The 54,636-nt window shown below is 68.2% G+C and carries 59 protein-coding genes, 1 tRNA gene and 1 pseudogene (1 of these 61 only partly in view); 24 read left to right on the top strand and 37 right to left on the bottom strand.

Annotated features, from left to right (window positions below; translation table 11 throughout):
• From V6V89_RS08260 to V6V89_RS08235, 6 genes are all read left to right on the top strand, one after another.
• Positions 1-1,446, top strand: the 3' portion of a protein-coding gene (locus tag V6V89_RS08260) for a diguanylate cyclase (protein WP_334618396.1). It extends 603 nt beyond the left edge of the window; 1,446 of the gene's 2,049 nt are visible here — the last part of the coding sequence; the start codon falls outside the window, past its left edge; the stop codon is at positions 1,444-1,446.
• A gap of 9 nt (positions 1,447-1,455) precedes the next feature.
• The gene (locus tag V6V89_RS08255) at positions 1,456-2,388 is read left to right on the top strand and encodes a UTP--glucose-1-phosphate uridylyltransferase (protein WP_334618395.1); all 933 of its coding nucleotides are present in this window, start codon (positions 1,456-1,458) and stop codon (positions 2,386-2,388) included.
• Positions 2,389-2,464: 76 nt separating this feature from the next.
• Positions 2,465-3,745, top strand: coding sequence for a molybdopterin molybdotransferase MoeA (locus tag V6V89_RS08250; protein ID WP_334618394.1), 1,281 nt, complete (start codon positions 2,465-2,467; stop codon positions 3,743-3,745).
• Positions 3,742-4,368: a GNAT family N-acetyltransferase gene (locus tag V6V89_RS08245; protein ID WP_334618393.1), complete on the top strand. Its 627-nt coding sequence runs from the start codon at positions 3,742-3,744 to the stop codon at positions 4,366-4,368. Before V6V89_RS08250 ends, V6V89_RS08245 begins: the two co-directional genes overlap by 4 nt.
• A gap of 112 nt (positions 4,369-4,480) precedes the next feature.
• Positions 4,481-5,302 (top strand): divisome protein SepX/GlpR, encoded by an 822-nt coding sequence (gene sepX / locus V6V89_RS08240; protein WP_334618502.1) that lies wholly within the window; start codon positions 4,481-4,483, stop codon positions 5,300-5,302.
• 303 nt (positions 5,303-5,605) lie between these two features.
• A tRNA-Ala gene (locus V6V89_RS08235) sits at positions 5,606-5,679 on the top strand.
• Between the two features lie 63 nt (positions 5,680-5,742).
• On the opposite strand, the gene V6V89_RS08230 is transcribed toward V6V89_RS08235, so the two are convergent.
• The 17 genes from V6V89_RS08230 to V6V89_RS08150 all read right to left on the bottom strand — a co-directional run bounded on the left by V6V89_RS08230 (position 5,743) and on the right by V6V89_RS08150 (position 16,248).
• A complete protein-coding gene (locus tag V6V89_RS08230) occupies positions 5,743-6,999 on the bottom strand; it encodes a tyrosine-type recombinase/integrase (protein WP_334618392.1) in 1,257 nt (418 codons plus the stop codon).
• Entirely contained in the window at positions 6,986-7,186 is a 201-nt protein-coding gene (locus V6V89_RS08225) for a helix-turn-helix transcriptional regulator (RefSeq protein ID WP_334618391.1), read from the bottom strand. The genes V6V89_RS08230 and V6V89_RS08225 overlap by 14 nt, the downstream gene beginning before the upstream one ends.
• Positions 7,183-7,380: a hypothetical protein gene (locus V6V89_RS08220; protein WP_334618390.1), complete on the bottom strand. Its 198-nt coding sequence runs from the start codon at positions 7,378-7,380 to the stop codon at positions 7,183-7,185. The genes V6V89_RS08225 and V6V89_RS08220 overlap by 4 nt, the downstream gene beginning before the upstream one ends.
• Before the next feature lie 108 nt (positions 7,381-7,488).
• Positions 7,489-9,108: a replication initiator gene (locus V6V89_RS08215; protein WP_334618389.1), complete on the bottom strand. Its 1,620-nt coding sequence runs from the start codon at positions 9,106-9,108 to the stop codon at positions 7,489-7,491.
• Positions 9,105-9,944 carry a hypothetical protein gene (locus V6V89_RS08210; RefSeq protein WP_334618388.1) on the bottom strand — a complete coding sequence of 280 codons (840 nt, stop codon included), beginning with the start codon at positions 9,942-9,944 and terminating at the stop codon, positions 9,105-9,107. Before V6V89_RS08210 ends, V6V89_RS08215 begins: the two co-directional genes overlap by 4 nt.
• Positions 9,941-10,327 (bottom strand): hypothetical protein, encoded by a 387-nt coding sequence (locus tag V6V89_RS08205; protein WP_334618387.1) that lies wholly within the window; start codon positions 10,325-10,327, stop codon positions 9,941-9,943. The genes V6V89_RS08210 and V6V89_RS08205 overlap by 4 nt, the downstream gene beginning before the upstream one ends.
• 1 nt (position 10,328) lies before the next feature.
• On the bottom strand, positions 10,329-10,739 hold the full coding sequence (locus V6V89_RS08200; RefSeq protein ID WP_334618386.1) for a DUF6197 family protein: 411 nt from the start codon (positions 10,737-10,739) through the stop codon (positions 10,329-10,331).
• The gene (locus tag V6V89_RS08195) at positions 10,736-10,939 is read right to left on the bottom strand and encodes a hypothetical protein (RefSeq protein ID WP_334618385.1); all 204 of its coding nucleotides are present in this window, start codon (positions 10,937-10,939) and stop codon (positions 10,736-10,738) included. The genes V6V89_RS08200 and V6V89_RS08195 overlap by 4 nt, the downstream gene beginning before the upstream one ends.
• Positions 10,936-11,376, bottom strand: a complete 441-nt coding sequence (locus V6V89_RS08190; RefSeq protein WP_334618384.1) for a hypothetical protein — start codon at positions 11,374-11,376, stop codon at positions 10,936-10,938. The genes V6V89_RS08195 and V6V89_RS08190 overlap by 4 nt, the downstream gene beginning before the upstream one ends.
• Positions 11,373-11,639, bottom strand: coding sequence for a hypothetical protein (locus V6V89_RS08185; RefSeq protein ID WP_334618383.1), 267 nt, complete (start codon positions 11,637-11,639; stop codon positions 11,373-11,375). Before V6V89_RS08185 ends, V6V89_RS08190 begins: the two co-directional genes overlap by 4 nt.
• Complete coding sequence (locus V6V89_RS08180) at positions 11,636-11,989, bottom strand: RRQRL motif-containing zinc-binding protein (RefSeq protein WP_334618501.1); 354 nt, start codon at positions 11,987-11,989, stop codon at positions 11,636-11,638. The genes V6V89_RS08185 and V6V89_RS08180 overlap by 4 nt, the downstream gene beginning before the upstream one ends.
• A gap of 773 nt (positions 11,990-12,762) precedes the next feature.
• Positions 12,763-13,224 carry a DUF6197 family protein gene (locus tag V6V89_RS08175; RefSeq protein ID WP_334618382.1) on the bottom strand — a complete coding sequence of 154 codons (462 nt, stop codon included), beginning with the start codon at positions 13,222-13,224 and terminating at the stop codon, positions 12,763-12,765.
• A 120-nt stretch (positions 13,225-13,344) separates the two neighbouring features.
• Positions 13,345-13,659, bottom strand: a complete 315-nt coding sequence (locus V6V89_RS08170) for a hypothetical protein (RefSeq protein WP_334618380.1) — start codon at positions 13,657-13,659, stop codon at positions 13,345-13,347.
• 14 nt (positions 13,660-13,673) lie between these two features.
• Positions 13,674-13,940 carry a hypothetical protein gene (locus V6V89_RS08165; protein ID WP_334618379.1) on the bottom strand — a complete coding sequence of 89 codons (267 nt, stop codon included), beginning with the start codon at positions 13,938-13,940 and terminating at the stop codon, positions 13,674-13,676.
• On the bottom strand, positions 13,937-14,797 hold the full coding sequence (locus V6V89_RS08160) for an FtsK/SpoIIIE domain-containing protein (RefSeq protein ID WP_334618378.1): 861 nt from the start codon (positions 14,795-14,797) through the stop codon (positions 13,937-13,939). Before V6V89_RS08160 ends, V6V89_RS08165 begins: the two co-directional genes overlap by 4 nt.
• An 82-nt stretch (positions 14,798-14,879) precedes the next feature.
• A complete protein-coding gene (locus V6V89_RS08155) occupies positions 14,880-15,806 on the bottom strand; it encodes a hypothetical protein (RefSeq protein ID WP_334618377.1) in 927 nt (308 codons plus the stop codon).
• Between the two features lie 115 nt (positions 15,807-15,921).
• A complete protein-coding gene (locus V6V89_RS08150; RefSeq protein WP_334618376.1) occupies positions 15,922-16,248 on the bottom strand; it encodes a hypothetical protein in 327 nt (108 codons plus the stop codon).
• Between the two features lie 185 nt (positions 16,249-16,433).
• On the opposite strand from V6V89_RS08150, the gene V6V89_RS08145 reads away from it, so the two are divergent.
• Together V6V89_RS08145 and V6V89_RS08140 are read left to right on the top strand one after the other, a co-directional pair.
• Positions 16,434-17,171 (top strand): XRE family transcriptional regulator, encoded by a 738-nt coding sequence (locus tag V6V89_RS08145; RefSeq protein WP_334618375.1) that lies wholly within the window; start codon positions 16,434-16,436, stop codon positions 17,169-17,171.
• On the top strand, positions 17,141-17,650 hold the full coding sequence (locus V6V89_RS08140) for an NUDIX hydrolase (protein ID WP_334618374.1): 510 nt from the start codon (positions 17,141-17,143) through the stop codon (positions 17,648-17,650). The genes V6V89_RS08145 and V6V89_RS08140 overlap by 31 nt, the downstream gene beginning before the upstream one ends.
• Before the next feature lie 4 nt (positions 17,651-17,654).
• On the opposite strand, the gene V6V89_RS08135 is transcribed toward V6V89_RS08140, so the two are convergent.
• The 3 genes from V6V89_RS08135 to V6V89_RS08125 form a co-directional block, all read right to left on the bottom strand.
• Entirely contained in the window at positions 17,655-18,197 is a 543-nt protein-coding gene (locus V6V89_RS08135; RefSeq protein ID WP_334618373.1) for an HD domain-containing protein, read from the bottom strand.
• Positions 18,198-20,256: 2,059 nt separating this feature from the next.
• Positions 20,257-21,354, bottom strand: a complete 1,098-nt coding sequence (locus V6V89_RS08130; protein WP_334618372.1) for a hypothetical protein — start codon at positions 21,352-21,354, stop codon at positions 20,257-20,259.
• On the bottom strand, positions 21,354-21,674 hold the full coding sequence (locus V6V89_RS08125; RefSeq protein ID WP_334618500.1) for a PadR family transcriptional regulator: 321 nt from the start codon (positions 21,672-21,674) through the stop codon (positions 21,354-21,356). The genes V6V89_RS08130 and V6V89_RS08125 overlap by 1 nt, the downstream gene beginning before the upstream one ends.
• An 831-nt stretch (positions 21,675-22,505) precedes the next feature.
• Here V6V89_RS08125 and V6V89_RS08120 point away from each other — a divergent pair.
• Positions 22,506-23,180 carry a cytidylate kinase family protein gene (locus V6V89_RS08120; protein ID WP_334618371.1) on the top strand — a complete coding sequence of 225 codons (675 nt, stop codon included), beginning with the start codon at positions 22,506-22,508 and terminating at the stop codon, positions 23,178-23,180.
• A gap of 474 nt (positions 23,181-23,654) precedes the next feature.
• Positions 23,655-24,038: an HPF/RaiA family ribosome-associated protein gene (locus V6V89_RS08115; RefSeq protein ID WP_334618370.1), complete on the top strand. Its 384-nt coding sequence runs from the start codon at positions 23,655-23,657 to the stop codon at positions 24,036-24,038.
• Between the two features lie 172 nt (positions 24,039-24,210).
• Here the strand turns inward: V6V89_RS08115 and V6V89_RS08110 are convergent, their stop codons facing one another.
• Positions 24,211-25,545, bottom strand: a complete 1,335-nt coding sequence (locus tag V6V89_RS08110; RefSeq protein WP_334618369.1) for an alpha/beta fold hydrolase — start codon at positions 25,543-25,545, stop codon at positions 24,211-24,213.
• A gap of 253 nt (positions 25,546-25,798) precedes the next feature.
• Between V6V89_RS08110 and V6V89_RS08105 the strand changes: the two genes are divergently transcribed.
• From V6V89_RS08105 to V6V89_RS08065, 9 genes are all read left to right on the top strand, one after another.
• On the top strand, positions 25,799-26,437 hold the full coding sequence (locus V6V89_RS08105) for a TetR/AcrR family transcriptional regulator (RefSeq protein WP_334618368.1): 639 nt from the start codon (positions 25,799-25,801) through the stop codon (positions 26,435-26,437).
• A 557-nt stretch (positions 26,438-26,994) separates the two neighbouring features.
• A complete protein-coding gene (locus V6V89_RS08100) occupies positions 26,995-27,762 on the top strand; it encodes a FadR/GntR family transcriptional regulator (RefSeq protein WP_334618366.1) in 768 nt (255 codons plus the stop codon).
• 320 nt (positions 27,763-28,082) lie between these two features.
• On the top strand, positions 28,083-29,171 hold the full coding sequence (locus V6V89_RS08095) for an enolase C-terminal domain-like protein (RefSeq protein WP_334618365.1): 1,089 nt from the start codon (positions 28,083-28,085) through the stop codon (positions 29,169-29,171).
• A 107-nt stretch (positions 29,172-29,278) separates the two neighbouring features.
• The gene (locus tag V6V89_RS08090) at positions 29,279-30,580 is read left to right on the top strand and encodes an ABC transporter substrate-binding protein (RefSeq protein WP_334618364.1); all 1,302 of its coding nucleotides are present in this window, start codon (positions 29,279-29,281) and stop codon (positions 30,578-30,580) included.
• Positions 30,581-30,583: 3 nt separating this feature from the next.
• Positions 30,584-31,528: a carbohydrate ABC transporter permease gene (locus V6V89_RS08085; protein ID WP_334618363.1), complete on the top strand. Its 945-nt coding sequence runs from the start codon at positions 30,584-30,586 to the stop codon at positions 31,526-31,528.
• Complete coding sequence (locus tag V6V89_RS08080) at positions 31,525-32,445, top strand: carbohydrate ABC transporter permease (RefSeq protein WP_334618362.1); 921 nt, start codon at positions 31,525-31,527, stop codon at positions 32,443-32,445. The genes V6V89_RS08085 and V6V89_RS08080 overlap by 4 nt, the downstream gene beginning before the upstream one ends.
• 54 nt (positions 32,446-32,499) lie before the next feature.
• Positions 32,500-34,845: a right-handed parallel beta-helix repeat-containing protein gene (locus V6V89_RS08075; protein WP_334618361.1), complete on the top strand. Its 2,346-nt coding sequence runs from the start codon at positions 32,500-32,502 to the stop codon at positions 34,843-34,845.
• Between the two features lie 275 nt (positions 34,846-35,120).
• Complete coding sequence (locus V6V89_RS08070; RefSeq protein ID WP_334618360.1) at positions 35,121-35,612, top strand: GbsR/MarR family transcriptional regulator; 492 nt, start codon at positions 35,121-35,123, stop codon at positions 35,610-35,612.
• A 21-nt stretch (positions 35,613-35,633) separates the two neighbouring features.
• Positions 35,634-36,632 (top strand): glutathione S-transferase family protein, encoded by a 999-nt coding sequence (locus V6V89_RS08065; protein ID WP_334618359.1) that lies wholly within the window; start codon positions 35,634-35,636, stop codon positions 36,630-36,632.
• Here the strand turns inward: V6V89_RS08065 and V6V89_RS08060 are convergent.
• The 4 genes from V6V89_RS08060 to V6V89_RS08045 all read right to left on the bottom strand — a co-directional run bounded on the left by V6V89_RS08060 (position 36,622) and on the right by V6V89_RS08045 (position 40,600).
• Entirely contained in the window at positions 36,622-37,248 is a 627-nt protein-coding gene (locus tag V6V89_RS08060) for an NADPH-dependent F420 reductase (RefSeq protein ID WP_334618358.1), read from the bottom strand. The genes V6V89_RS08065 and V6V89_RS08060 overlap by 11 nt on opposite strands.
• Before the next feature lie 54 nt (positions 37,249-37,302).
• The gene (locus V6V89_RS08055) at positions 37,303-38,367 is read right to left on the bottom strand and encodes an endonuclease/exonuclease/phosphatase family protein (RefSeq protein ID WP_334618357.1); all 1,065 of its coding nucleotides are present in this window, start codon (positions 38,365-38,367) and stop codon (positions 37,303-37,305) included.
• A gap of 67 nt (positions 38,368-38,434) precedes the next feature.
• Entirely contained in the window at positions 38,435-38,824 is a 390-nt protein-coding gene (locus V6V89_RS08050; protein WP_334618356.1) for a VOC family protein, read from the bottom strand.
• 33 nt (positions 38,825-38,857) lie between these two features.
• The gene (locus V6V89_RS08045) at positions 38,858-40,600 is read right to left on the bottom strand and encodes a discoidin domain-containing protein (protein WP_334618355.1); all 1,743 of its coding nucleotides are present in this window, start codon (positions 40,598-40,600) and stop codon (positions 38,858-38,860) included.
• Positions 40,601-40,726: 126 nt separating this feature from the next.
• Here V6V89_RS08045 and V6V89_RS41655 point away from each other — a divergent pair.
• Positions 40,727-40,852 (top strand): annotated as a pseudogene (locus tag V6V89_RS41655) (hypothetical protein); the annotation flags it as partial.
• Positions 40,853-41,109: 257 nt separating this feature from the next.
• Here the strand turns inward: V6V89_RS41655 and V6V89_RS41650 are convergent.
• A complete protein-coding gene (locus V6V89_RS41650; RefSeq protein ID WP_442935092.1) occupies positions 41,110-41,346 on the bottom strand; it encodes a winged helix-turn-helix domain-containing protein in 237 nt (78 codons plus the stop codon).
• Between V6V89_RS41650 and V6V89_RS08035 the strand changes: the two genes are divergently transcribed.
• The 3 genes from V6V89_RS08035 (at position 41,299) to V6V89_RS08025 (ending at position 42,636) form a co-directional block, all read left to right on the top strand.
• Positions 41,299-41,466 (top strand): helix-turn-helix domain-containing protein, encoded by a 168-nt coding sequence (locus V6V89_RS08035; protein WP_334618353.1) that lies wholly within the window; start codon positions 41,299-41,301, stop codon positions 41,464-41,466. The genes V6V89_RS41650 and V6V89_RS08035 overlap by 48 nt on opposite strands.
• A 198-nt stretch (positions 41,467-41,664) precedes the next feature.
• Complete coding sequence (locus tag V6V89_RS08030; RefSeq protein WP_334618352.1) at positions 41,665-42,033, top strand: YciI family protein; 369 nt, start codon at positions 41,665-41,667, stop codon at positions 42,031-42,033.
• A 288-nt stretch (positions 42,034-42,321) separates the two neighbouring features.
• On the top strand, positions 42,322-42,636 hold the full coding sequence (locus V6V89_RS08025; protein ID WP_334618351.1) for a hypothetical protein: 315 nt from the start codon (positions 42,322-42,324) through the stop codon (positions 42,634-42,636).
• Positions 42,637-43,056: 420 nt separating this feature from the next.
• Here the strand turns inward: V6V89_RS08025 and V6V89_RS08020 are convergent, their stop codons facing one another.
• From V6V89_RS08020 to V6V89_RS07975, 11 genes are all read right to left on the bottom strand, one after another.
• A complete protein-coding gene (locus V6V89_RS08020) occupies positions 43,057-44,793 on the bottom strand; it encodes an ABC transporter ATP-binding protein (protein ID WP_334618350.1) in 1,737 nt (578 codons plus the stop codon).
• Positions 44,790-46,583, bottom strand: a complete 1,794-nt coding sequence (locus tag V6V89_RS08015) for an ABC transporter ATP-binding protein (RefSeq protein WP_334618348.1) — start codon at positions 46,581-46,583, stop codon at positions 44,790-44,792. Before V6V89_RS08015 ends, V6V89_RS08020 begins: the two co-directional genes overlap by 4 nt.
• Positions 46,584-46,729: 146 nt before the next feature.
• Complete coding sequence (locus V6V89_RS08010; protein WP_334618347.1) at positions 46,730-47,368, bottom strand: TetR/AcrR family transcriptional regulator; 639 nt, start codon at positions 47,366-47,368, stop codon at positions 46,730-46,732.
• Positions 47,369-47,432: 64 nt separating this feature from the next.
• On the bottom strand, positions 47,433-47,594 hold the full coding sequence (locus V6V89_RS41645) for a CGNR zinc finger domain-containing protein (protein ID WP_442935091.1): 162 nt from the start codon (positions 47,592-47,594) through the stop codon (positions 47,433-47,435).
• Between the two features lie 15 nt (positions 47,595-47,609).
• Positions 47,610-48,023, bottom strand: a complete 414-nt coding sequence (locus tag V6V89_RS08005; RefSeq protein ID WP_334618346.1) for an NUDIX hydrolase — start codon at positions 48,021-48,023, stop codon at positions 47,610-47,612.
• A 241-nt stretch (positions 48,024-48,264) separates the two neighbouring features.
• Positions 48,265-48,783 (bottom strand): DinB family protein, encoded by a 519-nt coding sequence (locus V6V89_RS08000; RefSeq protein WP_334618345.1) that lies wholly within the window; start codon positions 48,781-48,783, stop codon positions 48,265-48,267.
• A 68-nt stretch (positions 48,784-48,851) separates the two neighbouring features.
• The gene (locus tag V6V89_RS07995) at positions 48,852-49,910 is read right to left on the bottom strand and encodes an ArsR/SmtB family transcription factor (protein ID WP_334618344.1); all 1,059 of its coding nucleotides are present in this window, start codon (positions 49,908-49,910) and stop codon (positions 48,852-48,854) included.
• A gap of 274 nt (positions 49,911-50,184) precedes the next feature.
• Positions 50,185-50,313, bottom strand: coding sequence for a hypothetical protein (locus tag V6V89_RS07990; protein WP_334618343.1), 129 nt, complete (start codon positions 50,311-50,313; stop codon positions 50,185-50,187).
• Between the two features lie 482 nt (positions 50,314-50,795).
• Positions 50,796-51,467: a hypothetical protein gene (locus tag V6V89_RS07985; RefSeq protein ID WP_334618342.1), complete on the bottom strand. Its 672-nt coding sequence runs from the start codon at positions 51,465-51,467 to the stop codon at positions 50,796-50,798.
• Between the two features lie 154 nt (positions 51,468-51,621).
• The gene (locus V6V89_RS07980; protein ID WP_334618341.1) at positions 51,622-52,764 is read right to left on the bottom strand and encodes a winged helix DNA-binding domain-containing protein; all 1,143 of its coding nucleotides are present in this window, start codon (positions 52,762-52,764) and stop codon (positions 51,622-51,624) included.
• Complete coding sequence (locus V6V89_RS07975) at positions 52,761-53,897, bottom strand: epoxide hydrolase family protein (RefSeq protein WP_334618340.1); 1,137 nt, start codon at positions 53,895-53,897, stop codon at positions 52,761-52,763. The genes V6V89_RS07980 and V6V89_RS07975 overlap by 4 nt, the downstream gene beginning before the upstream one ends.
• 62 nt (positions 53,898-53,959) lie before the next feature.
• Here V6V89_RS07975 and V6V89_RS07970 point away from each other — a divergent pair.
• Positions 53,960-54,636: helix-turn-helix transcriptional regulator (locus V6V89_RS07970; protein ID WP_334618339.1), on the top strand; the 677-nt coding region annotated here is incomplete at its 3' end.

Here is a 54,636-nt window from a genome sequence, read left to right as displayed (position 1 = left end):
GACCCCGCCCCCGGGCAGCCGCTGCCGCTCGTCCTCTCCGTCCCGCGCAGCGAACCGCAGGGGCTGTACGCGGTCCTCGTCGCCACCGTGATCCTCGCCGGCCTGGTCGCCGTGCTCGCCGCCTGGTGGCTTGCCCGCACGACCACGCGACCGCTCGCCGAACTCGGCGCGGCGGCCGACCGGGTGGCGGGCGGCGACCTGGCCGCGCGGGTGCCCGTGCGCGCGCACGACGAGGTGGGGCGGTTGGCGGCGACCTTCAACCGGATGACCCGCGAGACGCAGGCGTACGTGCAGGCGCTCACCGCCAGCCGGGATCAGTTGCGCGGGCACCTGGCCGTGCTCGGCGACACCATGTCGAGCACCCACGACCTGCAGCGCATCCTGCGGGTGCTGCTCCAGACCGCGCAGGCCGCCACCGGCGCGCACTCGGGCGTGGTGCTGCTGCTCGACCCGGCGACCGGGGTCCTGGCCGCGCAGTGCGCCGAAGGGCTCGACGACGACTGGGCCGAGCTGCGGGTGCTGCCCGGCAGTGGGCTGCTCGGCACGGTCGCCGCCACCGGCGAACCACGGCGCGGCCGGGTCGACCGCGACGGCCCACCGCTCGCCGACCACGAGCCGCGCTGCCGCACCTACATAGCGGTTCCGTTCGCCCGGCCCGCCCCGGTCGGCGACGTGGAACCGCCCGCGCTCGGCGTGCTGGCCCTCTACGACCGGCTCGGCTCGGACGAGTTCGACGACGCCGACCTCGTGACGCTGCGAACGTTCGCCGGGCAGGCGGCCGTCGCCGTCGAGAACGTGCGGGTGCACGAGGAGGCGCAGCGGCTCTCGCTGACCGACCCACTGACCGGCCTCTGGAATTACCGGTATCTGAAAGAGTCGATCCGGCGCGAGGTCGAACGGGCCACCCGGTTCGGGCGGATGCTGACCGTGCTCGCCCTCGACCTCGATCGCTTCAAGGAGGTCAACGACACGTACGGGCACGCGGCCGGCGACGCGGTGCTGGCCGAGTTCGCCCGGCGCGTGCGATCCGAGGTTCGCGAGGTTGACCTGGCGTTTCGGCAGGGCGGTGAGGAGTTCGTGGTGCTGCTCCCGGAGACCGACGCCCGCGGCGGCACGATCGTCGCCGAGCGGCTGGGCGCGTCCGTCAGGGAAGTCCCGGTGTCCATCGGCCCCGAGTCATCCATCGACGTCACGGTCTCCATTGGTATCGCCGTCTATCCCGACCACGGCGTCACCGGCGCCCAGGTGCTGGACGCCGCGGACGACGCGCTCTACGCCGCCAAGGCCGCAGGTCGCGACGGTTACCGAGTGGCGACCGGCGGTAAGCGGCCGCCGGCCCTGGAGATCGCGGTACCGGCCGGAGCGGCCTCGCCCGACGACGATCTTCCCCGAGCCGGCGGCGCGTCACCTGGGACTCAACCGCCGCGACAGGGCCGTGGCCGATAGTCTCGGCGCATGTCGGAGCACGCAGCCACCCCAGTCATCCCCGCAGGACGGCGTGCGGTCAAGGCCGTTATTCCCGCCGCCGGTTTGGCGACCCGGTTCCTCCCCGCTACCAAGGCCGTGCCCAAGGAACTGCTGCCGGTCGTCGACCGGCCGGTCCTCCAGTACATCGTGGAGGAGGCCGCCGCGGCGGGAATCGGTGACGTCCTGCTGATCACCGGCAGGGGCAAGACGTCGATGGTCGACCACTTCGACCGGCAGCCCTATCTGGAGTCGCGCCTCGAAGAGAAGGGCGACGCCGAGCGGCTCGCCGCCGTGCGCAAGCCCAGCGAGCTCGCCGAGATCTACACGTGCCGCCAGGGTGAGCCGCTCGGCCTCGGCCACGCCGTCGGGTGCGCCGAGTCGCATGTGGGCGACGCGCCGTTCGCGGTGATGCTCGGCGACGAGTTCGTCGACCTGGCCGAGCCGCTGCTGCCCCCGATGCTGGAGCTGCAGGCCCGCACCGGCGGCATCGTGCTGGCGTTCATGGAGGTCGAGCCCGAGGAGACCAAGCGGTACGGCATCGCCTCCGTCACCCCCGCCGAAGAGGGGCTCAGCGAGATCGGCGAGGTCGTCCGGGTCACCGGGCTCGTCGAAAAGCCCGCGCCGGCCGACGCTCCGAGCAACCTCGCGGTCCTCGGGCGCTACGTGCTGCCGGGGGACATCTTCGACGCGATCAAGCGCACCAAGCCGGGCAGCGGAAACGAGATCCAGTTGACCGACGCGATGGCGCTGCTGCTCGCCGAGGGCACGCCGGTGCACGGCATCGTGTATCGGGGCACGCGCTACGACACCGGGATGCCCCTCGGCTACCTGCAGGCGGTGGTGCAGCTCGCGTCTCAGCGCGACGACCTTGGCCCCGCGTTCCGCGAGTGGCTGACCGACTTTGTGGGGACCTTTACATGACATCCACGGCCGATGCTTGTAGGGGCGCTGCCGGCCGTTCTTTGCGGCCGCTCACGGTGATCCGCGAGGCCGTGACATGACGTCGACGGCCGATGCCGAGGCGGCCGCCAACGAGCTGACGCCGCTCGCTGACTACCTGGGCAGTGTGCTGCGCAGGCTGCGGGCGTTGCCCCCGCTCGACCTCGACATCACCCAGGCGTACGGCAACGTCCTCGCACAGGACGTGATCGCCGCACACGCCTACCCGGCGTTCGACCACGCGGCCGTCGACGGATACGCGGCGCGCTGGGAAGACGTGGCCGCCGCCTCGGCATCGCTCGACGGCGGCCGGGGCGGCGCGGTACGGCTCAACGTGGTCGGCGACCTGGGCGCCGCGAGCTGGCGCCCGGTACGCATCAACCCTGGCACCTGCTTCTCCGTGGCGGCGGGCGCACCACTGCCCGCCGCCGCCGACGTCGTGGTGCCGGTGGAGTGGACCGACCAGGGCATGGCCGCGGTCGAGATCTTCCGGGCGCCCAAACGCGGGTACGGCCTGCGTCGTGCCGGCGAGGAGCTGGTCGCCGGCACGGTGCTGGCACGCGCCGGCACCACCATCTCGCCGGCGCTGGTCGCGGTGTTCGCGGCGACCGGCGTTGGCCACATCGTCGTGCGTTCCAGCCCACGCGTCGTGGTCGTGGCGACCGGCGACGAGCTGGTCGACGTGGGCCGGGCGAGCCAGCCGGGCCAGGTGGTCGACGCCAACTCGCACGCCCTCACCGCCGCGGCGGTCGAGGCCGGCGCGCTCGCCTACCGGGTGGGCATCTGCGACGACGATCCCGAGGGGCTGCGGGGGCTCCTCGAGGATCAGACGCTGCGGGCCGACCTCATCGTCACGACCGGCGGCACCGGCACCGGGCCCGGCGACATGGTGCGGCGCATCCTGTCCAGGCGCGACGGTGCGGTCACGTTCCACGAGGTGGCGCTGTATCCCGGGACGACGCTGGGATTCGGTACGGTCGGTGGTGAGGAGGTGCCGATCGTGTGTCTGCCCGGTAACCCAGCCGCCGCGCTGATCGGCTTCGAGATGCTCGCCCGGCCCGCCATCCAACTGCTCGCCGGTGCCGACCCGGTGTTCCGGCCCAGCGTCCGCGCGCACCTGCTGGAGACCGTTTCGTCTCCGGCGGGGCTGCGCGAGTTCCGGCCCGCCCACGTCGCCGAGCGGCGCGGCGGGGGCTACACGGTCCAGCCGCTGCCCGGTGGGCCATACACGATGTCCGGCCTCGCCGAGGCGAACGGCCTGCTGGTGCTGGGCGAGCGGGTCACCAGCGCCGCGGCCGGGTCCACAGTCGACGTGCTCCTGCTGGACCGGCGACGATGAGCTTCTGGTCCGCGCCCGGGTGGCCCGCCGTACTCGCCGACGGGCAGGTGATGCTACGGCCGTACCGGCGTTCCGACGCCGCCGGCTGGGCCGAAGTGCGCCGCGCCAACGAGGCGTGGCTGGCACCGTGGGAGTCGTCGCCTCCAGGGCCGTGGGCCGAAGTGAACTCACCGAGCGCGTTCCGGTACGTATTCCGCGACCAGCAGCGGTCCGCCCGGCGCGGCGAGAGCATGCCGTTCGCGGTGTGCCTCAACGGCCGGCTCGTCGGGCACATCAACCTCGGCACGATCGTGCGGCGGGCATTCTGCTCCGCGTTCGTCGGATACTGGGTCGACTCCCGCGTCGCGGGCAAGGGCGTCATTCCGACGGCGATGGCACTGGCCGTCGATCACGCGTTCGGCCCTGGCGGCCTGCACCGCGTCGAGGTCAACATCCGGCCGGAAAACAAACCGTCCCGCCGGGTGGTGGAAAAGCTCGGATTCCGCGAAGAGGCCTACCATCCGCGATACATGCACATCGACGGCGGCTGGCGCGACCACATTGGATACGCGTTGACGGCTGAGGATGTCGCGGCCGACGGCGGCCTTCTGGCACGGTGGCACCGGGTGCGCGCAACGTCCTGACCTCGTCATTCGATGATCTTTATCGGTCCCGGACGGCGCGGCGCGCAATTTTCTCACTGAACCACTCGTAACCTCAGTTAACTGGGACAGCGGTGTGACGGGAGGGGTGAGGGTGCCGACCTCGGTGCTCCTCGCCGTCCTCGCCGCCGCCGGGTTGCTCGCACTCGCTCCGGCACTCGTCCGCCGGTACGACGCTACCGAGCGGCTGGTGGCGGAGCGGGCGCAGTCGACGGCTCGGGTGCTGGAGCGCCGCCGTCGACGCCGCACCGTGCCCGGCCCACGGCCAATCCGCGCCGGTCGTGCCCTCGTTGTCACCCTTCGGGCCAGCGCACCGGCCTCCGGTATCCCTGTCTCCGCCCTCCCTGTTTCGGGTGCTCCCGTGTCGGGCGTGCCCGTATCCGGTGCCCCCGTATCCGGGGTACCCGGCCGGCGCCCTTCGCGGTTGCGTTCGGTGCCCCGCCAGGCCCGCCGTCCGCGCCGTCGCCCACCGGTCCGGCGCCACACCCCGGCCGTATACCGCCGCCGGCGCGTGCTCGCCGCCCTGCTGCTGCTCAACCTGGTCGAACTCGTCGGCGTCGTCGTGGTCGGCCCCGGGTTCTGGATCGGCGTCTCGGTGACCGCGACCCTGCTGGGCGTGTACGTGGTGCACCTGCGCAACCGCGCCATCGAGGAGCGCCGGCGCCGGCGCCTGGAAGCCCGCGAAGCCGCCTGGCTAGCCGCCCGGCAGGCCGAGGTGCGTCGCGAGCAGGCTCGGCGGGCCGCGTCGCGGCGCGAGCACCAGCGCCGCCTGGCAGCACAGCGCGAAGCGGTACGTCGGGCCGCGATGGGCGTGGACGGCTCGCTGCCAGCCGCCTCGGTGTCGTACCGGCGAGCGGGCGGCCTGCGCGGCCGCGCCTACGAGGCCGGCCGCCCGGGCGCCGCTCACTCCGCGTAGCGCTCCCCGCGTACGCCGCGCACGCCGCGCACCGCTTGCGGCGGTGCCCGGCTCCGCCTCGCGTCCTCGCCGCGCCTCCTCGCGGTCGCGCCTCCTCGCGGTCGCGCCGCGCCGCGCGCCTCGCGCCGCGCCGATCAAGGGCAAATGCACGTGGTTGGATCTCTTTTCCGCGTGCGTTTGCCCTTGATCGATGCGAACTCCCTTGATCGGCGGGCGCTGGCGGCGCCGCGCCGGGATCTGATTCGCGGACCGGGCGGCGGACCTGTTAGCCTTGGCGCGGTTCGCCGGGCGTAGCCCGGCGGCGGGGCTGTGGCGCAGACCGGTAGCGCACCTCGTTCGCATCGAGGGGGTCAGGGGTTCAAATCCCCTCAGCTCCACCCATACAGGGCTTGACCAGCCAAAACGTGGTCAGAAGATCCACTAGTACATGTTGGTACAAGTCAGCTCTGATCTTGAAGCCCGCTCGCACCTTGGCGCTGGGCGTTGGCTGCGCGGAGCGCGGTGCTGACGACGTTGCGGCGGCGCTGCTTTTTGGGCCACCAGTGGACGTAGGTCTCCAGGGTGATGCGCAAGCTGGAGTGGCGTAGCGCCCGTTGCACGTCGGTGGGGTCAGCGCCGGCCGCGATGAGCGAGGTCGCGAAGTAGTGGCGCAGAGAGTGGAAGGTGCCCTCGGTGGGCCAGCCGGCGGCGACGCGCCATTTCTGCCACAGTTTCGACCAGTGCTGGTCGTGGATCGGTCGGTCTTGTTCGTCGGTAAATAGCAGGGCAACCGGGCGGCGTTTCACGGGTTTGCCGGGGTCGGGTGTGCCGCCGGTGATGTCGGGCAGCTCGACGGTGACGGGTGGATGGTTGCGGATGTGTTCGGCGAGGATGACGCCGACCTCGTCGTCCAGGTCGACGTCGCCGACGGAGCCGGCCTTGGGTGGGGAGAGGTAGAAGCCGTCGTACTTGGCTTTGTGGAAGCGCAGTTGTTGCACGACGTGGATCTCTCGGTGAAGGTAGTCGATGCAGCGGGTGCCTTCCTCGGTGCCGAGGACTTCGCCGAGTCGCATTCCTTCGCCAGCGCCGAGCCAGATGGCGGCGAGGTATTCGTCGGGGACGACGTCGACGAAGGCGAGCACGTCGTCATCGGTGGGTACCCATTTGGGGGCGCGGGAGAGGCCGCGCAGGATCGTGGAGAGCCGGACGGCCTTGCACGGGTTGTCCGGGATGACTTTGTCGATGACGGCCGCGTGCATGATGGCGTTGAACACGTCGAAGTAGGTCTTGATGGACGACTGGGCGGCATTGGCTTGCAGGAGCTTGGCGATCCATTCCAGGACGTGTGTGACGGTGATGGCCCGGATCGGCCGGTGGCCGAAGTGCGGGTAGTGGTGGTGGCGTAGCCGCGATTCGAGGTGGCGTTGGTATTCGAGGGCTTGCCCGATCTGCCGTGAGGTGCGCCATCGTTCGGCGTACTCGCGGAAGGTGAGACGTCGGGCGGACTGGTCGATTCGGGTTTCCTGGACGATGCCGGATCGGGCTTTGAGGTCCCAGTCTTCGGCGTCGGTCTTGCGTTCGAAGAACCGCGTTCGTGGTTCGCCTGCCGCGTCGAGGTACCGGACTCGCCAGCGTTTGCCCTGGCCGTGGCGTTTGGACCTGAGTCGTTCGCCGTTGGAGCCGCGCTTGGACAGAAACCACATGTCATCGACGGGCACGGCCGGCCTCCTGTTCGGAGAACCATGCGCGTACTTCGGCGGGGTCGTATCGCAGGTGCCGGCCGACTCGGCGGGCGGGTGGGCCGACGCGACGCTGCGACCACTTGTAGAGGGTGTCGGGCGATATCCGTAGGTACCGGGAGACGTCGTGGATGTCCCAGAGGGGTTCAACCGCTGTGGTGGTCATCGGTAGGCGTCTCCTTTCTCGTCAACGGTGAGGTAGGCGCTGACGTAGCCGACGCGGTCGGCGTGTCGGGTCTGGGTGCGGTAGGTGGCGGTGTCGCCGAGCAGTTGCTGGGCGTGGCGGGTGAGTTCGGCGATGAGGACCTGGGCGTGGTCGGGGGTGGGGATGATGCGGGCTTGCAGGATGGTTCGGTTCATGGATTCCTCCGGTTGGAAGGTGCTTGAGGTTTGGGCGCGGCGGGGCGGGCCGGGGGCGTGGGTTTCCTCTGTGGAGTTCTCAAGGAACGGTGCGTTGACACGTACGTGTCAAGCGGCCAGGGGTTGGCGGAGCGGGTGGGCATCGTGCCGGGCCTCGTCGTCGAGGGCGTCGCGGCCGGCTTGGCGTCGCTCCCGGGCTTGAGCGGCGGCGGTGTTGGCCAGGAGTGCGTCGCCAGTGGTGATCCAGCCGGTGGCGTGGTAGCCGAGTTGGTATATGACGAGTTTGGTTTGCTCGTCGTCCCAGGTTTCGGGGTGGCCTTGGGTGCGGCGCCAGATCGTGCGCTGCATGCGCAGGAAGCCGTACGTGACGGCGAAGGCGCGGGACTTGGTGGTGATGTGGCCGCCGTAGCCGTATTGGTGGGCGTGTCGGCGTAGCCGGCTCCAGTCGGGGTGTTCGCCGAGGTTCCAGGCGGCACGGATGAGTCGGCCCGCGTGGGTGGTGGGGTCGGCGTGCAGTTCGACGGTCAGGTCGGTGAGCCGGCGCAGGGTGGCCCCGGTGATGGAGGCGTCTTTGGTGGTGTATTTGGCGATGTAGCCGGCGACCTGGTTGACGTCGATGCTACTGCCGCCGGGGGCGTTGACGTGCTTGATGTCCAGGCCCTTGTTCGGGTCACCCCATCGGATGTGCCAGCCCCGGTCGCCGTTGGTGGGGTGCGGAGCCGACGTGTACGAGGTGGTGGCGAACGCGTCGCGGAGGGCGGCTTCGAACATGGGCCGGGTGATGATGTCCGGTGCTGGGACGATGGCGTCGGGGCAGTCGGGGTTGCGGCCGTCGAGGCGGATGAGGGCGTGGTAGTGGACCGCGCCCCGGGTTTGCATCTCGTAGACCTTGACGTACTTGCGGCGCAGCTCGACGCCGTGGATGCGGCCGAGGCGGTCGAGGTTGCGGTCGAGGCGGATGATGGTGCGCCGCCACAGTTCTGGGGCCTCGTGGTGCCACACGACGTGGCCCACATGGTCGTAGCAGTCCAGGCACAGCGGCTGTCCGAGCCGGGAGTCGCCGGCGGCGTGGCGTTGGCGGCAGCGCATCTCGACACCGTGCGGGCAGGTGCGGCCGAACGGGTGGCAAAGCTGGGGGCGGCAGGTGCAGCCGTCTTTGCGTCGACAGTCGCTGGCGTGGACCTTGACGACACGGTGGTGGACCGGGCCGAACGAAGGGGCGGTGACGGTGAGGAAGATGGCGATGTGCTCGTGCAGCGGCGGTAGTCCCCACCGGTCGCCGACGAGGCCGGCTTTGATCAGGTGGTAGGTGTCCCGCCGGTAGACCTCCGCGCAGGAGGGGCAGACGGAGGCGCGGCGGTTGCCGCATGGGGTGTAGATGGCGCCGTCGGGCATGTCCTCGGTGTCCACGGTGGCCAGGCGCTGCCCGTCGGCGTTGTTGACGTGGATCTGCCCGGCCAGGCGGATCGGGTGCCGGCAGGACGCGGCGGCCTTGACGTGAGACAGCCACTCGGGATAGTCGGGAGACGAGCCACGGTTGATGGCGGTGGCGACGGTGGCGGGGGAGTGTCCGTGCACGTATCCGACGGCCGGGTTGGTCGGGCCGGTGGGGGTGGCCCACGGCCAGTAGCCGCCGTTGTCAGGGGTGTCGGTGGGTTCGGCGGATGCTCCCGCGCCCGAAACCCTTGTGGGGGTTTCGGGTACGAGAGGAAGCGTCGAAGCGCTCACCTAGTGACTCCTGTCGAGGTTCCGTTGTGCGGACCCGGGTTGATGGAAGGTTCGGGGTAAAGCAGGGTGAGGATGTCTCGGGCGGTGGCGGTGGGTACTTGGAGTCGGACCGCGAGTTGCCCGGGGTTGATGCGTTCACCGGTGGCCTGTTCGTGGCTGTTGGCGAAGAGCCTGGCGTGAGGCAGTCGGGCCACGACCGTCTGATCCAGCCGGGCTGGCGGGTCGGTGGGCTCATCCGGTTTGGCGGGCATGGGCTCCGGTACTGCGGGGCTTTCGGTCTGCTTCGGCTCTGTCTGGTGTGGTGTGTCGTCTGTTTCAACCGGGGTGGCCGTGGTCGTGGGTGAGGCTTCCGGGTGGACCGGCGCGGGGGCGGTGTCCTGGTTGGACGTTGCCGGGGCGTCGGTGGCCGGGGAGGGTGCCTGGACCGGGTTGGTGGGCCGGGTTGTGGTGAAGACGAGCTTGGACAGGGCAAAGAAGGCCAGGGCGGGCAGTGCGGAGACCATCCAGCCGAACACGGTGGGCTGTGCGACCGCGAGCTGGGCGGTCAGGGACAGGCCGACCGCTATCACGAGCAGGAACATCGGGTAGCCGATCGGGCTACCGGTGCGGCGCCGCCGGGCGATGACGATCAGCGCGGCGGTGGGGATGAGTTCGGTGATGACGGCGTTTGCCCAGCCGAACCAGTCACCCGTGTCGCCGGGGCTGTTTTGCATGGTCCAGTCGTGGACGTGGGTAAACGATGCTGCGCCGGCCATGACGCCGACGAAGAGCACGATGATGACGAGAATGCTGTCTTGGAACCGCTGTGCGGTGGTCGGCCGGTTGGTATCGGTCATGGGATGACCTCCGGCGGCATCGGGCGGGCAAAGCCGGTGGAGCCCAGGACATTGCCGTCCAGGTCGCGGACGGTGCCGTGCGGGACCAGCAGGTCGTCACGGTAGGGGTGGGCCAGAGCGACCGGTCGGGAGACGATGTACCAGGTGCCGGCCGTCGCGGCGGGCAGGGGGCTACTGTTGTCGCCGCCGAACCGAATCCGGTAGACGGGGATGTCGGTGTCGACGTAGTTGTCGAAGCCGAGGATGGTTTCGCCGAGACGAGCCGGCGGGTAGTCGGTGCACGGGGCGATGACCCGAACAGGGGCGGTGCTGCCCGGGGTGATCCGCGCCGGGGTGCGGACTGGGTAGATGTGCATCGCGTGCGGGGTCAGGTTGACCAACATGTCAGCGTCCCTTCTGGACAGCGGATTCGTAGGTGTCGGCCGTGTTGTTGAGAACGGTGATGACGTGTGCGGCGGTCTGGCCAGCGTTGTCGTCCCAGATGGCGTCGTTCCAGTCGCCGATGTAGATGCGGCCGCCTAGGTGCTTTTCGAGGGCGGACCGTGCCTTGCGGTAGCGGTCGACTTCGGCTTCGCCGTAGTGGTTGGTGTCTTCGAATGGGGTGACGGCGAGTTGGCCGTAGGCGGCGATGAGGATGGCGCCGAGGGCGCAGGCGCGCGGTGTGGGGTTGGTGTAGTCGTCGTAGAGGTGGTTGCGGAGCCAGCCGTGGTCGGCCAGGTAGCGGGCGGCGTTACGCAGCACGTCGGGGACGGTGCTGGCCTTGTAGGCGGCGAGGGCAGTTGCGGATGTGGTCATGTCAGCGTCCTTTCTCGACGGTCGACGCCCACGCCGTGGGCTTGGGTAGGGGCTTTCTCCTCGCAGGTTTTGTGGCAGGGCTCCCCGGTGGCGGGGTGCCGTAGCAGTGCGAGGGTTCGGCAGTGCCGGCAGGGTGCGAGCGGGCCGATGGTGGCCAGTGGTGCGCCGTTGCGGCCGGACCAGTCCAGGACGACGGTCATGGGGCGACCTCCGGCGGGAGGGGGCGGGCGGTAGAGCCGGTGCGGGGTTGGATGCCGCACATGGGGCAGCGGCGGGATGCGCCGCCTTGCCGTTTGAGGGCGCGTTCGAGGTCGCGGGTGCCGGTCCAGGTGCGGGCCAGTTGCCAGCCGATGCCGGCGTGTTTGATGACCGTCATGAGTCGTGCGCCGCGTCCAGCGGCGTGTTCGTTGAGGCGACGGTCCAGGTTGGAGGCCCAGCCGCAGTAGTGGCGGGCGTGACCGTAGGGGCGTTCGAAGTGCAGCAGGTACACGGTGCCGATCCGTGCCGGAAGCTCGGCGGCCGCCTGTGCTGCCTGAGCGAACGCGGTGGTGAGGTCAGCGTCCGTGGTGAACGACAGAAAGGGCGTGAAGTCCTCCTCGTAGACGGGGAGAACGACAGACGTTGCGGAGGTGGTCATGACGCCTCCTCCTGCCCGAAGGGGAGGAGGCCGATGATGCCGGCGCAGCGGCCGCATAGCTCAGTGCTGTAGCCGAGGTTGTAGAGAGCGTCGATGAGGATTTCGATGACGTAGCCGGCGCTAGCGGGGAAGACGGCGGTGCCGTCACAGCTTCGGCAGGTGGTGCAGCAGTCGGGGCAGGCCCGGTAGACAGGGCCGAAGATGGGGTGAATGCCGGTGGGCATCATGCCGTCGACGCATAGGAAGCAGGCCCGGACCTTCATCGGGTCACCTCCTGCGGTTCGCAGTCGAGGCATGCGCCGGTGCGGCGGGGGATGTAGTAGTTCTTGACCTGCTCGCAGGTTGGGCAGGTGCGGCGGGCGGTCAGGGCCCGGTCGAGGGCGGCGAGTTGCGCCGGGGTGGCCTGCCGTTTAGGTAGGGCGAGGTCGATGCGGTAGAGGTAGGCGCAGCGCTTACCGCGACGCCAGAGTATTTGCGCGGTGATGTCTTGCCCACCAGGGCGCAGCCCACGCTTGCGGAGCTGCCGCACGGTGGCTAGGCCATCGGGCGCCATCTTGTAGGGGTAGGTGGGCAGGCCGTACTTGACGCCGGTGGGGTCGTAGAAGACGACCATTTCGTCCTCCTCATCGGACAGTCCGGCCCCGTTTCCCGGGCCGCTTTCGGTGCCGGGGAACGGGTTCGCGGCCGTGTACTGGTCGCGGTCGAACTCTTCGGGGAGGAACCAGGTGCGGCAGGTGCCGCAGCCGACCGGGCCTTCATCTAGGACGGTCGGAGCGATCCGGATTTTGCGGGGGCATTCGCACTCGCACGGGATCGGGTTGTTGTTGTTCGTCCGCCCTTTGGCGGTGCCAATCGGTTCGGGGTGGCGGAACGCGCCCAGCACCTCAGACAGCCGGGTGATTACCGGGGCGTAGTGGGCGGTGGTGTCGGGGTTGAGGGTGCAGGGTGAGTAGCCGAGCTTGTCGTCTTTGGTGGCGGTCATGCCGAGCTCGGCGGCGAGGGTGGCGAAGTGTTTGTTGTGCCAGCGGCCCTGCCGTGAGGTGTCCTTGACGCCGCGTGCGGCGGCCAGGCCGTGGGTGGCCTCGTGCAGCAGGGTGGTGAACACCTTGTCCGGTTCGCGGGCCAGGCCCTCACCGGAGACGAGTACCTCGGGCAGTTGAGTGTCGCCGTGCTGCCAGCGCAGGTCGGCGAAGTGGCCCCACTTGAGGTTCTGGCTGGCTTTGGCCGGGGAGCCGGAGCCGACCACGATCACAGCGGCGGGGACTTCCGGGTGCCGGGTACGGATGGCGGACCAGGCGTGTTCGAGCGCGCCGAGTAGCGCGGCGGTGGTGAAGTCCGACGGTTGTTGACACGTACGTGTCAGGTTGGTGATCTCCGTAGAGGTGGTCATCGGGCACCACCCGTGCCGGTGGTGGTGTGGAGGCGGTCGTAGTGGTCGGCGGCCGCGCGGAGCACGTCGACGACGGTGGTCACGGTCTGGCCGTGTTCGTCGTTCCAGTCGCCGACGTAGTTGAAGTAGGCCCAGTGGTCTTCGAGGTCGCGGTGGTCGACCGGCTCGTAGACGTTGTCTTCCAGGTAGAAGGCCAGCAGCTTGATAGCGGCGGTCACCTCAGCGGCCTGAGTGCCGGTGTAGGAGGGGTTAGTGGTGCCGCACACGGCCATCCGGATCGCGCCGGTGGCGCAGGCCGCAGGAAAGGGCTGGTCGAGGTCGGCGAACATGTCGCCCTGGTGCCAGCCGTGCCGCTCCAGGTAGAGAGCGGCGCCGCGCAGCAGGTCGGCCGGGGTGGTCCACGGCGGCGGCGCGGTGTCGGTGCTGTTGGTGTGGATCGGGTTGTGGGTAGGGTTCATGGTGGCCACGTCCTTTCGTGGGCGTTGGTCGGGGCCGGCGGGCCGGGCAGCTTTCCTAGGGCGTGGTCCGGTTCGCCGGTTGTCCTATGTGGTTGATCGATGTCACCTAAGGCCGGATCGTTAGGCGCGGCCGTCACGGCGCGCGATCGCGGTGGCGTAGTTCTTTGGCGTGATGCCGTCGACGCCGGGGTCGGTCCAGGTGTGGGTGATGTCGGCGTAGTCGTTGGTGTCGTAGGAGCCGCACACGCAGGCGTGGGATAGGCGGCGCAGGGTGCCGTCGCCGATGGGCCGGTAGAAGCTGACCGGGTTGGCGTAGGTGTCGGTGAGGTGGTTGGTTTCCGCCCACTGGGCGTACTCGTCAGGGGTGAAGATGTGCGCGCCGAGGTCTTCGTCGGCGTCCCAGACAGCGATGATCTGCTTGTCGTTGGTGTCCATCGCGGGCGCTCCTCTCAACGGATTGGCGTGAAGGTTCGGTGTCCCTGACGGCGGCAGCGGATGCAGGTGCCGGTGTCGATGCGGTAGTGCTTGGGCTTGACCCAGCGGCGGCAGGCCGGGCAGTGCACGGCCAGGACGTTTCCGGTCCGCCGGTTGTAGCTGCCGTGGACGGTGGCCGTCAGGCGGCGGTAGGTGTCTCCGGCGGCGCGGACGACGCCCAGGACGGTGAGTCGGCGGGTGGCAGTACTTGACTGGCTCGTGGGTGCGGTGGTGGTGGTCATGCGGCCATCTCCCATTCGTTCGGGTCGGGTTTGGGTCGGCGGATGTAGGCGGCGTAGTCGGCGAGGCGGATGATGTCGGCGTCGGTGAGGTAGGCGGCTTTGACACGGTTGGGGGTGCCGCCTTCGGCGATGAGGTAGCCCTCGCCCTGGTTGTTGGGGTCGATGGAATTGGCGGTGAAGCCGCGGGCGTACCAGCCGTGGCCGAGGACGATGTCGCTAGAGACGTCGTTGGTGGTGCGGCCGGCGAACCGCCAAGCGAACAGGTCACGCAGCGAGGGCGGGATGATGTCCGAGGAAGGGCGTTGGGTGGCGGCAGCGACGATGATGCCGACGGCGCGTCCTCGGGCGACGATGTCGCGTAGCAGCGCGGAGAACAGTTCTTGTTCCTTCTTGTCTCCGGCAGTGGCGGAGAAGTAGGCGATCTCGTCGCAGGCGACGAGGATTTGCCCGAACACGTCATTGGGGCCGATTTTGCGGCGGCGGTGGGCTTTGAGGTAGGCGTACCGGTTGTCCATCACCGTTTGCACCCGGCGCAGGGTGGTGATGGCGCGAATGATGGCTGGGCCGACGAACACGTCGGCGGCGTTCTCCCACAGCCCGAGTTCGACTTGCTTGCCGTCCAGCAGGCAGAGCCGGACGTCGGGGCAGAGGGCGGCATGAGCGACGATGGTGTTCAACAGGCTGGACTTGCCGGAGCCGGGTTCGCCGCCGATGAGGATGTTGCGGTAGATCATCGGCAGATAGACGGGGTGGCCGTATTCGTCGATGCCGAGGTAGACGGGGTCGAAGATGGATAGCAGCGGCCCGACCGGTACCCGGTCAACGCCGCGAGGGTCGAGCGGGGTGTCGGTGTTCATGATGTGTGTGCTCCAGGATTTGGGGTGGGCGCGAGCACTGTTGTCCTGTATGGACTTGGCTCGCGCCGACCCATCTATGTGGTTAGGCGTAGTCCGAGGGATCGAACTCGGAGGAGGGTGCGGGTTGCGGGTTTCGCGGAGCGCGGGTGCGTGCGCCGTCCGGGGTAGGGACGGGGACCGTCTCGGGCACTTCCGCCAGATCGAGACCTAGCGGTGGCGTGGCCGGGGAGACGGGTGCGGTGGCCGGGATGTCATCGGGGACGATGTCCGGCAGGGGTGAGGTGACGGTGCGGGCCAGGGGTTCGCGGCGGGTGATGTCGATCCGGATCAGTGCCGCGTAGCGGCGGCCTTCCCGCATGACGCGAACTTCGTTGGCCCAGCAGGCAACGGCCAGCTTGTGGGTTTGCCCTTCGGCTTCCAGGTCCTTGATGGACAGTCCGGGGCGCAGCCACACCCAGACCCGTTCGCCGGCCGGGGTCGGCTTGGCAAGCAGGATCAACGGTGTGGTGCCGTCCCGGTCGGTGCGGATCAGCTTCGCGAAGCACAGCCGCAGTCGGTGCCGCACGATCAGGCACCACGAGACGGCGACGATCCGACGCCGGACCGGACCCACCACGGCGGGCACGCCCACGACCAGGGCGACGACCAGCAGCGACACCCACAGTGGGGTGGCCTGTATGAGAGTCGTCCAGGCGCACACGAACCCGACCGACAGCAGGATCTCTGCGGCCCAGTGCCACAGCACCCGCAGGACCGGCCACACGATCAGGAACAGCGCGACAACCGCGCCGCACAGGATGCCCAGCAGCAGACCGAGCAGGAACCCGAGGATCGGGTGAACGTACTCGGAGATGACGATGCCGGACAGCAGCGTGACCACCGGGATCACGACGAAGAACGCAATGATGGCCCGGCGCATGAACGAGCGGGCAACCGGTGCTTCGATGAGGGTGACCGATCCCTGACGGTTCGACAGGCCGAACCTGGACCGGCGGATAGACTTCAACACGACAGGTCTCTCCCTTTTCGCAGGGGGTGAGGGCTGTTGGTGGAAGGACCGGGGTCGCAGGGACGCCAATCACTGGCGACCCCGGGTCCGTTTCCGTTGAGAGCGTGACCAGGGCCTACTTGGCCGGGGTCAGCGCCCGAAGCTCAGTCGCGCGGAACGCGACACCCGAACGGACCTTGCCGTCACGGTCGTTCGCCCAGGGCATGGCCTCCAGCTCGACCGGCACGAGGAGCTGCCCCACCGTGATGTCCGGCTTGATCTCGGACACCACCGTGATGTTCAGCATCTCCCCGCCCCGCTCGTCCAGGGCCATCACCTGAACCGTCCACATCGGAAGGTTCGTCATCCGGTCGAACTTCTGCTTGTTCCCGTTGTCCAGCTTCGGACCAGGGTTCGTGGTAGCCGTGAACTGCACGTTCTCGGTGTTCACCAACAGACGCATAGCGATCTCCTCTAACAGGGGCGCGTCCACCTTGGACGACTGCCCGTGTGACCCGAGCCGATCGGCTCGTGGTTCAAGGAGACATCGAGGGGAGTGACGCTAAAAGCCCTTCCCGGTGACGCCTGGGACGTTTATACTCATAAAAACGTCCCCGCCTTTCCTAAATCCTCTTGGCAGGAGCTGCCATGGCTAACGAGCGTCTGCGAGCCGCGATGGACCGCGCCGGCGTGTCGGTCACCGAGCTGGCCACCTACACCGAGAACGACGCGAAGACCGTTGGCCGATGGCTTGGGGGCCGCGTCCCCCATCCCCGGACCCGCTTCAAGGTTGCCAAGCGCTTGAGGGAGGACGAGGAGTTCCTGTGGCCCGGAGCGAACAGGCCGGCCTCAGGTGATTCGGACGCCGCCGGCATCGTCCAGTTCTACGCGAACCGCGGACTCATCCCACCAACACTGTGGGATCGGCTGTTTGAACAAGCCACGGTGGAAATCGGAATCCTCGTGTACGTCGGTATGTTCCTCACCGAAAAGCCGAAATTGTTGCCACAGCTTCGAGCCAAGGCGCAGGCCGGGACCCGGATACGGCTGATATTCGGGGAGGTGGGGTGCCCTGCGGTCATCCAACGCAGCACAGACGAGAACATTGGTCGGAACACCATATCGGCGAAAATCGAGCATGCGCTTTCATACTTCAAGCTGCTGGATGGCCAGCCTGGCGTCGAGATTCGCACTCATGACACAGTTCTCTACAACTCGATTTACATCTTTGACCGCGACATGATCGTAAACCCACATGTCTACGGCAAGACTGCCCCACACGCCCCAGCCTTGCATCTGCGGCGGACAGGGCTAGACGACCCGTTCGACACGTACGCCAGCAGCTTCGAGCATGTGTGGCAGACCGCCAAGCCGGCTTTCACCTAAGGACTGATGTGGGTAAGACTGACTATCTAAACGACCCAAACGCTCCGCGAGCCAACTCTCTCGTTGTGGCCGTTACAGCTGTAGTGAGAGATGATGCCGGACGTGTCCTACTGGTCAGGCGGTCGGACAACGACTATTGGGCGCTTCCTGGCGGTGCTCAGGATATCGGTGAGTCAACATCCGAAGCAGTCATGCGCGAAGTCTTGGAAGAGACCGGCATCGCGGTGGAGGTGATCGGGATATCCGGTGTTTACTCTGACCCTGGGCACGTCATTGCCTACGATGACGGCGAGGTACGTCAGGAGTTTTCTATATGCTTCCGAGCACGACCAGTCGGTGGCCAACTACGCTCAAGCCCTGAATCGAAGTCAACGGCATGGATAGTACCTGCCGATCTGGAGTCCCTCTTCATTCATCCGTCGATGCGACTCCGAATCCAGCACGGCATTGAACAACGAAGTAGCCCTTACATTGGGTGAGCGATTACAGCCCTCGAAGCCTTTCTTCGGTTCGCGCTACCGCTGCCGCCAACTCCGGTTCAGCACTAGTGATGAACCGTGAAACTATACTACCGGCTCCGTAACGAAGTTGGATTTCCGCGATCCTGCTACGGAAGTCAGTTGGCTCACCGGTGGGTGTCGTTGTTAAGTCACAAGCCCACAACGCATCTCTGACTGGCCCCTCCTCATCGTGGTAGGCCGCCAATTGGTCCTCCAAGCCGCGAAGCTCCGCCTCCTTCACGGCACATGAGTGATGTGCTATTAGGTGAACGATCCTTTCTGGAGCCCCAAGCTTTTGGAGATGGTATGCACCGTCGAGAGGGTGAAACCCGGTAATCGCGAGGTCTGGCGCGTATCCGACATCGTGAAGAATCGCGGCGGCTTCCAGAAGTTCAGCATCAGTACCCACCGCCGCCGCTAGAGATCGTGCCTTTCTGGCTACTCCCTGAACATGCGCCCACCGCGTTGGCAACGTGACCGATAGTTCGCTCTCGGAAATTTCGTAAGCCCAGGTGACCAGAGACATGAAAAGACGATAGCGCCTCGCGTGCAGGACCGCGATGGGGTAAACATCGAGTTGCATGATTTGAGGGCGAACCGCAGTCGACTCTGTGAGAACTTTCTATACGGGTTCAAGGCGGCCCGCGATGCGGGCCGCTCGCGCCGCCGACCAGGGCCGACCGCAAGGGTCGCGCCGCTCGCCTTAGGCCTTCGGCCACGGCGGCGGCGTTCCAGCCCGCCGGCGGCGCGACGTCAGATAGCGAGAAGCCCCGGGCCGCCTTGGATCAGGGCGTGCACTCGGGGCTGAAGAACAAGAGGGACCGGCCTTCGGCCGGACTCACCAGCAAGAGAAGGCCTCCGGCGGGGGCACTCCGACTCCGGGATGGTGGAGGAGCCATCCCGTCCGCCGACGACCCAGGCAGAGCCGAGCAGACCAGGGCCAGGGCGCCAAGGTCATTCGTCCGGTAGGGCGCTCCACCTTGGCGCCCTGGCCCTGGCCCGCTCCCCTATGGGGTGGGTCGACGGCAGACGGGATGGCTCTAAGGTTCAGTTCCTAGGCGAGTTGGATTAGGCGCCAGGTGACGGACTGCCCGTTGTAGGGCGGCATAACGTTGCCCATAGCGATAGGAGCCGTTGTGCTCGGCGTTCCTACCACCTCCCAGACTCCGCTTTCTGGACACCGTTCGCCGGTTCGTGCCGTGTCACCGATGGCCATGCTTACCTCCCAAGGCGGTTCTGTAGGCGATCTCTACTCAACGGAACGAGCGCGTCATTCCGAGGTAACGCCGATCTCAGAGGGGGGGCCGCAGAGCGCCCCTCCGGCACTGTCCTGTGCCGAACACGTGCCCACACCGGCGAGTCCCGTCGTCGTCCTCAAGCAACTGTTTGCGCAGGTGGCAGCCTGAAGCGCGTATCTTGCAGCCGATCCTTCCGAAGGCGGAGCACAGTCCCTGTACCGCGCATAATTGGATCTATGGTGCTGCACCCGCGCCAGAGGGCGCCCGCCGCCCCGGAGGCAGGAAGCATGGGAGCACGGGCGGTTAAACCTTCCGAGAGATCGACCGAGATGGCCCAACCCGGAGACCGCCGACGTGGTATGACCAGGCCATGAGCACATCGGGCTTGGGTGACTACTCCTACCGCAGGGGTTGGGACGAAGCGATTGCTGAACTTCAGAACGAGGCTCTGTTCCCGCCTGACCCTTCCTGGGATCGTGAGGAGTGGAAGACGGTGGTGAAACACCTCGTGAGGAAGGTGGAGTTCGCGCGGGATGCGATCAAGCCGCCGCCAGAGGGATGATCACCACGGTCCACGCGTGACCCGTAACTAGGAACCCTCCATCTGGCACGTCGGCCAGCACCGTAGCCATGTCGCACGCCACCCGGTCACCGGAGAGCCGAACATGATCATCTACGACAGATCCGCGACAACCGAGCGCGACCAACGATGACCAACGTCGGCAGGCGTCGGCCGACCTCCCGCAGGTCAGCGCGGCGATGAGTCCGGTTCAAGATGATCCGTGCCTGTCTGGGGTGTATGGGGTTCAAATCCCCTCAGCTCCACATAATAAGGCCCTGACCAGGAAGAACCCCGGTTGGGGCCTTAAGTTTGTCTATGTGATTTTGAATCACCCCCCCCGCAAACGCCTGGGGACGACCACGTTCGTCGGGCGGGTGGGCCTGTCGGCGCTGCGGGGTGTCAGGCGTTCGTCTGTGCGGGGCTACCCTGCCCGGGAGGCCCATGGTCGCGGCGATCGGCGCTGGTTGTCGTCGGGCTGGCGCCGAGCCGTTCGAGGATGTGGGAGTGGTCCGGGGCCAGGGCGGGCTTGACATTGGTGCTTCTTGGCCACGGTGTCGCACTCGAATCCCGCGCCGGTAGTGGTGGCCTGGAGCAGCCCGAGCGCGAGCGACGGCCGGCCCAGCGCGCCGAACGGCATGCTGTGCGGTAGTACCCGGTCGTCGGTCATGGGCTGGCGGCGGAGTCCGGCGCGAGCTGATCCCAGCGCAGCCGCAGCGGTCCTTCGCCTCTCGCACCGGATCGAGTCCACGGCAAGATCGCGAGTGCCGCCCGCGGATCCGGCCTCTTCAGGAGGGGGCGGTCGTGGGCACTGTCTCGGTGCGCGGGCGGGGGAGTGCGGCCAGCGCCACGCCGAGCAGGGCGCATCCGCCACCGACGACGAAGAACAGGGAGAACACCGGCTGGCCCAGCCACTCCCACATCGGGCGCCACGACGGGTGGGGTTCGTCGAGATGGTGCCACACCGACGAGGGCACCGCGACGAGGGTCGGTGCCCACCAGAAGACCATGGTCACGTGGAAGAGGGTCGTGACGACCCAGCGCGCCGGGTGCCGCCCGGTGGTGCGGCGGCTGGCCCAGCTGAACAGCAGGAAGGCGACGACCGCGCCGGCGAGACCGCCGATGATGGCGAACGGGTAGACGGCCGGCGGCGTCGTGCGCTGGAAGCTCGCACTGAGGTACGTGGTGTCCACCACGGAGTTCATGGAGTCTGCGGAGTCCGCCTCGATCGCGAGTGTGGTGTTTCCGCGCCGCGCGAGGAGGGTGGTGGATGTGGGGAGCGTCGCCGGATCGCACGGCGGGCCGACGCATCCGTACATGTCGTGCACGACCGGCCGGTACACCGTCCAGCCGGTGGCCAGCAGCCGCTGCCGGGCCAGGTCGAGCGCCTCCTGCGGCGACCGGGTCGGGACGCCGCGGACGACGCCACCGACCTCCGCCAGCGCGTATTCGCCGCCGTCACCGAGCAGCAGGTCGTCGACGGTGGCCCAGCTGAGCGGCGCGCCGTAGATGGTGAACGCCGCTGGCGCGTCCTCGATGCCGATGAACTCCTGGCCGGGAAGGATCTCGGCGAGCATGGCCCGGGTCTGCGCGGCGCGGGGCAGCGGCTCGGCGGTCTCCCAGGCGGCTCGGGTGGCGAACGCGGCGGCGAAGATCCCGCTGATGATCGTGGCCAGGATCGCCCAGGCGCCGACGGTGCGGCTGGCTGGGCGGCCCAGGCGGGCCCGCAGTCCGTGCCGGATCAGGTTGGCGGCCTCACGCGCCGTCGGCCGGGTGCGCCCGGGTGGGGCCGCGTCGAGCAGGGTGGCGAGCAGTTCGTCGCGGCGGTGGGTGCGCGGATAGCAGAAGAGCAGCCGGCGATATCGCCGGGCGAGCGGCCCCGCCATCAGACGAGGCCCGGACGCAGGGCGCGCAGCCGGGCCTCGGCCGCGCCGGTGAGCTGGCGCAGGCGGGCCGTCTCGGCCGTCAGGGCGGTCAGCCCCGGTGCGGTGAGCCGGTAGTAGTGGCGCACCCGGCCGTCGACCTCCTCGTCGTGGTCGTGCTCCACGAGCCCCTCGGCGGTCAGCCGGTCGAGTGCGGTGTAGAGCGTGCCGGTGAGCAGGCTGACCCGCCCCTCGGAGAGCGCTTCGACCTCCTGGACGATGCCGTATCCGTGGCGAGAGGCGCCGGCGAGCGCGGTGAGGATGAGGAACGTCGGCTCGCGCATCGGTTTCACGCCACGGATCATATATAAATGATCAATATATCGTCAATAGATCAATCGAGCTACCGTCCCGCGTTCGGGCGATACCGATGCGTAGGACAGCCGTATCGGCCACCGAGGGTCCGGCCCGGCGTTTGCCGCCGCCCTGTGGTCGGGCTGCGGGATGAGGATCAGCGGCTGGGCGGCTTGCCAGAAGTCGTCCGGCGCCCCGGTACGGATCATGTCATCGCTGACGAAACGAAGATCATGCCTCAGTTACCCAACCGTCCATCTGAGACACCCCTTAGCTTGTCGTTTAACCGAGCGGGGCTGGTCTGCGGAGCGCAGTACCGGGCGCGGCGAGCGAGTTCGGCCACGCGGTGCCCTGCCCCGCTTCAGGCCAGATACCTGAAGCCGCATGCGTCCACTCTAGACAGTGGTGCGGCCTTGACGTGATCATGTGTGTTGTCTGAAGACACCCAAGACCGACACCAAGGCCGTGACGATGATTGTGCCCAACAACGCCGCCCGCGTCTGAACAAAGGCCGCATCGAGGTGCAACGACTGCGCACCGTGCCCTACGCCCGCCGCCGCGGACAGTGTCGCCGCGGAGAAATGGGCCCGGCGGGCCAGCTCCCGGTACCCCCGGACGCACGGCCTTGCCGCGTAACCGCCGCAGGCCCGCGGCGAACTCCTCCACCGGGCCGGCCGCGGCGTCCACCGGCCGTTCGGGTCGCGGCACAGAGCATCCCCAGGGGCAAATGGGCTGCGTACATTGTCTGAGGTTGATTGCTGACCGTACGCCGAAGCCAATCAACCTGTCCGCGAATAGACAGGACTAGGACGGGGCAGGACATGGACCAAGGCACCCGCGACGAGATGCTCGGCCGCCTGGCCGAGGAAGTCCGGTCCGTCACAGTCGCACACCCGACGCGGGTCGCCATCGACGGACCGCCCGCCGCGGGCAAGACCACCCTCGCCGACGAGTTGGCCGTCGTCTTGCGCGCACAGGGCCGCGACGTCATCCGCGCGACGATCGACGATTTCCTCTTCCCTCGGGCACAGCGCTATCCGCGCGGCGAGTACTCCGCCGAAGGCTGCTACTTCGACACCCACGACTACGCCGCCCTGAACCGGGTTCTGCTCGATCCGCTCGGCCCGGGCGGAAATCGACGCTTCCAGCACGCGGTCTACGACCGCACAGCGGATACTGCGCTGTCCCCGCCGGCCACGACCGCCTCCGCCGACGCCGTGCTGGTCTTCGACGGCGTCTTCCTCATGCGCCCGGAACTGATTGACCGGTGGGACCTGCGCATCTTCGTGTCGACCGCACTGGAGAAGACCGTGGATCGTGCCGTGATCCGAGAGCGCCGGGTGTCATCTCGGGCCGAAGTCGAACGGCGCTGGCGCGAGCGTTACATCCCCGCCCAACAGTTCTACTTCACTACGGTCCGCCCGACCCATCACGCCAACATCATCGTGCACAACGAAGAGCCCCAGCAGCCGGTCTGGGAGACCCAAACCCACTGACCGCACTCAATTCGGCAGTTCCGAACGGCGATCAGACAGTACCGCCGTTACGTGGCGTGACGCGCATATCAAGCAGGTAAGGATGCCGACCGGGCCTGGCGATAGTCTGCAGGAGTACGAGGCCAGCTTGGCAGAGGTATACGCCGGCCTGCACGAGATCACCATCGCCACCCGGGACGTGCACATCACCCCGGAAGTGCGCTTCGAGTGCGGCTGGTCGTGGGCGCTGGTCCACGGAACGTCACCGGTAGACGTGGATGGTCCACCAATACCGGTTCGCATCCGCAATGGCAGCCGCAACACCGCGATCAACAGCGTGCTGGCACGGACGCCCACCGACTTCTCGAAGTTCTACGCACCGTCACCGGCCTGGAGATCTACCGTGCAGAGACCTAGCGCCGGCCGTCGTGGGTTCGAAAACGGTCACAGGGGTACAGCACTCTTTGATTGTTCTTACCGCATCTAGGAGGTCCGATGAGCGCTGTCGCGAAGCCGGCCACAGTCCAGGAGTGCCTGCGCGTGGGCGCCGGTTTCTCTCAGGGTGACCGCAACTGGATTGCCGAGCAGTTCGGCACCCTGGATGCCCGGCTTGCGTCGTTTCACGCCGATGCGACGGAGCTGGAGATTTCGGTGAAGGACCGCGAGGCCCGCGGCCAGAAGGTCACCCTGGAGTGCTGGATCGGCGGGCGCGAGAAGATCGTCACCACCTCGAGCGAGGAGGACCTGCACGCAGCGGTCATGGACGTTCGTGACGATCTGCGTCGGCGTCTGACCGACGCGAAGACCAGACAGGAACCGCGGCACAATCGGCATTTGCGTGACGTCGCCCAGCCTGAAACGGGCGACTTGGCGCAGTGAACCTTTCCACCGTCGCGGCGCTGGTCAGGGTCGGTATCGGCGTGCCGTCGCTAGATGAGAGGTGAGGCTCCCGGTAAGACGGCGGTCGACCAAGACACGACAGTAGATCCAGGCACGCTTGGTGCGTGGGCAGCGCTGCCAGCGGCGGCGGCGGTCTGTTCCTGCTGGTTGGTTAACGGCATGGTGTCGGCCTCTTCCAGGGTGGCACCGGGAGCGGCGCGTCGCGCAGGAATGCCGTGACGACGTTCAGATACGCCGCGGGCTCGTCGAGGTAGATCACGTGGCCGGCGCGAGGGAGGCACACCAGCGTCGAGTTGGGCAATGTCGTCGTGTACTGCCGGGTCACTGCCCAGGGTATGTAGTCGCATCCGCCGGCGAGGATCAGAGCGGGGGTGTGGTTGCGTGCTAGCAGCTGGCGCGCTTCGGCCTGGGTGTGTGTGGTTCTCGCGTCGGGAGTCGTGAAGACGTTGTCGTACAGGCCGTTACCCGTCACATGTTGGTCGGGCAGGTGCGCCGGATCGCACACCGTGGCCGGCTGTACCAGATCGAGGTAGGTGTCGAAGTAGGCGTCTGCCTCCCCGTCGGGCACCAGCCGGTGAGCCGCCTGAGGGTTGACGGCGCCGAGGGCGTACCACAGCAGGAACCGCGGGGAGCCGGGCAGCAGGTCCTCCGCCTGCTCGCGTTGCCGTGGCGGCAGACGGGAGGATACGGAGCCGGCGTCGGGCCACTGCGCGTAGTCGATCGGCGCGGGTGAGGTGAAGATCGCCTTGGCGACGTGGTCGGGATGGCGTGCCAGGTAGCGCGCGACCAGGCTGCCGCCCCAGGACGATCCCATGAGGACCAGCCGGTCCGCGCGAAGCGTCTGGCGTATCGCCTCGATGTCGGCGACGTGGCGCCTCACGGTGTATCCGGCCGGATCGTCCAGCCGGGACGAGAGCCCCGCGCCGATCTGGTCGTAGACGTACACGGGGTAGCCCAGGCGGGCTAGCTGCCCGAGGTACCGGACCTGTGCGGCATTGGAGACGACTGCTTCGCCGGGTCCGCCCCCGACGACGACGATCGGCGTGGGCTCCGGCCTACCCGCCGCGGGCATCTCGAGGTAGGCGAGTCGGGAACCGGTCGACAACGTCCAGTACCGGACCCCGGCCGGTACCTCGGGCGGTTGCCTGGCGTCGGTACTCGGCAGGGGGCGCAGCACCGTCAGTATGGCCGCGATGACCAGACCGGTGCTCGCGGCAGCGCCGACGGCGATGCCCCACCGCCGCGGTCTGGCTCGGCGTAGCAGCCGCGCGGCGAGCCAGGCCCCGGCCGTGCCGACGGCCAGGCATGCCACCACGGCGACGCCGAACAACAACCCGACCTCGCTGCTGAGGATCGCCGTCGCGAAGAACGCGGCACCCGCGGCGAGCCAGGCCACCGCCACGGTCACTACCACGGCAAGACCCACCAGGATCACGACGAGCCCGCGCCACACCATGAGGTATCTGCCTTGCTCGCTCTCGCCCATCAGCACGCACACCGGCCCGGCCGGCTGTGGCGGGCGGTCCTGCGGCCTCGTCTGTCGAGCGTCATCCTCCCGGCTCCTTCCGCGCGGCGGGCGCCCCCGTGCCGGTGATGCTGGGACTCAGCGTGTCGAGCAGGGCCCGTCCGAGCACCGCCCCAACCGTCGCGATCGACAAACCCGGCTCCTGTCGCGAGTCAACGACCTTAATGACACGCCCGTGTCAACTATGCTAACACGGCCGTGTTAACATAGAGGAGTGCCTCGACTCGTCGATCATGACCAGCGACGGGCCGAGATCGGCGAGGCTGCCATCCGGGTGATCCTTCGTGAGGGCCTTGCCGGTGTGACGGTCCGCGGAGTCGCCGCCGAAGCCGGCTGGTCCACCGGGTCCTTGCGGCATTACTTCAGCAACCAGCACGAACTGCAGGCCTATGTCGTACAGGCCACCACAGAGACCCTCCGCCGACGGGTCATCCCACGCGTCCAGCGGCCTCGGCCTCAAGGTTCGGTGGTCGAACGGATCGCCTCGATCGTGGAGGAGATGTTGCCGTTCGATGCCGAGCGGCGCGAGGAATACGCGCTGTGGTCGGCGGTCGTGGAATGGGAGCGTCAACACCCTCCAGAAGGAGGCTCTGTGACATGGAAAGACCAACGGGCGCTGTACCGCCAATGCATCGCCGCCATGCGCGGACACGAGACGACCCACGAACCGAGCCAGGCCACGCTCCAGCACTCTGATGCCCAGGTCGAGCTCTGGGCGGCGCTCCTGCACACGTTCGTCGACGGACTGGCCGCCCAGATCACGAGCACACCTGGCGAAGTGTCCGCCGACACCGCCGCACAACTGCTGCGATCACTGCTGCAAGCCGTACCTCGTGCACGGCCAGATCGGTGACCGCGCCAACAGCGAGGCTCGGCCATAGCGGCGCCACCACTCCAGCCGTCCGGTGCTCTGCCAGCGGCGCCCAACGCGTCGGGGAAGGTCACCACGAACTGGCACAGTTGCTTGTCGAAGCCCGGATCTCCGCGTGGACGACCGTGAGCTGCTGTCGGTTCCCCTACGCCGCCGGGCCCAAATCCCTTCCCACCGCGCCGTCCAGTCGCATCCGGCCGCCCCATCGGTAACGCGCCCTCACCTGGGCGGCCAAAGCTTGCCGGTCGTCGGCGGCGGCGACCTCAACGGCACCGCCTCCGGCCCGCACCTGCCGCAACGGGATTGGATGGCCGCGCCATTTCGGCCCGCGCAGCCATAAAGGCATGGCCGGTTCGGACGGCCAGTGGGGCCGGACACCCGCGCCCTGGACTACCTCATCGGCGGCTGGGACGACACCGCTGGTCGGCTCCGGGACGGCTGCGGCTTCCGCGCCGTGAAGGAGCCTGGGGCATGGTGCGGCACGGCGCCGGCGATGTGGCTCGATGAGGGCGGACCGTGTGATGAGTCATACTCATCCGGTGGGTGCAACGGGTCACGACAAGGTCGAGACGTTCGTACCGGAGGCGGATGAGGAGGCCACCTACCGGCCGGGTTATTCCCGGGCGGCAGAGCGGATCCTGCAGTTCATCACCGAGCAGGGTTTCGTGCCGGGTGACCGGTTACCCACCGAGGCGCGGTTCGCCGAGATCCTCGGTGTCAGCCGCACGATCACCCGGGACGCGCTGAAGACTCTCGCGGCCACCGGCCGGATCAGCACGCAGCGCGGGCGGGGCATCTTCGTCGCCGATCCGGCGGACGCGCCGGTGTCGCCGGTGGCCGGGTTCGTGCCGACTGACATTGCCCACATCATGGATATGTTCGAGTTCCGAGGGGTGCAGGAACAGGCTGCGGCCGGCCTGGCCGCGAAGCGGGCCACGCCGGGCGAGTTGGTTGCCATCGACGACGCCCTCGAGGCGTATGCCCGGTCGCTGGAGGCTGCGGATCCGAGGGTGATGGCGGCCGCCGACGAGTCCTTCCACTGTGCCGTCGCCAGGGCTGCCCACAATGGGTTCTTGCTCGACTCGATCGCGACCGTTCAGGGTCTGCAGCGGCGGGTGGTGACGGCGGCGTTCGGCGGATTCAGCGGTGGTCCGGTGGCCACCGCTTTGGCGGAACACCGTCAGATCTTCGAGGCCGTCCGACGCGGAGACGCCGAACAGGCAGGCCTTGCGGCCCTGGCGCACGTCGAGCGCACCCGCCTGAGTTACCAGGCGGAGATCGGTCGGCGAGTCTTCCGGTCGTACTGACCGCAAGCACGGGGGCACGACCACAGGCAGATATCTGTCGTTCTCGACTTTCCAAGACTTGCTCCATCTGCTTCAAATGAAGCAGGTTAATAATCCCCGCGGTCCAGCGCGTGCCGAAGGAGCGCCTGCCTCATCACCGCCCCACAAGGGACAAAAGCGGATGATATGCCCTATGTTGGAGTCCATCGCTGCCGCGATCATGTCCAAGATGGGTCCTACTCATTGCGATTAATGACTGGTATGTTGTACGCCTCGCACAAGATGTACCAGCTTCATTGACTGCAGATGCCGTGCCGCCCCCGCCCAGGACCGGAGTCACCGTGCGCATCACCCACGTAGAAGCCTTCTCTACCGACGTCGCCGCTCCGGATCCGCCCTTCCGGTGGCGTGACGGGTTGCGCGGCGGGTCCGGCGGACAGGTCGGCATCATCCGCATCGGCACCGACACGGGCGCGACCGGTGTGGCGACCGCGCAAAAGCCGGGCTCCGCCGTCGTTCTGCGGGATCTCGTCGACCGTGTGCTGCGCCCGGAACTGGTCGGCGCCGACCCGTTGCAGCGCGAGTGGCTGTGGGAGCGCCTCTGGAACGTCGACCGCACCGAGTATCTGCCTATTCACCTGCTCGGCCTCGTCGACACAGCGCTGTGGGACCTGGCCGGGCGGGTGCACGGCGCCCCGTGCTGGCAACTGCTCGGCGGCTACCGCACGCGCATCCCCGCGTACGCGTCGACCGTGACCTTCGATTCGATCGAGGAGTACCTGGACGTCGCGGATCAGTGTTTGGCGCTCGGCTATCCGGCCATCAAGCTGCACGCCTGGGGTGATCGCGATCGCGACATCCGGCTGATCCAGGCGCTGCGCGCGCACGTCGGTCCGGACGTTCCGTTGATGTACGACGGCTCCGCGGCGTTCGACCTCGCGGACGCTGTCCAGGTCGGCGACGCCCTGACCGAGTGCGGCTACCTCTGGTACGAGGAACCGATCCGGGAGTACAGCATCACGGCGTATCGGTGGCTCGCCGAGCGGGTCGGCGTGCCGCTCAACGTGGCCGAGACGATCCCCGGTGTGCATCTGAGCACGGCCGACTTCCTCGCTGCCGGTTGCGCGACCTACGTCCGGACGAGTGCGGCCCTGCGCGGCGGAATGACCGGTGCGATGCGGATCGCCCATCTAGCGGACGCCTACCGGCTGCGCGCCGAGGTGCATGGCAACACTCAGTCGGCCCGGCACCTGTGTATGGCGATCCCCAACACCACTTACTACGAGTCCCTCGTGACCGCCAACCCCGTGCGCAAGGAACCGGGCATCGAACCGGACGGCTCGGTCCTGGCGCCCCGCGACCACGGGATCGGCCTCGCACCCGGGCCGGCGTATCCCGCCGCGCTCGAGGAGTACGTATGCGCCCCGTGACCGGCTTCCCGCATCGCCACGACGACATGACCATTCCTGGGAGGAAATACATGATTACCCCGCCGACCAGGCCAGGCCCGCGTCGAGCCCGTGCGCTGGTGGCCGTGATGACGGCCGCATTGCTGGTCACCGCCTGCGCGAACGCCGACCCCAACCGGGCCGGCGCCCCGCAGGCCACCGCCGGCCCGTTCAGCCCGGCGCCGCAGGATCCGTCGAGCGAGATCACTGTGTGGGTGGACGCGACCCGGACCGCCGCGGTCGACGCCTACCGCAAGGCGCACCCGGAGGTGAAGGTCAAGGCGGTCACCTACAGCGGCGGCGCGAACGGAAGCACCGAGCTGCGGACCAAGATCGAGCTGTTCGACCGTACCGGTGAAGGGTGGCCCGACGTTGTCTGGCCGAACGTCCAGGACCTCGCCTGGGCGACCACGGGGGCGACCCCGTTCGCCGCTCCACTTGACACGCTGGTCGACAGGTCCGTGCTCGACGGGTACGTCAAGGGCGCGCTCGACCAATGCACAGTGGGCGGAAAGGTCTACTGCCTGCGCAACGATCTGGCCCAGAACGTGCTCTGGTACAACAAGAAGCTCATGGATCAGTTCGGCTACCAGGTCCCCACGACCTGGGAGCAGTGGCAGCAACTGGGCCTGCGGGTGGGCAAAGAGCACCCGGGATATCTGGTCGGTGAGGTGGGAAGCCCGACTACGCCACACGTGTACTTCTGGGGCAGCCAGTGCCCGGTCAGCGTTCTCACCGGGGACAAGACGGTGACCGTCGACCTCCGGGACCCCAAGTGCACGAGGATGGCGCAGCTGCTCGATCCGTTGCTGAGTGCCGGTGTGCTGGGCACCCGTAACAAGTGGGACACCGGCTTCATCAAGGAGCAGGCCGCCAAGATCCTCATGATGCCGGGGCCCGCTTGGTACGGCCAGGCATTGTTCAACGCCGGCTACCACACCCCCAAGGGAGAGATCGCGGCCGCTGCACCGCTGAAGTTCGCGGCGGACGCCGAGACCTGGACCGGCGCCGTCGGCGGGGGGATGTGGTTCGTCTCCTCGCACAGTCGCAACCTCAAGGCCGCCGTCGACTTCGCCACCTGGGTCACCACCGACCCCGGATACACGGCGACCGCCGCGACCTACCCCGCCTACGGCCCTGCGGCAACCGGCTGGCTGGCGGCCCAGCAGGCGTCCGGCTACTACGCCAACGACATCGGCCCGGTCCTGCAACAGGCCGCCCCGCGGATCTGGACCAAGTGGGCGGTCAGCACGCTGTACAGCCAGGAGGCGATCTACGCCGCGACCATGGTGCCGGCGCTCTCCGCCGGCAAGTCCGTCTCATCGCAGATGGACGTGTGGCAGCAGGCGATCGTCGACAAGGCCACCGCATTCGGCTACAAGGTCAACTGATCGATGGTGGCGACCGGGACTCCCCAGGCCCGGGTCGGCGCGAGCCGGCCCGGTATCCGGGCGGCGAAGCCCCGCAGGCGGCGCGTCGGCAGCGGCCGTGTCGGCTACCTCTTCGTGGCCGGCTACACGATTCTCCTGCTGCTGTTCGGCGTGGTGCCGGTGGCCTATGCCCTGTGGCTGTCGGTGACCAACTCCAGCGGGCAGTTGGTGGGCCTGGGCAACTTCACTCGGGTGTTCGCCGACTACCGGTTCGGCTCGGCCTTCGCCCACATCGGGCTCTACCTGACCCTGTGGCTCATCAGCCTGATGGTGCTGGTGGTGACGCTGGCCGTGATGCTGCACGGCCGGCTGAAGCGGACGAGCGCGTTGGTCCGGTTCGTCTGCTACCTGCCGGGTGCTTTCGCCGGAGCGTCGAGCGTTCTGATCTGGCTGATCCTGCTCGACCCGGTCGCGAGTCCGGTCGGTCCGGTGCTGCGGGCAGTCGGCTGGCGCAGCGCGGCACAGGTCGTGGCGCCGGAGAATCTGCCGGTGATCTTCACGATCATCGCCTTCTGGACGGGCGCCGGCAGCTGGATCGTCATCATGTACGGCGCGCTCAACGGTATTCCGGACGAGGTCATCGAGGCGGCCCGGATCGACGGGGCCGGCGCAGTGCAGACCGCACTTCGGATACAGATCCCGATGTTGCGTAAGTGGATCGCGTACATGTTGATCCTCGCCTTCGCCGGCGGGGCCCAGCTGTTCGTCGAACCGCAACTCGTGGGTACGGCAAGCTTCGGACAAGTGCCCGACGACTGGTCGCCTAACCAACTCAGCTACCAATACGCCTTCGTCGCTGCCGACTTCAACGGCGCGGCGGCCATCGCGGTCGTCCTGCTCGTGCTGAGCCTCGGCTGCGCCGCAGCCGCGGTGTTCAAGGCTGGGCTGTTCGAGAGGGGCCATTCGTGACCAACCCGTCGTCGATCGCGAGCCGGGTTCCCGCCGGCCGGAACAGGGCGGGTGCGACGTCAGTGGGCGCCCGGGTCGCCTGGGTGATCGTAGTCGGCGTCTTCGTGTGCTTCTTCGCCTTGCCGATCGTCTGGGTGCTGCTCGCCCCAACCCGAAGCGACGCGGGAATCGTGCACGGTGCTCCGTTGACCTTCGGCTCGCTGGACGACCTCGCGGCCACCTGGCGGCACCTGTACGACTTCCAGTCGCACGCGATCGTCACCTGGGTAGGCAATTCGGCGCTGTATTCGTTCTCGGCGCTCGCCATCACGCTGGTCACCGCTGTGCCCGCCGGCTACGCGCTGGCCACAGCCCGCTTTCGAGGGAGGGTCGCGCTGTTGACGGCCACCCTGATGGTGATGCTGATGCCCAACGCCACCCTGGTGCTGCCGCTATACCTCGAGATGAACGCGCTCGGCCTGGACGGCTCCCGGTTGAGCGTCATCCTGCCGCTCTCGTTCTTCCCGTTCGGGGTGTACCTGACCTACATCTACTACGCCACTACCGTCTCCGGCGACCTGCTGGCCGCGGCCCGCATAGACGGCGCGAGCGAGTGGATGGTCTTCTGGCGGATCGCGCTGCCCTTGGCCCGGCCGGTGGTCGCTCTGGTCGCCTTCTTCAGCTTCGTGCACAGCTGGAACAACTTCTTCCTGCCGTTCGTGATGCTGCCCGACAGCCAGCAGTATCCCGCCCAGGTAGGGCTGAACAACCTGTTGACCGCCTCGCCGATGTTCAACGCCTCGAGCGGTATCTCGGAGATCCTTCGGCCCGAGCTCGCGCTGGCTGCCCTGCTCACCAGCATCCCGGTCCTGATTGTCTTCCTCTTCTCCCAGCGCGCACTGGTCTCCGGCATGACCGCCGGGGCGACGAAGGAGTAGCCGTCCATCCGGGTCACCGCCCTTCCGCAACCGCCGAGCAAGGAGTGGAACGCCATGAACCTAAGTAGGCGAGCAGCCGTGGCGACCGTCGTCGGAGTCGTACTGGCCGGGAGCCTGGTGCCCGCCGGGCCGGCGCACGCGGCACCGCCCTGCACCCTCTACGTCTCCGCGTCGGGCAGCGACGGTAACGCCGGAACCTCACCGGATCGCCCCTGGGCGACCTTGGAACGGGCGCGGGACCACATCCGACAGCACGGGCTCAACAAGGACATGCGGGCCGACCTCCGCGTCTGCCTGCGCGGGGGCCGGCATACCCGGACGGCCACCTTCAACCTGACCGAGGCGGACTCGGGTTCCAACGGGTTCAAGGTCGTCTACCGGGCGCATCCGGGTGAGGCGCCCATCATTGACGGTGGTAAGGCCGTCACGGGCTGGACCCGGGTAACCGACCGGCCTTACTTCGTGGCCGACGTGCCGGAGTCGGCGGGCTACGCCGAATACTTCCGGCAGCTCTACGTCGGCGGCCGGCGGGCTCAGCTGGCGATGGGCAAGGGCATCGTGGGCAACGGCTTTTTCGATGAGGCGTCGATCCCCAACCCGCCAGCCAACCCGGAGCGGCCGACCCGCTCCTACGACGGCGTGCAGTTCCCGGCGGCCAGCGTTCCGGCGTACACCAACGTCCGCGACATTCGGCTGCTGCACATCGCGATCGGCTTCAAGATCGACTACTTCCCCGTCGTGGACATCAGCGCGAGCGGCGCCAATAAGCGGGTGCGCCTGGCACAGCCGCACTTCCAGGCGCGGCTGAACCGCGACGACGGCTTCTCGCTGGACTACGACGACACCTTCTACGTGCTCAACGCGTTCGAGGAGTTGGACTCCCCGGGCGAGTGGTACCTGAACCGGGCGGCGAACAAGGTGTACTACTACCCGCGGGCGGGAGAGGACGTCAACCAGGCCGGGGCGTACGTGCCGGTGGTGGAGACGCTGGTGAACGTGGCCGGGTCCAGCCCGTCCGCGAAGGCGAGTGCGATCGCGTTCGACGGCATCACGTTCGAGCACGGAAACTGGCTGCTGCCTCGCGACCGGTTCATCGGCGGCACGCAAGCGGAGGCGCAGTACGCGGACGACCCCTTCAAGGATCCGAACCACGACGGCTACGGCGGCGAGGTGCCCGGTCAGATCAAGCTGACCAACACCCGGGACATCACGTTCGCCAACAACACCGTGCGCAAGATGGGCAGCGGCGGACTGCAGCTGCTGACCGGGGCCGAGGCCGTCACCGTCACCGGCAACCTTTTCCACAACCTGACCGCCGCCGGCGTCATCGCCGGCCGGTGGATGGACGTGCACGTCAACGGCGCCCAGCGCACCAGGAACCTAACGATCAGCAACAACGTCGTGACCGACATCGGCGACGACTTCTTCCCGGCGACCGGGATCAGCCTGATGAACACCTACAACGTGGCGGTCACCCACAACCTCGTCTACGACACCGCATTCATGGGCTTCCATCAGCGCAAGGCGGAGGAGTACAGCCTCCTCGACGGGGTGGACGGGATCGGCAAGACGACGTTCAGCCACAACGAGGTGTACAACGCCACGTCCAAGGTGTCCTGGGGGGTGCACGACTCGGGGGCCGTCTACTCGTTCGGTTCGTGGCCGGGCAGCGTGTTCAGCCACAACTATGTGCACCACGCGACATCGACCGCGAACTACTACAGCGACAACCAGAGTCACCAGACCCGCTGGGACTACAACGTCGGGCAGGGCGGGCGGTTCGACTTCTCCCCGCGTTACCGCCAGCCCCTGTCGGTGTACGCCTCGCACAACTACACCGACTTCGCCAACAACTGGCTCAGCGGGGCCATCTACGACGGCGACGGGCCACCGCATGTGGTGACAGATGGTGCGTGGCCGGCCGAGGCGCGGACCATCATGAACCAGGCGGGCCTGGAACCGGCGTACGCCGGGCTGCGGTGGAAGGTGCCCAGGGAGAACCTGGCCGACCACTCCACCGTGTCGCAGCGCAGTGCCTGGGACAGCGGCCTCGGCAAGCTTTGGGACGGCGTCACCGAGACCGGCGAGGCAAGCTCCAGCGTGAACGAGTCCTGGGTGCAGTTCGATCTCGGCGCCGACTACGAGCGGTTCGCCTTCACGATCCAGCAGGACAACTGCTGCACCTGGATGACCACCCACTGGAAAGTGCAGCGGTGGAGCGCCAGCCAGAACGCCTGGATCGACATCATGCCCTACCAGGCGATCAACACGGCGGCGCCGGTCGTCTACCGGCCGCCGGCCGACGTCGCCACCACCAACATCCGGCTCTACGTGCGCAACAGCAACCAGAACGGAAGCGTCGGCGTACAGGAGTTCAGCGCGACCGGCGTGCGGAAGTAGCGGCCTCAACATCACGCGGCGGGCGTGGCGCAGCGGGCGGGTGCACCGAGTCGTGCGCCTGCCCGGCCGCCGCGTCCCGATCGGGAATGGGAGTCAGCGGCAGGTGCCGCCGTGGCTGGGCCAGCGACTTCAGCGATCTGCTCCTGCCGTGGCCGAGGGCGTAGTCCTCGAAGTGAATCTTGAGCGCCCATCCGTGGGCGCTCGTTTTGGTTTGTTGGCTCTTAATGTTCGCGGTCGGTATCGTGATCTTCACAACCTGGTGAAGGATGGAAAGCATGCGAACCGAGGGTGGCCGCGACGAGGTAGCCGTTCGCCGCTTCGTCGAGCACTTCGCCATGACCTTCGCCGACCTGGGCTTTCCCCGGATGCCCGCCCGAGTGCTCGGCGCTCTGATGGCCGCCGATGAGCCCGGCCTCACCGCTGGCGAGATCGGTGACCGGCTCGGTGTGAGCGCGGCCGCCATCTCCGGCGCGGTGCGCTACCTCGCGCACATCGGCCTGATCGTGCGCGAGCCCGTGCCAGGATCCCGCCGCGACGTCTATCGGATGCCCAACGACACCTGGTACGTGGCCAGCATGGTCAGGAGCGGTGCCTACCAGAAGATCGCGGATGTGGTCTCCGAGGGTGTGAAGGTCGTCGGCGACGAGACCACCGCCCCTGGGCGCCGGGTCGCTGAGATGCGCGACTTCTTCCACTTCATGCAGGCTGAGATGGCGCAAATCCTGGAGAGATGGGAAGAACAGCGCCAGCGTGGTGTCCGGGCCTGAACGACGGGGAACCATTGCCGTATGACGGCCCAATATGTCAGCAGCGGGGAGTTCACCCGTGATCAGCGGTACATCGCCACGAGGATCACCGCGGACGGCCGGGACGGGTATCCGGTCGAGCCGGGCCGGTACCGGCTCATCGTCAGCCGGGCGTGCCCGTGGGCGAGCCGCGCCGTGGTGGTGCGCCGGCTGTTGGGGCTGGAGCACGTGCTGTCGATGGGCATCGCCGGACCGACCCACGACTCCCGGAGTTGGACGTTCGACCTGGATCCCGGCCACCGCGACCCGGTGCTCGGGATCGAACGGCTACAGGAGGCCTACTTCGCGCGGTATCCCGACTACGACCGTGGCATCACGGTGCCGGCGATGGTCGACACGCGCACCGGTCAGGTGGTGACCAACGACTACGCTCAGATCACCCTCGACTTGTCGACCGAGTGGCGGGCGCACCACCGGCCCGGCGCTCCGGACCTGTACCCGGAAGAGCTGCGTGAGGAGATCGACCAGGTCAACCGGGTGGTCTTCGCCGACGTCAACAACGGCGTGTACCGGTGCGGCTTCGCCGGCGGCCAGGAGGCGTACGAGAAGGCGTTCCAGCGGCTCTTCGCCCGGCTGGCCTGGCTGGCTGACCGGCTGAAGGACCAGCGGTATCTCATCGGAGACACGATCACCGAGGCCGACGTGCGGCTCTTCACGACGCTCGTGCGCTTCGACCCGGTCTACCACGGCCACTTCAAGTGCAACCGGTACAAGCTGACCGAGATGCCGGTGCTGTGGGCGTACGCGCGGGATCTCTTTCAGACGCCCGGCTTCGGGGACACCGTCGACTTCGATCACATCAAGCGGCACTACTACCTGGTGCACCGCGACATCAACCCGACGGGCATCGTGCCGGCTGGTCCCGACCTGTCCGGCTGGCTGACGCCGCACGGTCGGGAGGCGCTGGGCGGGCGGCCCTTCGGCAGCGGGAGCCCGCCGGGGCCGCCCAGCCCAGGGGAGACGGTGCCACCTACGGCTTAGCGGACGCGATTCCTTGGCGTACGCCGGCGGCGTCGCGGTCGGTGCCGTACACGGGCGTGCCCGGCTGCTGCCGCCAGCTCTCGTCGAGCGTGCCCGCGTCGACCGGGTCGAAGCCGAGTTCGTCGACCAGGGCCATCACGGTCTGCTTGGCGGTTTCGTCGTCGCCGGCGACCGGCAGCGCGATGCGTCCCGGGTCACCCGCTGGGCGGCCGTGCGAGAGCAGGTGGCCGGATTTGATGTTGTTGAACACCTTGACGACCTTGGCGCCGGGTAGGCCTTCGGCCGTCCAGCGGCTGGAGGTCAGCGACTTGTCCTCCAGTGGGTCGATGTGGCCGTCGCGCTGCGGGTAGTAGTTGTTGGCGTCGACGACGACCTTGTCGTGGAAGGCCTCGGCGGGCAGATCCGGCACCGACCGCACCGGTACGGCGATCACCACGACGTCGCCCGCCGCGGCGGCCTCCTGCACCGTGCCAGCGGTCGCCCCGGTTTCCTGCGCGAGGTCCCTGAGCGTCTCGGGGCCGCGCGAGTTGGCGATCGTGACGTCGTGCCCGAGGTCCTGGAAGCGGCGGGTGAGCGTGCCGCCGATGTGGCCGGAGCCGATAATTCCGATCTTCATGCCTGGTACAACTACCCAACCCGGCGGAGGAATACCGGGGTGTGAGGCGCGAGACTACAGCTCCACGTCGACGCAGGCGGGGTCGTGGTCGGAGCCGTCCCCGCCGATCAGCGTGCGGCGCATCACGTGTGCCGCCGCCACGGTCAGATCGGGGCTAGTCCAGATCTGGTCGTACAGGTTGAAGCTGACCACGCCCTTGGCGCGGTGCCTGTTGGTCCACATGTGGTCGCTGAGGTTGCCGAACGCGTCGTCGACCAACACACCCTTGCGGTTCGGGCCGGCGACGGCGGTGCCGTCGCTGATCTTCTCGGTGAGGCCGAGGTCGCTCAGCGGCGACAGGGTGGGGGCGTCGGGGGCGTCGTTCATGTCGCCGGTGAGCACGATGCGGGTCTCCAGGCGCTGGCGGCGCAGGATCGTCCGGATCGCCTTGGCCTGGAGGGTGCGGCGCTCGGCGATCTCCTCCCGCTCCTTTTCGACCTGCGCGGGCGTGAGCCGGAACTCGTCGGTGATGAAGTTGCTCTTCAGGTGGTTGACGAAGACGCGCAGCGGTTTGCCGTCCGGCGCCATGATCTCGGCTTGCAGCAGGTCGCGCCCGAACACCGCGTCGCCGGTCGGGTCTGGCCAGAACCGCCACGAGCTGACGCGCGTGATCGGCAGCTTGGAGCAGATGGCCACGTCGATGCGGCGGGGGTCGTTGCCTTCGACGACCATCCGGAACGGGTACCGGATGCCGAGGGGCACCAGGTCATCGCGGTGGAAGACGTCGAGCGCGTTCTGGTCTTCGACCTCCTGCAGGCACAGGACGTCGGCGTCGAGGGCGTGGATGCGGCGGGCGATCCAGGCTCGGGCCTTCGGATCTTTGCCGCGCACGAGCTTGCCGCGGAAGGTGCGCAGCACGCCGGACAGCTCGGTGCCGTCGGGCAGGGTGACCTCGATGACGTCGGGCGCGGAGGCCGGCTCGTCGGTGGTCGCGGCGTGTTCGGCGACGGTTTCGGCGGCGCCGTCGGCCGCTGTCAGCGTCGCGACCTTCTTCTGATCGACGGTACGCGCCAGCTCGGTCTGGAATGACCAGCGGGAGAAGAGATTGTTTGCGTTGAACGTCGCGATCCGTATGGCCATCGCGCCCACCCCCCTTACTGTCACGGTAAGGGGTGGCAGGCGCGACTGTTGTCAAATCAGCGACGCTTCACTGGGACGTGGTGCCTTTCCAGTCCACGAGTTGGACGATCACACCGTTCGGGTCGCGCACCTGGAAGGCGCGCTCACCCCATTCCTCGGCAGTCAGCGGCATCGTGATGGTGACGCCTTCGGCCTGGAGCCGGGCCAGTTCGCCTTCGAGGTCGTCGACCTCGAAGGCGAGGATCAGCCCGCTGGCGTGGTCGTCGCGCTGGTCGGCCGGCAGGGTCGGGAGCCCGCGGCGCAGGAAGATGACGTTCATCCCCGCGTCGTCCCGCGTGAGTGACGCGAACCCGTCGGCGGACATCGCCTCGCGAAATCCGAAGTGGTTGATCAGGAAACTGCTGGACGCGGCGACGTCCTCGACATTGAGCGACACCGCGGAGGAGGTGATCTTCACACCTTCATTCTACACCGTATAGAGTAAGCGTTCTTAGCGTGTGCCGAACACCACCCCGCTGGTCAGCCGCGCGGTGCTGAACTGGTTGGCGACCCCGGTGCCTGAAAGGCGGCTCCTTCCCTCGTCGCTGCGCTCCTCAGTCCAGTCGCCGCCGGCCCCAGGGCCACATCGGTCGACGGTCACGCGGACGTAGCGGCCGAGCCCTGTGAACTCCACCCTGCCCGCGCCGGTGCGGTCGGTCGTGCCCGACGCCATGGGAGTCCAGCGCCGGCCATCCGCCGAGGCCTCCACCCGGTATCCGACCGCGTGCCGGGTCGCGAAGTCGAACTCGACGCCGGTCAACTCACGCAGCCGGCTCAGGTCGACCCGCCAGGCGGGCTGCCGCGCCCCGCGTACCGGTGTCCACCGCCGCCCCTCCGCGTGGTCGAGCGGGATCTCCTCCGCTGTGTAGCGGGTGTAGTTGTAGAGCTTCTTGGCCTGTGGCAGGGGCCGGCCGGTCACCTTCGCGGCCAGGTCGCACGCCCCGCTGGCGTACAGGTACGCCCGGCTGCCCATCACGTAGTCGACGACCTCGACACGGTCGTCGCCGCAGATGTCACCGCGCACCATCCGCCCGTCGACCGGGAAGGTCGCGATCCGCTGGCCGGTGCCATCCCAGATGCCGGCTACCTCGCCGCAGCCCCGGTTCCACGCGAGCAGCAGGTCGCGATAGGTGCCGTCCCAGTTGTGCAGCGGCTCCACCACGCTGCCCCAGCAGCCGAGCGTGGAGCGCTGCTCCTTCCACAGCGTCTCGCCGGTCGACGACACCAGGTACAGCGAGTCCCTGCCGGTCGTGGCGGTGCGGTCGACCCGGTCGAGTCCGGCCAGTTCCAGGCCCGGCAGGTCGGGGCGGAAGTCGCCGAGCCCAACCTGTTGCGCCTCGACCGCGTCGAGGTTCTTCCACAGCACGCTGCCGTCCGACCGGTACGCGTTGGTGCTGTCGCCGCCCAGCCCCGCGCCGCCGAACACCACGTCTTCGCGCCCGTCGCCGTCGATGTCGCCGACTCCGATGGAGTCGGGGTGGTCGGCCATGTCGGCGGTCCACACCAACTCGCCGTCGGGCGTCACGAAGTCGTACCCGGCCAGCAGCTCCTGCCGACCGTCGTCGTCGAAGTCGTGCGGATACGGCCGGTGGCCGACCACGCCCGTGTGCGTCCACAGAAGATTGCCCTGGTCGTCGACCGCCCAGACCTGGTTGTACCGGTCCTTGAAGACGATGTCGCGAGGACGGTCGAGCCCGCGGAAGTTGGCGATGACGAACGTGTCCCACGCGTTCGGGCCGGGCACCGGAAACGCCCGCACCAGCTGGCCGGTCTGCCCGTCGAACACCCGGAACTCGCCCTCCATGACGGCAAGCACCTCGTTGTCGCCGTCGCCATCGAGGTCGTAGATCTCGGCGGGGATGTCGGTGCCGTTGTTGGTGACCCGGGGATCGGGGGTGCCCACCTGCCAGAGCTGAGCGCCGGTGCCGAAGTCGTACGCGGTCAGCGCCTGCACCTGGCGGCCGATGAACCGGTCGTCGGCGGAGTACGTCGGCTGCATGGTGACGACGTCGAGGCGGCCGTCGCCGGTGACGTCACCGAGCAACAGGCGCGCCCCCGTGCCGCCCGCACTGGTGTCGATGCTGGTGACGAGCAACGGCTCGACGGATGGTGCCGGTGCGGCTGCCGCAGGAGCCGCGCCGAGTGTGGCAATCACGGCCGCCGTCACCAGCGCGGACGATGCGATGCGTTTCATGCTCCAGCCCCCTGTGCACGCAACATTCAAGGAGGTCACATCGATAACCACCGCATCGTGGCACGTTCGTTGATCCGTTTCAACCCTCCGACGGCTTATCTCATGGCGGCTCGGGCATAGACGGACATGCGCGCGACCTCGAACGGCTTCCGCGGCACCAGCGACGGCTGGACCGACCTGCGCGACGGCCGGCTCGATCACCAGTACCGCGCGGCCGCCGCCGGAAACCTGGTGCGGACCGCGCGGTTACGCTTCAGCAGCAAGGGCAGAGCACGCTCGGCTTCGGACCCGAAACCGGTCCGCGCTGCGCACTGCCCGCGGGTCGCTCGCGGCCCGATTCCCCGCCGTTTTCAAGGGATACGCGGACAGTTGGCACCGCCATCTCGATGGCTTGACGGCACCACCCGCCACCGACCGCGCCTTCACCGGCCTGCTTCTCGGGCTCGGGGCGCTCGCGCTACTACAGAGGTTGAATGGTCAGGGTTATGGCGGCGGGTCCGGGTCGAGGGTCACGCCGGTGCCTCCCGTCGCCAGGTCGCGGCCGTTTCCTCGTCGCGTTCGACCGGGCGGTGCTTGGGGATCTGTGGGCTGAACCCGATGGGGTGCAGGGTTCGAGTTCGCCCCCGACGGCAGCGGCAACTATCCGTCCAAGGTGACTTCGGGGCGGTGAGCCTCGGCGCAGCGGCCCGCTCACCCTGTTGACTCCGCAGGAGCTGCAGGTCGTACGGCTGGCCGCCGCCGGTCACACGAACAAGGAGATCGCCGCACAGCTCTTCCTCAGCCCACGGACCGTCGGCCACCACCTCTACAAGGCGTACCCGAAGCTCGGCGTCACCGGGCGCGCCGAGCTGGCCCACCTCGACTAGGCCCGTCACCACCGGATCGCCGCCTGGACCTCGCCTCGGCTCGGCTCGACATGATCGACAGGACAGGGCCTAGTGGCCGACGCCGGTCGTCGGTTTCCCGGACACCAGTCACGATGACTGATGCGATCAGCGGTGAGCCCCGCCTAGCGTTTCGGGCATCCAGGCAGCGGCCGTCGGCCGTACGACGAGGAGACGACAATGACGAAGTATTTCCTGAGCCTCCCGCACGACTCCGCCGAGGAGCCGACGATGGAGGGCATGGACCCCGCGGAGCTGCAGGAGGTCATGGCCGCGGTCGGTGCGTTCAACACCGCCCTTCAGGAGGCGGGCGCGTTCGTTACCGCTGGAGGCCTGCAGCCACCGTCGAGCGCGACCACGGTGGACTACTCCGGAGACAGCCCCGTACTCACACCGGGCCCGTTCGTCGAGGCCGATGAGTACCTTGGTGGCTTCTGGATCATCGAGGCCGAAAACGACGACGTCGCCATCGAATGGACCAAGCAGGCCTCGAGGGCACTGCGATGCAGGATCGAGGTACGTGCCCTCCAGGAGGAGCCCGCAGCCTGACGGTCCGGCCGGCGACCCCTCAATGCGACATTGATGAACCGGAAGGGCGGCGTCGGGGCCTGGCTACCGGCTACCTGATCGGCGCCATCGGCGCAGGCGCATGTGTCGTGGCAGCGACCACAGAGAGCTTCGGTCTCCTGATCGCCAGCATGGCCTCGCTCGGTGCATCATCGGCGTCAACGAACAGTTGCCGATACGTGGCCCCCGACCTCGCCCCGAAGGACCGCCGCGCCATCACGCTGTCGATGGTGGTGTGGATAGCCACGGTGGGTGCGGTGGTGGGGCCACATGGTCGGCCCGGCCCAGGCCGTGTCCACACGGCTCGGCCTGCACCCGCTGGCGGGGCCGCTGTCAATCCTCATCCTCGACGAGGCCGTGTCCAACCTGGACGCGGAGAACGAGGAGGCGTTGCAGGCCGCCATCCGCGCGGTGCGGCGGGGCCGGACGACGCTGCTGATCGCCCACCGGTTCTCCACGATCCGCAGCGCCGACCGGATCGTCGTGTTGCGCGACGGCCGGGCGGTCGAGCAGGGCACCGACGAGGAGTTGCGGTGCGCCGGCGGCGAGTACGCCCGCCTGCTGCACCACCAGGCGATGGGCTAACGGCGCCGCTACCGGGCGGCGTTCGCCACCACCGTCCGCAGCACGTCGGTGGTCACTGCCAACGCGATTCCGGAAGCGCGGGCCAGCGTCGCTGGACCTGGCGGACCGCGCGGTACAAAGGATCGTCCTGGCCTGCGCGGTCGTCTACCGCCTGCGGGTTCACGCCGGTTACCGCGAACATGTCGTTCACCCAGAACGGCTCCGCCGCCGTGCGGTACGCGTCATAGGCCAGGCGGGCGCGGCGGGACCACGCCAGCGCCAGCAGCCGTGAGTCGTGAGTCGTGAGTCGTGGTGATTTTGCGCCGCGTGTTTCTCCGCCAGCAGCGCCGCGGCCCAACAGGCGGCGCGCAGGTTCCGCGCCCGCCGGGGCGTGAGCACATCGCAGAAGAGGGCCCGCGGTCCCCGGCTCGTACCGACCGTTCATGCCCGCGATCTCGAGAGCTGCCAACCTGTTGCCTGGGACCGGCGGGCGTAGAAGCCGGCGTAGCGGCCGCCACGGGCGATGAGCTCGTCGTGGGTGCCGAGTTCGACCACCTCACCGCCGTCGAGCACGGCGATCCGGTCGGCGCGCGCGATGGTGGAAAGCCGGTGCGCGATCACCACGATCGTCTTGCCCCGGGCGGCGAGCGTCGCGACGCCGGCCGCGACGGCCGCCTCGTTCTCCGGGTCCAGGGCCGCGGTTATCTCGTCGAGCAGCACGATCGGCGCGTCCTTCACCAACGCGCGTGCGATCGCGACGCGCTGGCGTTCACCGCCGGACAGTGACATCCCACCCTCGCCGACCCTGGTGTCCCATCCGCCGGGCAGACGTTCGACGACCTCGTCGAGCCGGGCGGTGACCATCGCCTCGCGCACCTGCCCGTCCGTGGCGTTTGGAGCCGCCAGCCGCACGTTCTCCTCGATGGTGCCGTCGAACAGGTAGGTGTCTTGGAAGACGATCGCGATGTGACTCATCAGATCTGCCGACGTGAGGTCGCGGACGTCCGTGCCGCCTACCCGTACCGCGCCCCGATCGACGTCCCAGAACCGCGAGACGAGCCGCAGAATCGTGGTCTTGCCGGCGCCGGAAGGGCCGACCAACGCGGTCATCGCACCGGCCGGCATCCGCAGGTTGAGCCCACGCAGCACAGGCCTGCCGTCGTAGGCGAACCAGACATCGTCGAACGCGATGTCGGTCGCGGATGGCAGGACCGTCGCGTCGGGCTCGGCAAGTGGGGCCGCGGTGAGCACCTCCGACACACGCTCGATCGCCACGTCGGCCACCCGGATGGTGCCGAACAGGTTGCCTATCTGCGCCAACGGTTCGACGAATCTGGCGGCCAGCACGAGCAACGCCACCGCTTCGGCGACCGTCAGGCTGTCGCGCCGAGCCAACCAGGTGCCGGTGACCAACACGATGGTGAAACCGATCTGCACCACGGCGACGTATACCAGTTGCGGCATCGTGTGCCTGGTCAGCGCGGCGCGGAAGGTGCGCCGCTGCTCGTCCAACGCGCGCTCCAACGGCCCGAACCCCGCCATCGCCCGGCCGGTGGCGCGCAGGACGGGTTGGGCCTGGGCGAACTCGATCGCCCGGCCTGCCGCGTCAGCGGAGGCAGCGTCCATGATGGCTTGGGTATCCCGGACTACCGGCCCGGACCATCTGTTCACCACCATCGCGGCCGGCACGGTAACCAGGAAGGCGATGCCCATCCGCCAGTCCACCAGGAACACACCGGCGACGACAGTCGCCGGTGTGACGATCGACTGCACCAGCTCGGGCCAGACGTGCGAGACGACGCCCGACGCCGATGGCGTGGACTGCGCGACCGTACGCGCGATGCCTCCGGACTTGTTCCCTACATACCAGCCGAGCGGCAGTCGCGCCAGGTGGCTGCCGATGTCGTGCTGCAGGGTGCGCATGATGCCGTTGGCCGTCCGGTACCCCAGTGACTTGGCCCACCACACGGCACCCAGATAGGCGATCCCGAGCAATCCCACCACGCCGAGCCAACGGGCCGCGGCGTAGTAGTCCGCCGGCGTGGCAAGCACCGTCCGCAGCAGTGGAACGATGGTCAGCAGGAGACACCCTTGCAGCACTCCGACGACCACGTACCTCGCGCCCAACAGGCGCAGCGTGCGTCGATGGGGCCAGATGCGCGACAAACGACCGATCATCGGGCTGCCTCCACCGCCGTCTGCTGGACCGACCACATCCGCGCGTACCTGCCGTTCCGCTCGACCAGCTGGTCATGGGTGCCTCGCTCGACGATGTGGCCGCCGTCGAGCACGAGGATCTGGTCGGCGCGGGCGATGGTGTGCAGCCGGTGCGCGACGACCAGAAGGGTCCGGCCGCTGGTCAGCTCCGCCAACGCCTGCTGCACGGCGATCTCGTTGTCCGGGTCGACATAGGCGGTCGCCTCGTCAAGGAGGACGATCGGTGCGTCCTGCAATATCGCGCGGGCGATGGTCAGCCGTTGCCGCTCTCCTCCCGACAGCACGCCACCACGATTGGTGACCACTGTGTCGTAGCCGTCCGGCAGCGATTGGATGACATCGTGGATCCGCGCGGCCCGCGCGGCCTCCTCGATCGCGGTGTCGCTCGCGTCGGGTCGGCCGAGGCGGAGATTTTCCCGGATCGTGTCGCGCACCAGCACCACGTCCTGGAACACGATGGCGACCAGCCGCAGTAGCTCGGCCGGCGGGATGTCGCGGACGTCGACGCCGCCGATGCTGATCGCACCGCCGGTCACGTCGAAGAAGCGTGGCACCAGCCGGGTCAGCGTGGTCTTGCCAGAGCCGGACGGGCCCACCACGGCGGTGATCGCGCCTTGCGGGCAGTGTGCGCTGATCCGCCGGAGCACCTGGTTGTCGCCGTCGTAGGAGAACTCCACGTCGGTGAAGCGCAGGTCATACACGCTCGGCACCCGCGCGATGGTTGGTGCCGGCAGTGAAGGCTCGGCGAGCACCTCTGACACGTGCCGGGCGGCGAGGCTCGCCTTGCGCAGCAGCTGCGTGCCCTGAACCAACGTCATGAACGGGGCCGGTAAACCGACTCCGACCAGTACGAACGGCAGCAGGTCGACCGGTGCCAGCCAGCCCGCGGCGGCGAACCCGGTGCCGGCGCCGAGCACGACCACCAGCACCGACGCCGGTGACAGCAGCGCCATGCTGGCGAACATCGCCCGGCCGGCCTCTGCCGTCCACGCCGCCAGCGCGTCGCAGAATTCGTCAACCGCCGCGGAGAACCGCCGGTACGCATGGCCGCTCCGCCCGTACGTCTTGATGACTTGGATGCCGTCGACGTACTCGATGGCGGCATTGTTGATTTTGCGTTGAGCGCCGATGAGCTGCGCCATCCGGGCGGGCATGGTGCGATGTGCGATCCGGATCGCCACGGCCGCGAGCGGCAGTATCGCGATCGTCACGAGGGTCATCGAGATGTCGACCGTGGCGAGATAGACCACCGCGGCGAGCGGGAGGCCGAGCGCACCGGCGACATCGAGCAGGGCATGGGCGACCAGGTGGTGCATGTCCTCGATATCGTCGTCCATGACCTTTTTGAGCTCGCCCGAGCCGCGGCCAGCGAACCAGCCGAGCGGCACCCCGGCCATGTGCCGGGCCAGCTGGGCCCGAAGATGCCGTTGCAGGTCGGCGTCGGCGTAGTGGGTGATCAGGCTGGCCAGCACCAGCAGGCCGAGCCGGCCGGCAGCGCCAAGCACGCCGGCACCAACCCACCACAGGACCGCGGACCGTTCTGTCGGGCCGTTCGCCAGCAGCGACGTGGCGATCTCCGCCACCGCCACGTATGGCAGCAGGCCAAGCGCCGAGCTTACGAACGACAGCCCTGCACCGAGATACAGCCGTCGGCGGACCGGGCCGAGGAGCTGCCTCGACCCGGATCCGGTGCGTTCGCCACCGCCTCGCCCCGGTCGCCGCTGACCGGCCGGCACATCGACGCTATTCACCCGCTCTCCTCCCGCGCGCCAGGATGCGTACGGGTGTACGCGACCCGTGCGTACGACTGTACGCACGTGGCGACTGGGGATGCAAACGGAAACCGTTACCAACTATCCGCGCGTGGGGCCGCCACCAGGCTGGGCGCGTTCCGCGCTCAAGCGAGGAAGCCGTCGACCAAGGCGAGCAGGCCCGCCCGGAAGCTTTCGTGAGGGTCCAGCCGAGCCACCGCCTCCTCGACTCGCGCGATCTCCGGGAACGACTCCCGATCACCCCCGGCCGCCACGTACGCCGCCCGCGACCGCTGCGCCAGGCCGAGGTCGCCTGCGACGACCACATGGCCCCACAGGTATTGCCATATCGCCGCGTGGAAACGCGCGGCCGCCTCCGGCTCGAGACCCGCCCGCGCCATCGCCCGGTACAACGCCTCGGACAGGCGTAGCGCACCCGGCCGCAGCAGTTCGTCGCCGGCGAGCATCAGCTCGACCACCCACCGGTTGCCGTCGACCACCTCGTGCGCTCGCTCCACCGTGGCGATGATCGCCTCCCGTGGCGGCAGGTCGTCGTCCGGCGGAGCCACCAAGTCGGAAACCTCGTCGAGAAGCAGGTCGAGGAGGTCCCGCCGGTCGGCGACATGTCGGTACAGCGACATGGGGGCGGTGTCCAACTCTTCCGCCAGCCGCCGCATCGACAGGGCCGCCACGCCCTCGCGTTGCACAAGCCCCAAACCTGCCACCGCGATGCGACGCCGGGAGAGCCGTACCCCTGGCGTGCGCGATGTCGCCGCTGTACCCATGCCCCCAGTCTGCCGACCACCGCGACGTCGTGCGAGTGCCGCCCGCCGTCGCGAACCCCTCGCGTCAGGTCCGGCGCCGGCTGCGGTACGTGGCTACCTTGGCGCGCGCCGTACAGGAGGCGTTGCAGTAGCGACGGGACGCGTTGCGAGTGGTGTCCACATACACGGCTTCGCAACCGTGGGCCTGGCACTGCCCAAGCCGACCGTCGCGCCGCAAGCGTCGCACCGCATTGCGGGCCGCCTACGTGGCCTGGGCGGAGAGCCTGGCGTACCAGCTCAGGATGGATTTCTTGTACCCATCCGGCATGGGCAGCGCCGAGACCTCAGCCTCGGTGAACAGGCCAGCCTCTTTGTGTTCGTGGCTGACGACAGGGGCCACGTCGGTGTCAAGGCGACAGCCGTAAGTAATGATCAAGACATCTACGCCATCGCGGATGTGGTACTGCCAGACGTCCAGCAGCGGCCCGGTGGTGACCTGCCAGCTGCCCTCCTCGGCGATCTCCCGGGCAACGCACTGGGCCGGTTCTTCGCCGAGTTCAAGTTTCCCGCCGGGCAGTTCCCACTCGTCGCGCTCGTTGCGTAGCAGTAGCACGCGGCCATCATGGATCACGACGCCTTTGACGGATACGGGGAAAAGATGCGGCTGGTAGCTCATTACCGGCCTCCTTCCGCTGCCACGTCGCCCGCCAGAGCCGTGCCGGGAACCTACCACCGTCAACCACGGAGCCAGGGCCGACCAGGTCCCGGTCGGCGCTGATCTGCTGCCGCCCGCCCTCGTTGATCTCTTCGGTCCACACAACCCAGGTGATCTACTCCGGGGCGGTCGCCGTTACCGGTAGTGACACCGTGAACCTGACCACAGTGGACGACCAGACGTTCTGCACAGTGCTCTTGGCTTACGGGTGGGCCGCGGTGAACCCGCCGAGGTGGAGGGCCGCGTGCCGATACGGCCGCTGACCGGGGACGGTCATCGCAGGCTGCACGAGAGCACCCAGGCCCGCCTGCCACGCCTCGTCGTCGTGGCGGGACAGCTCATCCACCATGGCCCGGTGGACCACGTCGAATCGGCTCAGCAGAAGCTCGACCGGCAACACCCGACCGGCGGCCACACCGGCGGCGTTTAGCAGCCGGCCGATCGCTGGCTCCTCCCACCACGGGTCCTGGCTCCAATGCCGCCGCCCCCGGGTCATCTCTGCGATCACCGCGAGGTTGATCTCGTCCCACATGAGGACGTGCGCGACGAGGTCGCGTAACGACTCGCACGAGTCGCCGAGCGGGCGGCCGTCGACCGGGTACGGGGCGGTTAGTTCGTCCTCAGCGCGATCTTTGACCAGTTCCGTCAGCAACCGGTGGTCGGCGACGATCTGCTGGCGCGCCTCATCGAGCGACAAAACCAGTAGGGGTTCAGCTGCCATACCGGCCAACATAAGTCGAGCGGGCTCCCGACCGGCGATGTCTGCCGAATCTGGGCAGTCTTGCGGCGTCAGCGGCGAAGCGCGTCGAGCAGGTCCGCGCCCAGGACCTGGATCGCCGCCTCGTCCAGTGAGTACCGGACGAAGTGCCCGACCCGCTGGGCACGCACCAGCTCGGCGTCGCGCAGTACCGACAGGTGCTTGGTGACGGCCGACTCGGTAAACCGCCACAGCCGTGCGATCTCTCGTGCGGATCGCGGCTCCACGGCGATCGCCCGGCAGATCTCCAGCCGGGCGGGGTGTGCCAGCGCGCCGAGCCGGCGAAGGGTCAGCCGCCGGTCGGCGGCGCGCTGCGGCACCGGAAACGGATAGTGAACGACCACCGGTCTGTCCGCCTCGTCCGCGACGTACACGTGTGGGCTGCCGAAATGAGTCGGCACCAGCACTATCCCGCGGCCTGCGACCGTTAATGTCTTGTTTTGGAATTTGTCGATGGTCACTCGACCACCGGGCTCGACCCTGATGGCCGGCGACACGTCCCGCAATGCGATCGGCCATGGGCCGCGGCGAGTGCGTGCGCGGATCTCGGCGTGAAGGGCCGGGGCCGACCGCTCCCACTCGTCACGGAAGCACAAGGACCAGAACCGCCGCAGCACGCCGATGAGCGCGCCACGCGCCTTCTCCGGGTTGTCAAGGACGGTTTGGACCACGCGCGTCGCCGCCGAGCCACGAGCCCGTGCCAGAGCGACGATCTCCGCATGTACGCGCTGGTCGGCGATCCGGCGGGACCTGCCCCGGACTCGCAGCAGCGGGCGCAGTGTCAGCTCCGCGAACCGCGCTGGCGCGAGCTGATCCAGACCGGCTAGCCAGTCGTCCCTGCAGCGTGTCCCAGCAAATGTCGGATCCGCAAGCCATACCGGACGGATGGCGCAGACGGTAAACGACCACGCCCGAAGCGCCGCCATCAGGTCTGCGGGAAGGGCCTTCTTCACGGCGGCCACCCAGCCCGCCCGGTCGGGATGGTGGTCGGACTCGACCAGGACGTGCCAGGCCCATGCCAACTCCACCAGAGGTGAGGCCGCAAAGGTGATTTCGGTGGCGTCCTCCGGAATCAACACAGAGATTGGCATACGTGGGACGCTACCTTCGGCGCTGACGAGGCGGCTTCTTGCTGATCTTCAACCACAGCGCGAAATTACGAGCCTCAGCCCGACCAGCGACATGCCAAGGAACCTCGACCAGCGCAAGAAACGAAACCACGCCAGCAATTCGTACACATAGGACCGTGGTGACGCCGTACTCGTCGAGGACCCGGTACGGCAGCAGCCGCTCGCCGGCGGCTACCTGACCGCACCGCGGGTTCGGCGAGCCTGCGGTATCACCGTCCTAACCCACAGCATCCGGTTAGTCGCGCGGCGGCTCGTCCCTGCGCCGTCCCGGTACGCCGACCGTGCCGACATAATCGGTCGCCAACACGAGGATGAGTGCGGGTAGCGATGCCCAGAGCGGCAGGTACCGTTCGTAGCCAAGCATGCGCGCCACGATGCTCACCAATACGAAGATCGCAACCAGGAGCGCAAGGTGGCGGAGCCAGGTGCGCATCGGTGGTGACATCGCGAACAAACGCCTTCCAAGGGGTTCGGCGACGAGTGGTAGCAGGTCCGGTCGGTGGTGGAAGCGTATCAGCGTCTACTGATGGTCGTGATCTCCGGAAATCCGACCGGGTCGCAAGTGGTGAACGTGGGGTCGGCAGGGACCACGTCGAGGAGCGGGTCAGCGATGAGCTGGCTGATCAGCAACGTACCGCCACCGATCCCGGCCCAATGAGGATCGACGTCCCAGCCAACACACCAGGCATGATCGGCAGGCCAGACGAACGCCGGTTGCACCGACCTGGACGAGCTCACACTGCCCAGCCGCTGCGCCGATCTGGTGGTCAGCAGTCTCGTCCTGCACTATGTCGCCGACTACCCGGCGTTGGGGAGTCGTTGCGATGACTTGAGGGACGCCCTTGGTCATGAGGGGGTGGCTTGAGCGAGGAGGGCGTCGGCCTTGGCCTTGAGCAGCGGCACGGATGCGGCGTCCGATGTGGACAGCAGCGTGTGGAGGAGGGTGGCGGCGCCGGGGGAGTCGCCGCCGGCCGGTAGCGCTTCGGCAAGCCGCAGGTTCGCGATGAACACTCCCCGGGGATCGCCAGCCTCGACCATGAGCCGGAGCCCTTCGCGCGCCTCGGCCATGGCGGCCGGTACGTTGCCGTACGCGCGCCGCAACCGGCTGTGGTGGATGAGTAGCCAGCCGACGCCGTGCGCGTTGTTGGCCGCGTCGGTTACCTCCAGCGCCCGCCTGTACGTCGATTTGGCCAGGTCCAGCTTGCCAAGCGAGGTCGCGCAGTCCAAGGTGCGGACCAGCAGGGCCCGCTGGATCTCGGTGTTCCACAGCGTCTGTGCGTGGCCCAGCGCCTGCTCCAAAAGCGGCAGCGCTTCGCCAGCATCGTGCCCACCGCGGACACCTACACCACCGTTCTGCCCGCCGCCCAGCACAAAGCGCTGGACGTCGCCGTCGACGAACTCGTCATCGTCGACGGCCCCAACCCCGACCCGCCCGCCGACGTCGAATCCAGCGACGACGCCGTGGTATTCGCCCTCGTCGCGTGGATCGCCGGGCTTGTCTGTTAGCTCGTCGGCCATGTCTGCGATCGAACCGCTGACCCGCCCCGTCTTGATCGGCAACGGCGAGGCCCTGGCGTTGTGCCACACGGGGTCAGCCGCCTGGGCGTGGGACCTATGCCGGTTCGGCGGGGTCCGGCGTGCCGCGGGTGTGACCTGCGGGCTAGTTAATTGTTTAGGCGTGTGGGCCGATGTGGATGCGGCCGATGGCCAGTGAGGGGGTGCCTTCGAGGATCTGCCCGACCCGTTCGACCTGCTCGTCCAGCGCCCGTTTGCGGGCGGCGTCGAGCTGGATGAGGGGTTCGACGGTGATGGTGAGCCGGCGTCCGGATCGGCGCTGGTGCCACACCCCGGCGACGGTGTCGTCAACCAGCAGGACCGGGTAGCTCCCGGCCTGGCCTCCGCCGAGTGCGCGCTGACCGGCCAGTCCTGGGAAGAGTCGCTCACGCGGGTGGCAGCCGATTGTGTACGCCTCGAAGTACGGCAGCAGCCACAAACCGCTCACTGTGTCTGTCGGGAAGTCGGTGTCCCCGGCCACGACGTACCCCAATTTGCCGTCAACGGTGACCTGCTCCAGGTCCAGGGAGTCGAACAGTTCCTGAGCCCACCGTTTGGGGGCCGCCAGCCACTGGGCCAGGTGCGCGGGCGTGGCCGGCCCGTACGCGTGCAGGTAGCGGCGGACCAGTTCGGCGAGCGCGGCCTGGGAGTCCATGGGCGCGAAGCCGGGTAGCCAGCGCGCCGGGCTGGTGTAGGTCGTGGTTCTGCCGCGGTTGGGCCCGTAGCACATCGCGCCGCGCCGGGTCGCGGCTCCCATCGCGGCGATCCATCGCGGCCATTTGCCCTGGAAGGCGTCCATTACCCGGTCCCCGGCCCACGGGCCGGTCCGGGCGGTGACCTGGTCGGTCAGTTCCTCGGTGGTCAGATCGCCGTCCAGCAACGCGTCCGCGATGGCCGTGACTACCTGATCGGTCTGGTCGGGGGTGAGCAACTCGCGGTTCTGCTCGTACGGTGGCGGCGGTACCGCGGACAGCGCCCCGGTCCACAGCGGCAGGTCGGTGGCGGCGAGCAGATGCACCGTGCCGCGTGGCCCGCGGGTTTTCACCAGCGTGCGATCGGTCCACAGTGCCCGCCGCACCGTCGTGCGGGTGGCGTCGGCGACCCGCAGCCCCAGGGACAGTTCGGCGGCTGAGATCACTTGGGCGTGCACCCCGCACATGGCGGACGCCACCGTGGCGAGTTGGCCGGCGGGCGCCGGCGCCTGAAGCGAGTGCCGCTCCAGGCGCCGGGCGCACACCTGTGCCCAGGTCAGGTCCGTCATCGCAAAGTTCCGAAGAACGCCCGGATGTCGGCTGCGTGATCGTGCGGCACTTCCATCGCCACGAAGTGGCCGCCGGGGTTGTCCTGCGGCCAGTGCACGATGGTGTTGTCCCGCTCGGCGAGGCGGCGCATCAGGGCCGAGCCGCCGCCGTACACGCCGGACGGCACCGGCTGCTGCCCCTTCGGCCAGGCAAAACCACCGTCCTCGGCCAGGGTCACCCGGTCGTACATCGGCCACGAGGACGACGCCGAAGTGCCGGTGAACCAGTACAACGACGCGTTGGTCAGCATCAGGTCACGGTCGATGGCCTGCTCAGGCGTGTCCACCGTGATGGCGAACTCCTTGAACTTGTGGATCAGCCAGGCGAGCAACCCGGTCGGCGAGTCGTTCCAGGCGTAGGCGAAGGTTTGCGGCGCGGCCCGTAGAAGCGCGTGATGGTCCACGCCGCCGCTCATCCACTGCTGCATCATCTGCCACTCGGCCAGTTCGGCGTCGTTCATGTCCGGCACGTCGGCCTCGGTCGGAAACCCGAAGCCGCCGTCGATGTGCACGCCGACGACGTGCTCCGGGTCGGCCATGGCCACCGCCGGCGCGATGTAGGCGCCGAGATCGCCGCCCTGGGTGCCGTACCGGTCGTAGCCGAGCCGGCGCATCAGTTCGGCCCACATCCGGGCGACCCGCTCGACCGTGAAGCCGGTTTGCGGTGGAGCATCGGAGAATCCGTAGCCCGGCACCGACGGCACCACGACGTGAAAGGCGTGCGCCGGGTCGGCACCGTGCGTGCGGGGATCGGTCAGCGGGCCGATCACGTCGGCGAACTCGACGAACGAGTTCGGCCAGCCGTGCGTGAGGATCAGGGGCAACGCGTCCGGCTCCGGCGAGCGGACGTGCAGAAAGTGCACGTCCAGGCCGTCGATGTCCTCGATGAACTGGGGAAACTCGTTCAACCGCGCCTCGGCCGCCCGCCAGTCGTACGTCGTGGCCCAATGCTCGACCAGGTCCCGCAGGTAATCCAGCGGAACGCCGCGGCTCCAGCCGTCGCCGGGCAGTTGCCGCGGCCAGCGGGTGCGGGCGAGCCGGTCACGCAGGTCGTCAAGGTCGGTCTGCGGAATGTCGATCCGGAAGGGCGTCATGGAAACCACGCTACAGGCCATGTAGGTCAGCTTCTGTCACACATGGCGGGCATCCTTGAGCCATGTCCTCAGATACCCCGGGCCGGCTGCTGACCCTCTTGTCGTTGTTGCAGGCACCCCGCGAGTGGCCGGGCAGCGAGCTGGCCGCGCGGCTGGGGGTGAGTCTGCGCACCGTCCGCCGCGACGTGGACCGGCTGCGCGAACTCGGATATCCGGTGCACGCCGCGATGGGCGCGACCGGCGGGTACCGGCTGGTCGCCGGCGAGGCGATGCCGCCGCTGCTACTGGACGACGAGGAGGCGGTCGCGATCGCGGTAGGGCTACGCGCCGCAGCCGGGCACGCGGTGGCCGGCATCGAGGAGGCGTCGGTACGCGCCCTGGCCAAGATCGAGCAGGTGCTGCCCGCCAAGCTGCGGCACCGAGTCGCCGCACTCGGCGCGGCCACCGAGCCGCTCCTAACCTGGGATCGGCCAGCCGTCGACCCCGAACGGCTGACCACGCTCGCCGCGGCCATCACCAACCGGGAACGGCTGCGATTCACCTACCGCCGTCGACCGGATAGGGGAACCAACGTCACCGATCCCGAAGCGCTGTCACAGATGGACATCCCGGCCACGAGACCTGCGTGGAAGTCCACAAGGCACGAGAAGGTGACCCTCATGAAGCTCTTCCCTACCCCGAGTTCCGCAGTTCGTAGGCACGCGAGTGTGATCGGTTCTGAGTCGTTGCTGGTCAGCGA

This window comes from Micromonospora sp. CPCC 206061 (assembly GCF_036906915.1).
Lineage (GTDB): Bacteria > Actinomycetota > Actinomycetes > Mycobacteriales > Micromonosporaceae > Phytohabitans.
Note: the sequence above shows the minus strand (reverse complement) of the source record. Positions and strands in the feature narration are given on the sequence as shown.

What these genes read in the sequence shown, in the direction of transcription:
- V6V89_RS08255 (WP_334618395.1), top strand. Translation starts at nt 1,456, where the DNA reads ATGTCGGAGCACGCAGCCACCCCAGTCATCCCCGCAGGACGGCGTGCG.
- V6V89_RS08250 (WP_334618394.1), top strand. Translation starts at nt 2,465, where the DNA reads ATGACGTCGACGGCCGATGCCGAGGCGGCCGCCAACGAGCTGACGCCG.
- V6V89_RS08245 (WP_334618393.1), top strand. Translation starts at nt 3,742, where the DNA reads ATGAGCTTCTGGTCCGCGCCCGGGTGGCCCGCCGTACTCGCCGACGGG.
- V6V89_RS08225 (WP_334618391.1), bottom strand. Translation starts at nt 7,186, where the DNA reads ATGACCACCACAGCGGTTGAACCCCTCTGGGACATCCACGACGTCTCC.
- V6V89_RS08220 (WP_334618390.1), bottom strand. Translation starts at nt 7,380, where the DNA reads ATGAACCGAACCATCCTGCAAGCCCGCATCATCCCCACCCCCGACCAC.
- V6V89_RS08210 (WP_334618388.1), bottom strand. Translation starts at nt 9,944, where the DNA reads ATGACCGATACCAACCGGCCGACCACCGCACAGCGGTTCCAAGACAGC.
- V6V89_RS08205 (WP_334618387.1), bottom strand. Translation starts at nt 10,327, where the DNA reads ATGTTGGTCAACCTGACCCCGCACGCGATGCACATCTACCCAGTCCGC.
- V6V89_RS08200 (WP_334618386.1), bottom strand. Translation starts at nt 10,739, where the DNA reads ATGACCACATCCGCAACTGCCCTCGCCGCCTACAAGGCCAGCACCGTC.
- V6V89_RS08195 (WP_334618385.1), bottom strand. Translation starts at nt 10,939, where the DNA reads ATGACCGTCGTCCTGGACTGGTCCGGCCGCAACGGCGCACCACTGGCC.
- V6V89_RS08190 (WP_334618384.1), bottom strand. Translation starts at nt 11,376, where the DNA reads ATGACCACCTCCGCAACGTCTGTCGTTCTCCCCGTCTACGAGGAGGAC.
- V6V89_RS08185 (WP_334618383.1), bottom strand. Translation starts at nt 11,639, where the DNA reads ATGAAGGTCCGGGCCTGCTTCCTATGCGTCGACGGCATGATGCCCACC.
- V6V89_RS08180 (WP_334618501.1), bottom strand. Translation starts at nt 11,989, where the DNA reads ATGGTCGTCTTCTACGACCCCACCGGCGTCAAGTACGGCCTGCCCACC.
- V6V89_RS08175 (WP_334618382.1), bottom strand. Translation starts at nt 13,224, where the DNA reads ATGAACCCTACCCACAACCCGATCCACACCAACAGCACCGACACCGCG.
- V6V89_RS08170 (WP_334618380.1), bottom strand. Translation starts at nt 13,659, where the DNA reads ATGGACACCAACGACAAGCAGATCATCGCTGTCTGGGACGCCGACGAA.
- V6V89_RS08165 (WP_334618379.1), bottom strand. Translation starts at nt 13,940, where the DNA reads ATGACCACCACCACCGCACCCACGAGCCAGTCAAGTACTGCCACCCGC.
- V6V89_RS08160 (WP_334618378.1), bottom strand. Translation starts at nt 14,797, where the DNA reads ATGAACACCGACACCCCGCTCGACCCTCGCGGCGTTGACCGGGTACCG.
- V6V89_RS08150 (WP_334618376.1), bottom strand. Translation starts at nt 16,248, where the DNA reads ATGCGTCTGTTGGTGAACACCGAGAACGTGCAGTTCACGGCTACCACG.
- V6V89_RS08145 (WP_334618375.1), top strand. Translation starts at nt 16,434, where the DNA reads ATGGCTAACGAGCGTCTGCGAGCCGCGATGGACCGCGCCGGCGTGTCG.
- V6V89_RS08135 (WP_334618373.1), bottom strand. Translation starts at nt 18,197, where the DNA reads ATGTCTCTGGTCACCTGGGCTTACGAAATTTCCGAGAGCGAACTATCG.
- V6V89_RS08130 (WP_334618372.1), bottom strand. Translation starts at nt 21,354, where the DNA reads ATGGCGGGGCCGCTCGCCCGGCGATATCGCCGGCTGCTCTTCTGCTAT.
- V6V89_RS08125 (WP_334618500.1), bottom strand. Translation starts at nt 21,674, where the DNA reads ATGCGCGAGCCGACGTTCCTCATCCTCACCGCGCTCGCCGGCGCCTCT.
- V6V89_RS08120 (WP_334618371.1), top strand. Translation starts at nt 22,506, where the DNA reads ATGGACCAAGGCACCCGCGACGAGATGCTCGGCCGCCTGGCCGAGGAA.
- V6V89_RS08115 (WP_334618370.1), top strand. Translation starts at nt 23,655, where the DNA reads ATGAGCGCTGTCGCGAAGCCGGCCACAGTCCAGGAGTGCCTGCGCGTG.
- V6V89_RS08110 (WP_334618369.1), bottom strand. Translation starts at nt 25,545, where the DNA reads ATGGGCGAGAGCGAGCAAGGCAGATACCTCATGGTGTGGCGCGGGCTC.
- V6V89_RS08090 (WP_334618364.1), top strand. Translation starts at nt 29,279, where the DNA reads ATGACGGCCGCATTGCTGGTCACCGCCTGCGCGAACGCCGACCCCAAC.
- V6V89_RS08085 (WP_334618363.1), top strand. Translation starts at nt 30,584, where the DNA reads ATGGTGGCGACCGGGACTCCCCAGGCCCGGGTCGGCGCGAGCCGGCCC.
- V6V89_RS08075 (WP_334618361.1), top strand. Translation starts at nt 32,500, where the DNA reads ATGAACCTAAGTAGGCGAGCAGCCGTGGCGACCGTCGTCGGAGTCGTA.
- V6V89_RS08070 (WP_334618360.1), top strand. Translation starts at nt 35,121, where the DNA reads ATGCGAACCGAGGGTGGCCGCGACGAGGTAGCCGTTCGCCGCTTCGTC.
- V6V89_RS08065 (WP_334618359.1), top strand. Translation starts at nt 35,634, where the DNA reads ATGACGGCCCAATATGTCAGCAGCGGGGAGTTCACCCGTGATCAGCGG.
- V6V89_RS08060 (WP_334618358.1), bottom strand. Translation starts at nt 37,248, where the DNA reads ATGAAGATCGGAATTATCGGCTCCGGCCACATCGGCGGCACGCTCACC.
- V6V89_RS08055 (WP_334618357.1), bottom strand. Translation starts at nt 38,367, where the DNA reads ATGGCCATACGGATCGCGACGTTCAACGCAAACAATCTCTTCTCCCGC.
- V6V89_RS08045 (WP_334618355.1), bottom strand. Translation starts at nt 40,600, where the DNA reads ATGAAACGCATCGCATCGTCCGCGCTGGTGACGGCGGCCGTGATTGCC.
- V6V89_RS08030 (WP_334618352.1), top strand. Translation starts at nt 41,665, where the DNA reads ATGACGAAGTATTTCCTGAGCCTCCCGCACGACTCCGCCGAGGAGCCG.
- V6V89_RS08025 (WP_334618351.1), top strand. Translation starts at nt 42,322, where the DNA reads ATGGTCGGCCCGGCCCAGGCCGTGTCCACACGGCTCGGCCTGCACCCG.
- V6V89_RS08020 (WP_334618350.1), bottom strand. Translation starts at nt 44,793, where the DNA reads ATGATCGGTCGTTTGTCGCGCATCTGGCCCCATCGACGCACGCTGCGC.
- V6V89_RS08010 (WP_334618347.1), bottom strand. Translation starts at nt 47,368, where the DNA reads ATGGGTACAGCGGCGACATCGCGCACGCCAGGGGTACGGCTCTCCCGG.
- V6V89_RS08005 (WP_334618346.1), bottom strand. Translation starts at nt 48,023, where the DNA reads ATGAGCTACCAGCCGCATCTTTTCCCCGTATCCGTCAAAGGCGTCGTG.
- V6V89_RS08000 (WP_334618345.1), bottom strand. Translation starts at nt 48,783, where the DNA reads ATGGCAGCTGAACCCCTACTGGTTTTGTCGCTCGATGAGGCGCGCCAG.
- V6V89_RS07995 (WP_334618344.1), bottom strand. Translation starts at nt 49,910, where the DNA reads ATGCCAATCTCTGTGTTGATTCCGGAGGACGCCACCGAAATCACCTTT.
- V6V89_RS07990 (WP_334618343.1), bottom strand. Translation starts at nt 50,313, where the DNA reads ATGCTTGGCTACGAACGGTACCTGCCGCTCTGGGCATCGCTACCCGCA.
- V6V89_RS07985 (WP_334618342.1), bottom strand. Translation starts at nt 51,467, where the DNA reads ATGGCCGACGAGCTAACAGACAAGCCCGGCGATCCACGCGACGAGGGC.
- V6V89_RS07980 (WP_334618341.1), bottom strand. Translation starts at nt 52,764, where the DNA reads ATGACGGACCTGACCTGGGCACAGGTGTGCGCCCGGCGCCTGGAGCGG.
- V6V89_RS07975 (WP_334618340.1), bottom strand. Translation starts at nt 53,897, where the DNA reads ATGACGCCCTTCCGGATCGACATTCCGCAGACCGACCTTGACGACCTG.